Below are 55627 nucleotides of genomic sequence, written 5' to 3' on the forward strand. Positions count from 1 at the left end.
TAGGTTTGACTAAATAACCTGTCACCTTTTGCCCACATTGCGCTGGTAAGGGCCAACCCTACGCGACGTCCATGGCGTCCGAATGAGTGCGAGTTCGGGAACAATAATGGCAGACAGAACCCAGCTGAGAGTATCCGACAACAACGACATCACTGACGATGATCCGTTCGCGGAACTGACCAGGATCATGGGGTTCGACCCGCGCCAGCCGGTCAAACCGCAGTCGCCCGCGCAGCCGAAAGCCCCAGCCGCCGATCACGTGGCGGAGGAGGGCGATTTCGATATCGATCTCGAGAAGGAAATGATGGGCGAGTTCGGCGCTGACGACAGCGACGCCGCTCCGGTTGCCGAGGCTCATGAGCCGACTTTCGAGCATGAGCCTGCGTTCGAAACGGCTGATGCCGGCGCAATGGACGATGACGAGCTTTTGGTGTCGCTCGACGACGATTTCCATCTGGACATGACTGATGTCGACGACCACGCCGTCGGCGCCAGCGATACGGCCGCCGCCGAAACCGCGCCGTCTGTCGAGCCGGCTTTCGACGCTGATTTCGACAATGCCGTCGCCAGTTCGCTTGAGGATTTCTCGCCCTTCGAGGACGACCAGCCGATGGCGGACGAGCTTGCCGCGTCGCTCGACCAGGACGTCCGGATCGATGAGGAGGCCGAAGAGGCCCCGCACGCTGTTGCCGTTGCCGACGCGCCTGCTGTCGAGACGGCCGCCTCGGATCATGAATTCGACGATGCGGTCGCGATCTCGCTCGAAGACGAGCTGATGCTCGACGACCATTCGGTGGCGGAACAGGCCTACACGGCTGCCGATCCCGCCGACCATCCCATGCCGGAGCAGGCGGCCGCGCGTGATGGCCAAGCCTCCGACGAGAATTTTGCCTCCGACGAGAATTTCGCCGGCCACTTCGACGACTCCATGGCCGATGTCGACATGGATTTTGACGTTCGCGCTGATGAGCCGGTCGTATCCGAGGAGCCGGAAGCGCATGATATGCTCGCCGATAGCGCGGATGCGAAGGGCGAGACTCCCAGCCCTGAAGCTGCGTCGGATGAAGCGGCGTCGGATGATGCTTTCGACCTGAACTTCGACGACAAGTTTGCCGAAACAGTCGAAGAGCCGGTCGCCGAAATCGCCGCCGCCGCGGTCCAGCCGGCGGCACCAGAAGCCAATGTCGCACCCGCGGTGCAAGCCCCGATCGCGGACGAACGAAGCCTGGAAGACGAGTTGAATGCGCTGCTGGGTGCCATGACCGCGCGCACGACGCCCCTGGCCAAAGTGGAGCCAGTCATGGCTCAGCCGGCTGACGCCGCTCAGTCGCACGTCGTCGAGACCGCGGAGACCACCGAGGAACCGGCCGATCTTGTCGGCGACCTCGACTGGGATCTTGAAGAACCCGCGCCTGATCAGCCCCAGCACCTTGGCACCGCCCAGGCAGCCGATGCGGATGTCGACGATCTTCTGCCTGATAAACTTGAGGATCCGGGCTCGGACGTCGCCGGACATGGCGATGTCGATTTCGACAATGATGCGTTCGACGCGGCTTTGGCCAAAAGCCTGGATCCGCGTGGTGATGCGTCCGCTTCCCGGGACAATTCGGCGGATTCTCTCGATTGGCTGGCGGAGCGTTCCACGCCGCCCGAGCCAGCCCGTTCGTGGAGCCGCGTGACGCCGGTTCCGCAGCAGCCGTCATTTAGCGCTCAGTCTGCGTTTAGCGCTCAGCCGGTCGCTTCGATGGCGTCCGTGGCCGCAGCGCCGGCAGTCGCCGCGGTGACGTCCTACCGTTCGGCCGAGCCGGCCGAGACCGTCGCCCCTGTATCCGCGCCGCCATCGCGCCAGTCCGCTCAATACGAAGACATGCCCGATGTCGAGACGGTCGATGTGCCCGAGCGTGTCGTGGCGCTGGCGGACGATCTCGATATTCCAGAACTGCACTTCGAGGAAGATCAGCCGGCGACGTCTGGCTATGACGATCTCGACGCCGAGTTCTCCAGCCTTCTCTCCGAGATGAACGCGGTGGAGGTCGCTGCCGCTCCCACAAGCAACGCGGCCGGCGCGTCTTACGATGATGACTCCTACGCCGCTGGCTTCAAACCGGGCTATGACAGCGTCAAGCCGGGCTATGACAGGGTCAAGCCGGGCTATGACGGGGTCAAGCCGGGCTATGAGCCGGAAGCCCGGACCTATGCGGCGCGGCCGATGGAAGTGTCTGCCCGCGCGGCGGCGCCAACGGGTTATGCCGATGCCGCCGACGGCTTCGATCTCGACAGTCTGCCCGGCAACCAGCCGGTTTCACAGGCGGACGATTTCACCGTCGATGAACTCGACTACGATCCTGAACACGATGAGGCGATGGCTGTTCCGGGCCTCGGCGAGCGTGAGGCAGCGAGGCCTTCGCGCGGGCGTGGCCTGTTCATCGCCGCGATTGTCGGTGCGGTGGCGGTCGCAGGCGGCCTCGGTGCCTTTGCGCTGACTTTCGGCGGCAAGGGCGGCAGCGAGGCGCCGGTGATCGTCAAGGCCGACAACGCGCCGATCAAGGTCAAGCCGGAGAATCCGGGTGGGGCCGTGGTGCCGAACCAGGACAACAAGGTCTACGACGCGGTCAGGGGCGCGAAGCCCGCCGAGCCGGTCCAGGAAAAGCTGGTCACCAACACCGAAGAACCGGTGGACGTGCAGGCGAAGGACCCGGCCCGCGCCGTCGATCTTTCTCCGGACCAGAACGCAGCCGCCGCGGCCGCTGCTGGAACCGGTGACGGCAACGCCGCGCCGACCGCCGGCGCCGCTTCGGCCGACAACACAGCACCCGCGCCCAAGTCCGAGGATCGCATCGCACAGGTGCTGCAGGAAGCCGACAAGGGCACCAATGCCGATGTCGTCGCCGTTGCGCCGCGCAAGGTGAGGACCATGGTGGTCAAGTCGGACGGTTCGCTGGTGCCGCGTGAGGATCCGGCGCCCGCCGCCGCCCCGCAGATGGCCGCCGCGGAGCCGGTCGATCCGGCGCCGCAGCATGTTGCCCCGTCGGGGCAGGCTGACGCGGACCAGACCGGCACAGTGGCGCCCGCCGCCGCCCCGGCGAACGACGAGCCGGCTCTCAAACCGGTGGCTGCAGCCAAGCCCAAGGCCGAGGCCAAGGCGCAGTCGGCCAACACGCCGGCCAAGGTTCCGCTCGCGCCGCAGCGCCCGTCCGACCAGCCGGTCGATGTCGTCGGCGAGGTCAAGCCCGATCAGGTTGCGTCCATCGATCCGGCATCGACCGCGACCGGCGGTGGTTCGTGGTCGATGCAGATCGCTTCACAGCCGACGGTCGAAAGCGCCCAGTCCAGCTATCAGGATCTGCAGCGCCGCTATGGCAGCGTGCTCGCCGGCCGTACCGCCAACATCGTCAAGGCCGAGATCGCCGGCAAGGGCACGTTCTACCGTGTGCGTGTGCCAGCGCAGTCGCGCAACGATGCGATCAATTTGTGCACCAGCTACAAGGCCGCCGGCGGCAACTGCTTCGTCTCGCGCTAGAGCCAACCAATCAAAAGCCGGCGCGGTCACCGCGCCGGCTTTTTTCATGGGGAAAGCAGATCTGGCGTTTGACCGCTTGTGATCCGGATGATTCCCTTTGATCGCGCGAAGCTTTAGACTTCTGATATGACCGAATCAAAATCCATGATCCTCGGCTGTGCCGGGAAATCGCTCACCCGCGAAGAAATCAATTTCTATCGCAATGAATGCCCATGGGCCTTCATCCTGTTTGCGCGCAACATCGGCGAGACCGAACAGATCCGCGATCTGGTCGCCGAGATGCGCGACTGTATCGGGCGTCCGGACGCGCTTGTGTTCATCGACCAGGAGGGTGGACGTGTGCAACGCCTGCGGCCGCCCCTGGCGCCGAACTATCCGGCCGGCGGCGCGCTCGGCGCGCTGTGGCGCGACGACCATGATGCCGGCGCCCGCGCGGCCTGGCTGATGGCGCGGCTGCATGCCTTCGATCTGCTGCGTTATGGCATCACCGCCGATTGCCTGCCGGTGCTCGACGTGCCGATCGAAGGCGCCAGCGACGTTATTGGCGCGCGTGCCTATGGCAAAGACCCGCGACCGGTGATTGAACTCGGCCGCGCCGCCGCGGAAGGGCTGATGTCGGGCGGGGTACTGCCCGTCATGAAGCACATTCCGGGCCACGGGCGCGCCTTTGCCGACACGCATTTCGAGTTGCCTGTCGTCAATGCCTCGCTCAGCGATCTACAGCGGCATGATTTCGCCCCGTTTCGGGAGCTCAACCATCTGCCGATGGCGATGACGGCGCATGTCGTCTACAGCGCGATAGACCCCAACAACCCGGCGACCACTTCCGGCAAGGTCATCGACGAGATCATTCGGCGCGAGATCGGCTTCGACGGGCTGCTGATGAGCGACGACACGTCGATGAAGGCACTTTCTGGGGATTTCCCGACAAAGGCGGCCTCGATCCTTGCGGCGGGCTGCGATCTGGTCCTTCACTGCAACGGCGTTTTCGAGGAGATGGCCGGCATTGCATCGCGGACCACGGGGCTCGAGGGCACGTCGCTGGAGCGCGCAAAGCGGGCGCTGACCTATATTAAGAACCGCGACGCGGTGGAAGAAACCGAGATACGCGCTGAATTCGCCACCTATTTCGATGCGGTGGCTTAACAAAGGGAAGTGAGAGGAAGTGGCGGAAACATTGGAAAGCAAGGCCGCGAAGGCCGCACCGATGGACCGTCTGTGGGCCGAGAATGACGATTCACGCGTCACCGGCGACCCGTCGCTGGTGGTCGACGTGGCCGGCTTCGAAGGCCCGCTCGATCTTCTGCTGCATCTGGCTCGCACCCAGAAGGTCGATCTGGCGCGCATTTCGATCCTGGCGCTGGTCGAGCAATATCTGACCTTTGTCGAGACGGCGAGGGCGCTCAGGCTCGAGCTTGCCGCCGACTATCTGGTGATGGCGGCGTGGCTGGCCTTCCTCAAATCGAAGCTTCTGATCCCCAAGCAGCCGGGCGACGAAGGCGAAAGCGGCGAGGAACTGGCGGCGGTGCTGCAGTTCCGGCTGAAGCGGCTGGAGGCCATGCGCGACGCTTCGGCGCGCCTGGTCAACCGCAATCGGCTCGGCCGTGACGTGTTCGCGCGCGGCATGCCGGAAATGGTCATCGTCGAAAAGCGCAACGCCTATTCAGCCTCGCTCTACGATCTGCTCACTGCCTATGCCCAGCAACGGCAGAAGCAGGCGATCAGCAATGTGACGATCGCCAGGCGCGGTGTCTGGTCGCTCAAGGACGCGCGCGATATCCTGACCCGTCTGGTTGGGGCTCTCCACGACTGGGCAACGCTGGAAAGCTTTCTGATCGTGTACATGACCAGCCCCGAGGAGCGGCGCACGGCGATCGCCAGCTCTTTCGCGGCCACGCTGGAACTGGTGCGCGAAGGCACGATGGACATGCGGCAGGACGAAGTCTTCGCGCCGATCTATCTGCGCGGCCGCGCACAGGCAATCAAGGCAGTCGAGGTGGCATCATGAGCGAACGCGCCAACGCTTCGGTTATCCCTTTCAAGGTCGGCGATGAACCCGAAGAGGAGTCGCTTTCCCGGGATCCGGCCGAGCAACAAATGCAGAATCCGGCCGAACGGCTGCATCTGGCGGAAGCGGTACGCATGGCCGAGGCTATCGTGTTCGCCAGTGCCGAGCCCGTCAGCGAAAACCAACTTGCGGCGCGGCTGCCGGACGGCATCAGTATCGCCCTGGCCATGACCGAGCTGCAGCAGATCTACGCGCGGCGCGGCGTCAATCTGGTGCGTGTCGGCGATGCCTGGGCATTCCGCACGGCCGGCGATCTGGCTTTCCTGATGAGCCGGGATACTGTCCAGCAAAGGAAGCTTTCCCGTGCGGCGCTCGAAGTGCTGGCGATCATCGCCTATCACCAGCCGATGACGCGCGCCGAGATCGAGGACATCCGAGGCGTCGAAACCTCGAAAGGCACGCTCGACACGCTGCTGGAAACGGAATGGGTGCGCATGCGCGGCCGGCGCAAAACGCCGGGGCGCCCTGTCACCTACGGCACCACCGACACCTTCCTCGACCATTTCGCGCTGGAGGAGATCCGCGATCTTCCCGGCATGGAGGAACTGAAGGGGGCCGGACTGCTTTCGGGCCGCATGCCGTCGAATTTCGCCATTCCGGTTCCTCCGTCCGATCCTGATGCGTTGACCGACGACGAGGATGCGCTGACCGACATCGATCTTGAGGAACTCGGCCTGCTGACGCCGCGCGTCACGGAAGATTGACTGGCATTGGCCGCCGATCTGTCGAGGATGCGCGGATTCGTAGCGGGCCATCGCGTTGAAAATGCGTGACATCCGCCACCCTTTCATAAACTCTGTCGCAGTTGTGTTTGAATCCCAACGCGAAAACGCATAGATCATCGCCAGGGAAAACATTCGAGAGAGATTTGTTATGGGTTCATTTTCGATTTGGCACTGGATGATCGTGCTGGTGATCGTGCTGCTGGTGTTCGGCCGCGGCAAGATTCCCGAGCTGATGGGCGACATGGCCAAGGGCATCAAGAGCTTCAAGAAGGGCATGGCCGACGACGAAGTTGCCGAAGACAAGCGCACCGTCGAACATCGCGCCGACGAGACCGTTGCGGCCGCGAAGGAAAAAGCCAGCAAGAGCTGAGCCACGGGTTCTAGTCGGAACAAAGTGCCATGTTTGAAGTCGGCTGGACCGAAATGCTGGTCATCGCGATCGTCATGATCGTGGTCGTCGGACCCAAGGATTTGCCCAATATGCTGCGCACCTTCGGCCGCACGACGGCGAAGCTGCGCGCCATGGCGTCCGATTTCCAGAAACAGTTCAACGAAGCGCTGAAGGAAGCCGAGCTCGACGACGTCAAGAAGTCGGTCGACGAGCTCAGGGGCCTCAGCCCGATGGCCGAGATCAGGAAGCAGCTCAATCCGTTCGAACAGGCCGCGGCCGACGTTCGCTCCGGCGTCGACGCGGCGATGAAGCCGAAGCCGGCGGCCGATCCGGCAACGCCAGCCGCTTCGACCCCGCTGGTCGCCGAGCCGTTGAAGAACGGTGCAACGACCATGCCTGGCGTCAATGGGCCGGAAGCAGTACCGGCAGCGCCGATTTTCCCGGCAATGACCGATGAATCGGTGGTGACGGCGTCAGTGCCGCCAGAACCAGTTGCGGCGCCGAAGGCGTCCGCGACAAAGAAATTAGCCAAGCCTGCGCCGGCAAAGGCGATGCCGGTGGTAAAAGCGCAGGCGAAGGCTTCGGCAAATGGTGCAAAGGTTTCTGCGCCGGCGAAAGCGGAGATCGCCAAGGCAACGCCTCTGCCCAAGGTGCCGGCGAAGCCCGCGACCGCGGCACAGGCTGAAACGCCCAAAGCCGCGAAGCCCGTTGCGGCCAAGGCGATCGCGACCAAGACCGTGGCGAAAGCCGATCCGAAGCCTGCTCCGGCGAAGAAGCCGGCGGCCAAGAAGACGGCGGGAGCCGCCAAGTGAGCGTTTCGGACAAGGAAAAGGACGAGATCGAGAAATCGTCGGCGCCGCTGATGGAGCATTTGATCGAGTTGCGCCGGAGGCTGATCTGGTCGATCGGCGGCTTCTTCGTCGCCTTTCTCGTTTGCTTCTTCTTCGCCAAGAAGCTGTTCAACCTTCTGGTGATCCCGTTCAAATGGGCGACGAAGTGGGCCGGGCTCGATCCGCACAAGGTCGAGCTGATCTACACCGCTCCGCAGGAATTCTTCTTCACCCAGGTGAAGCTCGCCATGTTCGGCGGCATGGTGATCGCCTTTCCGCTGATCGCCACGCAGATCTACAAGTTCATCGCGCCAGGCCTCTACAAGAACGAGCGCAACGCCTTCCTGCCGTTCCTGATCGCGTCGCCCATCCTGTTCCTGATGGGCGCGTCGCTGGTCTATTTCTTCTTCACGCCGATGGTGATGTGGTTCTTCCTCGCCATGCAACAGGCCGGCACCGACGATCAGGTGCAGATCTCGCTGCTGCCGAAAGTGTCGGAATATCTCAGCCTGATCATGACGCTGATCTTCTCCTTCGGCCTGGTGTTCCAGCTGCCGGTGGTGACCAGCCTGATGACGCGCGTCGGCATGCTGTCATCCAAGGGGCTGGCCGAGAAGCGCAAATGGGCGATCGTCATCGCCTTTGTCGTCGCTGCCGTGCTGACGCCACCCGATCCGATGAGCCAGATCGGCCTCGCCCTTCCGACCATCCTTCTCTACGAGGTCTCCATCTGGGCTGCTCGATTGATCGAGCGCGATCAGGAAAAGCAGCGCGTGGCGCGCGAGAAGAGGGACGCGGCGGAAACCGTGGCGGACAAAGCACCGGACGAGCCTCCGGCGCCTGCCGCCTCGTAACACCGGGCTGCGTGGAAAACGGCAGCCGCGGCCTAGCCTCATCTTGCATCGATCAAGGATGCGGTTTACGCCCTCTGGCTGAAACGCATCGCTATCAAGCGATGCGTTTCAGTTTTGTTTTGAGCGTGTCGTTGTCCCAAAACCGCTGCGCACTTTGGGCGACATGCTCCCTGAGGACGGATGAACCATGCTTGACATCAAATGGATTCGCGACAACCCGAAGGCCCTTGTCGAGGCGCTGGTCAAGCGCTCGTGGTCGGCGGGTGAGGCGCAGTCCACGGTCGACGGGCTGATTGCCTCGGACGAGGCGCGGCGCGAACACGTCACCGAGCTGCAGACCAGGCAGGAGCGCCGCAACGCCGCCTCGAAGGAGATCGGCAACGCCATGCGTTCGGGCGACGCGGCACTTGCCGAGAAGCTGAAAGCCGAGGTCGGCGAGATCAAAATCTTCATCCAGAACGGCGAGGCGCGCGAGCGCGAGCTCGACAAGGCGCTGACCGATGCGCTGGCGGTGCTGCCCAATGTGCCGTTCGATGACGTGCCTGTCGGCAAGGACGAGCACGACAATGTGGTGAAGCACATCGTCGGCAAGGTGCCGACGCGTCCGAATTGGGTGAAGGAGCATTTCGAGATCGGCGAAGCGCTTGGCATGATGGATTTCGAGCGGGCGGCGAAGCTGTCAGGCTCGCGTTTCACCGTGCTGAAGAGGGGTCTGGCGCGGATGGAACGCGCGCTCGGCCAGTTCATGCTCGACCTGCACACGACCGAGCATGGCTATGAGGAAATCCAGCCACCGCTGATGGTGCGCGACCATGCGATGTTTGGCACCGGACAGCTGCCAAAATTTAAAGAGGATTTGTTTCGTGCTTCGATCAATGATCTGCCTCGATTTTGGAAAGAGTATGAGGACGCTCGCAACGAGCAGTTTGAGGATTTCAGAAACAGCAAAGCCAGCCTCGACAGAATAAAAACTGAAGGGATGGCAAGGCAACGCAAATGGATGAACGACTTTGAAAGTGGGAGGTTTGCTGAGAATTTCTACCTCATCCCCACCGCCGAAGTCCCGCTCACCAATCTTGTGCGCGAGGAGATCACCGCGCATGAAAAACTGCCGCTGCGCTACACCGCGCTGACGCCGTGCTTCCGTTCGGAAGCGGGCTCGGCCGGGCGCGACACGCGCGGCATGCTGCGCCAGCACCAGTTCTACAAGGTCGAGCTGGTGTCGATCACCGATCAGGAATCATCGCTCGCCGAGCACGAGCGGATGACGCAATGCGCCGAGGAAGTGCTGAAGCGGCTCGGCCTGCCGTTCCGCACCATGACGCTGTGCACCGGCGACATGGGCTTTGGCGCGCGCAAGACCTACGACATCGAGGTCTGGCTGCCAGGCCAGAACGCCTATCGCGAAATCTCGTCCTGCTCGGTGTGCGGCGATTTCCAGGCGCGCCGCATGGACGCCCGCTACAAGGACAAGGACGGCAAGGGCAACCGCTTCGTCCACACGCTCAACGGTTCGGGCACCGCGGTTGGGCGCGCGCTCATAGCCGTCATCGAAAACTACCAGAACGAGGATGGCAGCGTAACCATTCCTGAAGTGCTGCGACGTTACATGGGCGGTCTGGAAAAGATCGAATCGAAATAATGCGCATCCTCCTGACCAATGACGACGGCATTCATGCCGAGGGCCTGGCGTCGCTAGAACGCGTCGCGCGCACGCTGTCCGACGATGTCTGGGTGGTGGCGCCGGAGCAGGACCAGTCGGGCTACGCGCATTCGCTGTCGATCTCGGAACCGCTGCGGCTGCGCAAGATCGGCGAGAAGCACTTTGCCGTGCGCGGCACGCCGACCGATTGCGTCATCATGGGCGTCAAGAAGATCCTGCCCGGCGCACCCGACCTGATCCTGTCCGGCATCAATTCCGGCGCCAACATCGCCGACGACGTCACCTATTCCGGCACCGTCGCCGGCGCCATGGAAGGCGCGCTGCTCGGCATCCGCTCGATCGCACTCAGCCAGGGCTACAGCTATGTCGGCGAGGATCGCGTCGTCCCTTATGAGACGACCGAAGCGCTGGCGCCGGCATTGCTGAAGAAGCTGGTCGCAACGCCGCTGCCGGACGGCGTTTTGCTCAACGTCAATTTTCCGAACTGCCTACCCGAAGAGGTCGCCGGGACGGTGGTCACATCGCAAGGCAAGTTGGTGCACAGCCTGTGGGTCGACGAGCGCCGCGACGGGCGCGGCCTGCCTTATTACTGGCTGCGTTTCGGCCGCGAGCCGGTCGAAGGCAAGCAAGGCACCGACCTTTACGCTCTCCGCAACAGGCTGGTGTCGGTGACGCCATTGCAGCTCGACCTCACCGCGCATGAAATCCGCGACCAACTGAGCAAGGCGCTTGCATGAACCAGGGGATCGATGACCGCGAAGGCTTTGCCGCCTTTCTGCTGCGCCTGCGCGGCCGGGGGACGGTGCCGAAGGCATTGATCGCGGCCTTCGAGGCAACGCCGCGGCGCGGCTTCCTGGCGGCCCAATTCCATCAGGTCGCCTGGTCGGACCGCATGCTGCCGATCGAATGCGGCGAGGCGATCGAAGGCGCCGACATGCAGGCGGCGGTGATCGCCGCACTCGCCATCGAGCAGGGCAATCGCGTGCTCGAGATCGGGACCGGCTCCGGCTATACCTCGGCGGTGATGTCGCGGCTGGCGGCGCGGGTCGTCACCACCGATCGCTACAAGACGCTCGTCGAGCAGGCCAGGCAGCGCTTCGAGGCGCTCGGTATCGGCAATGTCATCGTGCGGCACGCCGATGGTTCCGGTGGGCTGCCGAATGAAGGGCCGTTCGATCGCATCGTCGCATGGGCGGCCTTCGACAGCCTGCCGCGCTTCCTGCTCGACCAATTGTCGAGCGGCGGCATCGTCATCGCCCCGATCGGACCCGAAGAGGGCGAGCAGGTGCTGGCCAAGCTGACCAAGGTCGGCAGCCGGTTCGAGCGTGAGGACATCGGCCTTGTCCGCTTGCAGCCTATCCTGCGCAGCGTGGCCGCCGTCATCTAGGGGCGCTGATATTCAAGGTGGTGCCGGTCTGCAAACGGCAGCGTCCTGCGCAAAAGTACGCTCCGCTCCGGTTCTCGGAACCCAGCGTTTTCGACTCGGCCTGACCTGAATCTCAACACCGCTCCGCGCCTTGTAATATTTTAAGAAAAATTGCGTCGAATTCCATGGGGTTAACCGTCGAGTAACATTAACGCGCTTTAATCATGCCTAGTTTGTACCGGGTATGTGCGGGTTAGTGCGATGCAACTCAGTGTTTTGAAGACAAACGGACGCAACCTGCTGCGAGGTTGCGCTGTCCTCATGGTCGCCGGTGCTGCGGCGGGGTGCAGTTCCCAGGTTTCGCGATTCAATGGCGTCGACGACGTCTTTACATCCTCGACCAACAATCAGCGCACCATCATCAACAAGCAGGATGCCGTGCAGCAGCCCTATCCGGGTGATGTCGCGGCCGCTCCCATCGATGGCAGCCACACACAGTCGGTCAGCCGCTCCAGCCTCGATCCGGTTTCGACGCGGCCATTGCCGCCGCCCGTTGCCCAGGCGCAGCCGGCTCCCGCACTGGCGCCCGCCGCGAAGCCGATGCGCACCGCTTTGGCTCCGGCACCGCATGTCGACAGGACCACGACCGGCACCGTCGCTCCGGCCGCATCGCCCTTCAAGGTTGCCCAGCCCGATGAACCCCGCGTGGCGCCCTCTGGTAAGCCGCATGCAACCGAGATTGTCGTTCGGGACGGCGAAACGATCGGCGGCCTGGCGCAACGTTACAAGGTGCCGTCCGACGTGATCATGAAGGTCAACGGGCTGAGCGCGACCAAGGGGCTGAAGATCGGCCAGAAGCTGATCATCCCGGCCTATGCCTATTCGAGCAAGGGCGAGCCGAAAGTCGCCGATGCCAAGCCGGCTAAAGACGGCAAGCATGACCTGCCGGCCACGGCACCCGAAAAGGTCGCGGTGCTGCCGCAGCAGCCGAAGCTGAAGGAGGGCAAGTCCGCCGCTCAGGTCGACACCTCAGCCGCCGCAAACCAGCCCAAGGAGCCCAAGCCGCAGATTGCCGCGGCCAAGGCGACCAACGCGGCTGGGACCTACACGGTCCAGTCGGGCGATACGCTTTCGTCGATTGCCAGGAAGACCGGCGTCGGCGTCGTTGCGATCAAGCAGGCGAACGGCATGCAGGATGGATTGCTCAAGATCGGCCAGACCTTGAAGGTGCCGGCCGGTGGGACCGCGACCGTCGCCAGCGCCAAGCCGGCCAAGATCGATCCGGTGACCACGGCCACCACCCAGCCCGCCACAAAGGCCACGCCGTCGGACACGCTGGCGTCCTACACGCCGCCGAAGAAAGATTCGAAAGTCATCCAGCAGGCCGAGGACGACGATGCCGTCGCGCCTGACGCCACCGGCATCGGCAAGATGCGCTGGCCGGTGCGCGGCCGCGTGATTTCCGGGTTCGGGTCGGGCAAAGACGGCGTCGACATCGCCGTGCCGGCGGGCACACCGGTCAAGGCGGCCGAGAATGGCGTCGTCATCTATGCCGGCGATGGCCTCAAGGAATTCGGCAACACGGTGCTGGTGCGCCACGAGAATGGCCTGGTCACCGTCTACGGCCACGCCAGCTCGATCGAGGTGCAGCGCGGCCAGAAGGTCAAGCGCGGCCAGGAAATCGCGCTGTCGGGCATGAGCGGAACGACGGACTCGCCGAAGCTGCACTTCGAAGTGCGCAAGAATTCGGCCCCGGTCGATCCCTCCGGCTATCTCGAATAGTCGGGGGCTATCTCGAATAGAAGAAAAAAAGCAATTTGCGGGACGTCTGACCTCCAGTCCGCCCGCCGGCTCAGCCCGCTCCGCAAGGGGCGGGCTTTTTCAGTTGGTTGCGGGCAGATCAATCCTTGAGCGGCTTGCCGAGCCGTCCGGCCAGGTCCTGGGTGAACTGCCAGGCGACTCGGCCCGAGCGGCTGCCGCGTGTCGTTGCCCATTCCAGCGCCTCAGTGCGCAACTGCTCGGGATTCATGTCCAAGCCATGATGGCGGACATAGCCGTCGATCATGTCGAGATACTCGTCCTGCGAACATTTGTGGAAGCCGAGCCACAGGCCGAAACGGTCGGACAGCGAGACCTTTTCCTCGACCGCCTCGGACGGGTTGATGGCGGTCGAGCGCTCATTGTCGATCATGTCACGCGGCAACAGGTGCCGGCGGTTCGAGGTGGCGTAGAAGATCACATTGGCCGGGCGGCCCTCGACGCCGCCTTCGAGCGCTGCCTTCAGCGACTTGTAGGAGGTGTCATCGTGGTCGAAGGAGAGGTCGTCGCAAAACAGGATGAAGCGGAAGGGGGCCGCCTTCAGCAAGCCCATCAGCTTCGGCAGCGTGTCGATGTCCTCACGGTGGATTTCGATCAGCTTCAACGGCAGGTCGGACTTGGCCTTGGCGTTGATCTCCGCATGCACGGCCTTGACCAGCGACGATTTGCCCATGCCACGCGCGCCCCACAACAACACGTTGTTGGCTGGATAGCCGGCGGCGAAGCGTTCGGTGTTGTCGACGAGGATGTCGCGGACACGGTCGACGCCACGGATCAGGCCGATGTCGACGCGGTTGACCTTGCGCACCGGCTCCAGATAGCCCGGATCGGCCTGCCAGACGAAGCAATCGGCCTCGCCGAGGTCGGTTTGGGGCACCGGCGGTGCGGCGAGGCGGCTCACCGCCTCGATCAGCCGGTCGAGTTTCTGGTTCAAGGCTTCAATGCTGCTGTCGGTCATGTCGGTCTTTTGTTTTCTCGTTTTTGACGTGCGGGAGCGTGAGCCTGCCCGATTGCGTCGGGTTCGAAATCGGTTGCAACCTTTTGTTCGAGCGGGATCTTTTCGCAAAACCGGCTCGCGCTTTTCGCGATCATGCTCTAACACGGCTCAACAGGCCGGAAAAGCAGCCGATTTGGCTGGCCGCGCAGTTGCATTGACAACTTTACCGACTATATTCCGGCCAAATTTCAAGGGGCCGCCAAATTACGGTTTGGCGGCTGTTTTCCAATTCAGGAGTACCTCGATGTTCGTGACACCGGCATACGCCCAAGGTATCGGCGCCTCTCCCGACATGTTCATCAGCATTTTGCCGTTTGTCCTGATTTTCGTGATCATGTATTTTCTGATCATCCGGCCGCAGCGCACGCAGCTGAAGAAGCGCGGCGAGATGCTGGCGGCGGTCCGTCGCGGCGACACGGTCGTCACCGGCGGCGGCTTCGTCGGCAAGGTGACCAAGGTGATCGACGATAACGAGCTCGAGATCGACCTCGGCGGCGGCACGAAAGTGACCGCGCTGCGTTCGACTATCGCCGATGTGCGCGTCAAGGGCGAGCCGGTGGCCAACCAGAACGCCAAGAAATAATCCAATTTTAGGCGGAGCGATCCGCGGACACGCTCTGACGGACGACGCCATATGCTGTATTTTTCGCGCTTCAAGATGATCCTGATCTGGGTGGCCGTGGCCATCACAGTGATCCTCGCCGCGCCCAATCTCATTCCCGCAAGCACCTTGGCCAAGCTTCCCGACTGGGTGCCGAAGCGGCAGATGACGCTCGGCCTCGACCTGCAGGGCGGCTCTCACATCCTGCTGGAGATGAATCAGAACGATCTGATCAAGGACCGGCTGGAGACGACGCGCGACGAAATCCGCACGCTGCTGCGCGACGCCAAGATCGGCTATACCGGCCTTGCCGGCACGGGGCGGACCTTGCAGGTCCGCATCACCGATCCCGCTCAGCTCGATGCCGCCAAGACAGCACTGAAGACGCTGACCGATCCGGTCGCTGCCGGCCTGTTCACCGGCGGCTCCATCCAGGAAATGACGCTGGACGATTCCGAGCCCGGCCTGCTCAAGTTCAACGTCACCGACGCCGGGGTCAAATACCGCACATCGACGGCGCTGACGCAGTCGATCGAGGTGGTCGAGCGCCGCGTCAACGAACTCGGCACGACCGAACCCATCGTGCAGCGGCAGGGCGACGACCGTATCCTTGTCCAGGTGCCGGGTCTTCAGGACCCGCAGCGGCTGAAGGAGATACTCGGCCAGACCGCCAAGCTGACCTTCCAGATGGTCGACCAGTCGATGCCGGTGCAGGACGCGCTCAACGGCCGCCCGCCTGCCGGTTCGTCGGTGCTCTATTCGCAGGATGATCCACCGGTCCCGTATCTGATCGAGAACCGCGTCATCGTTTCGGGTGAAAACCTCGTCGATGCGCAGGCGACATACAATTCGCAGAACAATGAGCCGGTGGTCTCCTTCCGCTTCGATTCGAAGGGTGCCGCGCGTTTCGGTCAGGCGACCTCACAGAATGTCGGCAAGCTGTTCGCCATCATCCTCGACAACCAGGTGATCTCGGCGCCGCAAATCCGCGAGCCGATCTTGGGCGGCACCGGCCAGATTTCCGGCAATTTCACCGCCCAGAGCGCCAACGACCTCGCCGTGCTGCTGCGCGCCGGCGCATTGCCCGCGACGCTGACGGTGATCGAAGAGCGTACGGTTGGCCCGGGTCTCGGTCAGGATTCGATTCATGCCGGCAAGGTCGCCGGCATCATCGGTTCGATCCTGGTCGTCGTGTTCATGTTCGTTGCCTATGGATTGCTCGGCTTCCTCGCCAACATCGCGCTGGCGGTGCACGTGGCGATGATCGTCGGGCTGCTGTCGCTGCTCGGCGCGACGCTGACCTTGCCAGGTATCGCCGGTATCGTGCTGACCATCGGCATGGCGGTCGATTCCAACGTGCTGATCTACGAGCGTATCCGCGAGGAGCGGCGTGCCGGCCGCTCGGTGATCCAGGCGATCGACACCGGTTTTACCAAGGCGCTGGCGACCATTGTCGATTCCAACATCACCTCGCTGATAGCGACCGTGGTGCTGTTCTATCTCGGTACCGGACCGGTGAAGGGCTTTGCCATCACGTATGCGATCGGCATCCTGACGACTGTCTTCACCGCGTTCACCTTCACCCGTCTGCTGGTCTCGATCTGGCTGCGCCGTGCTCGCCCGAGGGAATTGCCGCGCGCGCCGGTGACCTTCGTCCCGCCCGGCACGAAAATTCCGTTCATGGGCATCCGTCGCTGGACGTTCACGCTCTCGAGCGCGCTGTCGATTCTGTCGGTGGTGCTGTTCATGACCGTCGGCATCAACTACGGCATCGACTTCAAGGGCGGTTCGCTGATCGAGGTTCAGGCCAAGAGCGGCAATGCCGACCTCGCGGACCTCCGCGCGCGGCTGACCGAACTCAACATCGGTGAGGTGCAAGTCCAGCAGTTCGGTACGCCGAATGACGTGTTGATCCGTGTCGGGACGCAGGATGGCGGCGAGAATGCCGAGCAGACCGTCATCGACAAGGTGCGCGGCGAACTGCAGGACAATTATGACTTCCGCCGCGTCGAAGTGGTGGGGCCGACCGTCTCGGGCGAGCTTGCCAAGCAAGGCACGATCGCCATGCTGATCGCGCTGCTCGGTATTCTGATCTATGTCTGGTTCCGCTTCGAATGGCAGTTCGCGGTCGGCGCCATCGTGGCGACGGTGCACGATGTGGTCATGACACTTGGCTTCTTCGTCATCTCCGGGCTCGAATTCAACCAGTCATCGCTGGCGGCGATCCTGACCATCATCGGCTATTCGCTGAACGATACGATCGTGGTCTATGACCGTGTTCGAGAGGATCTGCGAAAATACAAGCGGATGCCGCTGCCGCAACTCTTGAACAACGCCATCAACGAGACGCTGTCGAGAACGACGCTGACCTCGGTGACGACGATCCTGGCGCTGCTGGCATTGGTGCTGTTCGGCGGCGAGGTCATCCGCTCGTTCACCATGGCGATGCTGTTCGGCGTCGTCTTCGGCACGTATTCGTCGATCTTCATCGCAGCACCGCTGCTGATCCTGTTCAAGCTGCGGCCGCAAGCTACGGCCGACGAGGAGAAGCCGGCCGGCGGCGGCAAGGCGGTCGCGACCTGACGCGCCGCCCGCAAGGGGTGACAAAACGGTGACCAGCAAAGGCATCGTCATCCGCGAGGCGCATTTTCCCGGTCGAGCGCCGATCGAAGCCTACGGCAATGGCGGGTTCCGCTTTGCCGACATGTCGCATCGCGGCTCGCTGCTCTGCCTGCCATCCGGCATCCATGGCTGGGAACCGGCGGATCCTCTGGCGCTGACGGTAGCGGATTTCGACAAGCTGCTGGCGCAAGCCGACAGGATCGAGATCCTGCTGATCGGCATGGGCAGGGACCTCAGGCCATTGCCCGCCGCACTGCGGGCCGCGCTGAAGGCGGCCGGCATTGCGTCCGACCCGATGTCGACCGGTGCAGCGGTACGGACCTACAATGTCCTTCTGGCGGAAGAGCGCGCCGTGGCCGCCGCGCTCATCGCCGTCGACTGAGATGTCCCAGAATGCCAAAATTGTCATGGACGCGGTGCGCGCCGCCGATCACGACCGCTATCTGACCGCCCTTTACGCGCCGGCCGACAAGCGCGACGCGCTGTTTTCGCTCTATGCCTTCAATGCCGAGATCGCAGGCATCCGCGATCGCATCCATGAAGCGTTGCCGGGCGAGGTGCGCCTGCAATGGTGGCGCGATGTCATTGCCGCCGGCGGGGAAGCGGGCGCCGGCCACCCCATAGCCGAAGCCTTGAATGCCACCATAGCGACATTCAACCTGCCGAAGCCGGCCTTCGAGAACATGCTCGATGCGCGCATCTTCGACCTCTACGACGACCCGATGCCGTCGCGCACCGATCTGGAGGGCTATTGCGGCGAGACGGCCGCGGCGCTCATCCAGCTTGCGGCGATGCTGCTCGACCCCGGCGAGGCGCCACGCTTTGCCGAACTGGCGGGCAGGGCGGGCTGCGCGCAGGCGATGACCGGCCTGTTGCTGTTATTGCCGCTGCACCGCAAACGCGGGCAGTGTTTTATCCCGGCCGATATCCTTGCCGCGGCGGGATCGTCGCCGGCAGAGTTCGTCACTGCCGACGGTGGTCCTGGCGCCAAACGCGCGGTGGCGGCGATGATGGCGCTGGCGCGGGAGCATCTCACCGCCTTTGAGCAAGGCGCTGCGGCGTTGCCGGTCTCGCTGCGCCCGGCATTTCTGCCGCTGGCCCTGTCGCGCGCCTACCTCACGAAAATGGAGCGCGGCTCGCCGCTCGACGGCGTGGCGCGGCTGTCGGCCTTGCGCCGGCATTGGCTGTTGTTGCGTCGCGCGAGCAAGGGCTGGCCAGCACTTTGACGTAAACGTCAATCATGCCGGAGGTGAGCGCGAACGCCTAAGGTCCACTCAGGGAGGAAGCTGGCTACTCAGCGGCTTCGGCTGTTTGCGCCGCCAATCCCAGCCATTGCCGGCAATCGGCGCGTGCGCGCGATGTGATGGCGTGGCGCTTGGCGACGGTTTTGTCCTTGCCGCGCATGCGTTTGCCCTCGGTCTTCGGCGCCTCCACGGGCGGGAACAGGCCGAAATTGACATTCATCGGCTGGAAGGAGCGTTTTCCAGGTTCGTCATCCGAAACGATGTGGCCACCGGTGATGTGGTTGAGCAGCGCGCCGAACGCCGTGGTGAGCGGCGGCAGCGATGGTGCATGGCCGAGCCTCTCGGCGGCAGCGAAGCGCCCGGCGAGCAGGCCGATCGCGGCGCTTTCGACATAGCCTTCGCAGCCGGTGATCTGGCCGGCGAAGCGCAGGCCGGGGCGCGACTTCAGCTGCAGCGAAGCGTCGAGCAAGGTCGGCGAGTTGATGTAGGTGTTGCGATGCAGGCCGCCGAGGCGGGCGAAATCGGCGGTTTCGAGACCCGGAATGGTGCGGAACACGCGCACCTGCTCGGCATGCTTCAGCTTGGTCTGGAAACCGACCATATTGTAGAGCGTGCCCAGTGCATTGTCCTGCCGTAGCTGGACGACGGCATAGGCCTTCACCGTCGGATTGTGCGCATTGGTCAGCCCCATCGGCTTCATCGGCCCGTAGCGCAGCGTCTCGACGCCGCGCTCGGCCATGATCTCGATCGGCAGGCAGCCGTCGAAATAGGGCGTGCCTTCCCATTGCTTGAATTCAGTCTTCTGGCCATCGACCAGCGCTTGCACGAAGGCAAGGTACTGGTCCTTGTCCATCGGACAATTGATGTAGTCCTTGCCGGTGCCGCCGGGTCCGACCTTGTCGTAGCGCGACTGGAACCAGCAAATATCCATGTCGATCGTGTCGAAATGGACGATCGGCGCGATGGCGTCGAAGAAAGCCAGCGCATCGGCGCCGGTCGCTTCCGCAATCGACTGGGCAAGCGATGGCGCGGTCAGCGGACCGGTGGCGACGATCGCCTGGTCCCAATCCGCCGGTGGCAGGCCCGGCACTTCCTCGCGCTGGATGGTGATCAGCGGGTGCGCTTCGAGTTTTTTCGTTACCGCGTCTGCGAATCCGTCGCGGTCTACGGCAAGCGCACCACCGGCAGGTACCTGGTTGGCATCGCCGGCGCTCATGATCAGCGAGCCGGCCAGCCGCATTTCGGCGTGCAACAGGCCGACGGCGTTGTTTTCGGCGTCGTCGGAGCGGAAGGAATTGGAGCAGACCAGCTCGGCCAGGCTATCGGTCTTGTGTGCATCGGTGCCGCGAACGGGCCGCATTTCATGCAGGATGACGGGAACGCCAGCCTGTGCTGCCTGCCAGGCGGCTTCGGAACCGGCGAGGCCGCCGCCGATGATGTGGATGGGATTTTTGCTCATGAGCGCCGGAATAATCGCTTGATGCGGCGATTGCAATTGCCGTGCGTGGTGCGGGCAAACAACAGCTCAGGGAAGCAACCTCTGAATACAACAACACCCGCCGGGGGAGGAGGTCCGGCGGGTGTCGTTTTTGGGGCCGACCCTCGGGAGGAGGTGAAGGCCGACCGTATTCGTCATTGCCGGGGAGGAGGTCGGCTTTGACGAAATCTCTTTCGCTGTTTTTACGAGGGGCGAAACCTCTGGGGCAAAATTCGTTTTTGCCCCGGGGAAACAGCGCCCGCCGCGGGAGGAGGTGCGGCGGGCGCCGTTTTGATGGCCAACCTTCGGGAGGAGGTGAAGGTCGGGCCTATTCGTCATTGCCGGGGAGGAGGTCGGCTTTGACGAAATCTCTTTCGCAGTTTGAAAAGGAGCGAAACCTTTTGGGCAAAATTCGTTTTGCCCCGGGGAAACAACGCCCGCCGCGGGAGGAGGTGCGGCGGGCGCCGTTTTGGTGGTCAACCCTCGGGAGGAGGTGAAGGTTGACCGGATTCGTCAGGGTCGGGGAGGAGGTCGACCCTGGCGAAATTCTGGTTAGATCGCCCGGCGGGCGATGACCTTGATTTCGTCGCGGACGATACCGAGGTCATGCAGCTGGCGGTTCGAAAGGCGACCCAGCTCGGTAACCGTCTCGCGATAAACGCGCCAGTTACGATAGTTGCGGATCAGGTTCATTGTCGTTCTCTTTTTCAAAACTGGTTCGGACCATTCGCGGTCCGAAGAATTAGACCGCCTTGCGAGCGACGTAAGGAATGTCGCTGCGGCTGATGCCGAGGTCGGTCAGTTCACGGTTGCTCAGGCGGCTCAGCTCGGACACGGTGTCCCTGTAGCGGCGCCAGTTGCGGTAGTTGCGGATCAGGTTCATGGTAGTTCTCGTTTCGTCTTTCTTGCGGATCATTCCGTTTGTGTACGAACCATAGATAGGCGGGCCTATATCGATTTAAAAGCGCTATGGCTGCATGGCAGCAATGCAAATTGTGCAATGCAGCATTAACGCGCGTTCACGGACCTGACACAAAGAAACCCGAATCGGAAAATGCCGTTGCGTCAACGGTTTGGCCGGGTCGGCTGAAAAAAAGACCAAACCGGGGGAGAAGTGGCATGGCGAGTTATTCGTCGCGGGTCAGGGCGGATATCGCGCGGTGGCGGCAAGCCGGGCTGATCGACGCCACCATTGCCGAATCCCTGGCGCGCGATGTCGAGGCCAACGAGCGCAAGTCGCTCAGCTTCGGCTCGATCCTGGCGATGCTGGCTGCCTTGTTGTTCGGCGCCGCCATCCTGATTTTCGTCGCCGCCAACTGGGACGCGATCCCGCGGCTGGCGCGCGTGGTTGCACTGTTTGCGGTCATCCTTGGCGGCTACGTCGGTGGCGCGCTGTTGAAGACGCGCGACCATGCGGCGATCGGCGAGGCGCTGTGGATCGTGGCGGCGGCGGCTTTCGGCGGCTCGATCGCACTGATCAGCCAGATGTATCATCTGTCCGGCGACGAGGCATCGGCCCTGGTCACCTGGGGCGCCGGCACGGCATTGGCGGCGGTGGCGCTGCGTTCAAACCCGCTGACTGTCGCTTCCGTCGGCATCGCCGATGCCTGGCTGTTCCTCAAAGGCTTCGACTATTACAGCCGCAGCGGATTTCCGCACGCCTTCGTCCCCACGGCAATCGTGCTGTTTGCCGTCTCGTTCTGGACCCGCAGCCAGCCGGCGCGGCACCTGATCATCCTGTCGGTGCTGTTCTATCTGGTGCTGCTGGTCTCCAACCACGATACGCTGCAGGTGGCGATCCCGCTGGTCGTCGTCGCGGCGCTGCTGTTTGCGGCTTCTGTCTTCGCGCCGGGCCCGGCCGACAGGATCGTGCAGCTTGGCGGCCGCTTGCCCTTGCACGCGTTGCTCGGCTTCCTCACCGGCCTGGCGATGATCCAGTTCGAACTGGCCGACGAGAGCAGCTACAACAGCGGTTTCGCCATTGCTTCGGTGGTCGCTCTTGCCGGCATCGTCGCGGCAGTCGTGCTGGCAGGACGGGAGAGCCGTGGGTTGCGCTGGCTTTCCTATGCCGGCTTCGCCTTCGAACTCGCCATCATCTATGTGGTGACCTTGCAATCGATGCTCGATACGGCCGGCTTCTTCCTGGCCGCCGCGGTGCTGCTCGGCATCCTTGCGCTGGTCATCATCCGCGTGGAAAAGCGCATGAAGGGCCCAATCACCACGGGAGCCACGGCATGATCACCGGGAAAAGACTTGTTATCTCGGCGCTGGTGCTGGCGCTTGTCCAGATAGGCTTCCTGAGCTGGATCATCGCCGGCCGAGCGGCGATCCTGCGCAACGGCAAGGAAGTGCTGCTGAAGATCGAGCCCGTCGATCCGCGCGACCTCCTGCGCGGCGACTACATTATCCTCGGCTACGAGATTTCGCGGATACCGGTGAAAATGATCGCTGACATTCCGGCCGACAAATTTTCCAGCGACGATACGTCGATTGTCGTCCGGTTGAAGAAGGGCGCCGACGGCTATTGGCAGCCGACGACCGCCTGGCTCGGCAAGGCACCAACGCCGGCCGCCGCCGACGAGGCCGATATATCAGGCCACGTCGCCGAAGGCTGGGATCTTCGGGGCGAAGCGATGACCATCGCGCCGGACTACGGCATTGAGCGCTTCTATCTGCCGGAAGGCGAGGGGATGGCGATCCAGAACGACATGCGGGTGCGGCCGTTCGGCATCCGCCTCGCGCTCGCCGGCGACGGCACCGCGCAGATCAAGGCGCTGGTGGACGGCGACAAGACGCTGTTCGAGGAACCGCTTTATTAATGTCCTTGTTTGCCGTGGTGTGAAGCATGCCAGTTACCTTGTCGACGCGTGAGGACATCAACCTCGACACTGTTTTCCGCGTCGCCTGGAAGAAGGATACGGTGGAGATCGGCGAGAAGGCCCTGCGGCGCATCGCCGAATGCCGTGCCTCGTTCCTCAAGCTGATTGAAACCGATCCGCCACCAGTCATCTATGGCGTCACCACTGCCATGGGGGAGCTGGCGAGCCGCAGGCTCGAACTCGATGAGCGGGACCGCCATGCGCGCATCAAGGCGTTCGCCGCCGCGACCTCGTTCGGTGACCCGCTGCCGGAGCGAGTGGTCCGGTCGATCGTGCTTGCCCGCCTGACGAACTTCATCGAGGGCAACGCCGCCACCACGCCGCGCATCGCGCTTGCCGTGGCCGCAATGCTCGATGGCCGCCCGATGCCGATGGTGCCGGTTTCCGGCCAGGGCGGCGCCGGCGAAATCCTGGCGCTCTATCCGCTGTTTGCCGAGCTTTCGACGCGCTTCGACCTGGAGGTCAAGGAACGCGGCTCGCTGATCAACGGCTCGCCCTGCGCCGCTGCTCTGGTGGCCGACGCAGCGCTCGCGGCACGCCGCCGTATCGGGATGGCCCAAAAAGTATTCGCGCTGTCGATCGAAGCGTTTCGCGCCCCGCTCGAGCACTACGACGCGGCCCTCGACACGCTTTGGGGCGATGAGCATGAAGCGGCGGCCCTCCAGGGGTTGCGGGAGTTTCTGGTCGGCGCCGGCGATGGGCGGCGCAACTATCAGGCGCCGGTCAGCTACCGCATCGTGCCGCGCGTGCTCGGCCAGGCGCATCGAGCGCTGTCGGCGGCGGAGCGAGCGGCCACGGTGTCGCTGGCTTCCATATCGGACAATCCGGTCTACATCCCTCCCGACGACGCACATCCGCTCGGCCGCTGCATCAGCACCGGCGGCTATCACAATGCCATGGCGACGCCGGCGCTGGACGATCTGGCGGCGATATGGGCCGATATCTGCCTGCTCTGCGACCGCCACGCCTCAAAACTCCTCAACGGCAAGGTGTCGCTGCTGCCCGATCTCCTGATGACCGGACGGCACTCGGCCGACAGCGACGGCCACGGCAATGTCGGCTACGTGCCGATGGCGATCACCGGCTATCTAGAGCAGGCCAAGCTGGCGGCACAGCGCACCTTCATCCCTGGAACGGAATCGGCCGGTGCTGGACAGGACGATGTCGCCACGACGGCGTTCTTCGCCTGGACCAAGGAAGCGACCGCCGGCCGCTGCGTCGATGCCGCCATGGCGATGCTGGCGATGATGTCCTCGCAGGCGCTGCACGTCACCGAACGCGCGCCGCCGCCGGCACTGCGGTCATTCGTCGATGAAATCAGAAATATCGTGCCGCCTGTCGGCGACGATCGCGTGCTGGGGCCGGAGCTGGCAAAGCTGGCCGAGTGGTTCACGGGGAGCGCGTTCGCGGCGTAGATGCAGATGCCGCCCGGGTAAAATCGCTACGCGGCGAAGCAAAACCGCGCCATGCCTCGGCAGTCAGCCGTTGAACTTGTCAGGGAACTGTTTGGCGATACCGTCCGTCAGCATGTCAGCGAACTTCAACATATGAACGTGGCCTTCGTCATAGGACTTGATATCCGCCGCCCAATCCTTTTTCAGCCGGCCAACGACCTCGCCGGTCGTCAGCTCCAGATGCTTGTGCAGCATTTCCTTCAGGTCTTGTTCGGACCAGTTCGAATTGGCCTTGCTGAGAAATATGGCAATGTCGTCAGCATTGCCCGTCCATTTCTTCTGAGCCGCCGCGAGCTTGTTTTTGCTGCCTGATTTGGCCGCTTTGACCACGTCCGTTGCAATCTTGATGTGGTCCTTCAACAGCATCGCCAGTTTTTGACCTGCCGCATCACCGTAGTAAGGTTTTACTGCGTCGCCGATGTCATCCTGGTTCCGCAGAAGGCGCTTGGCAACCTCATCTGAATCCGGAAGGCCAGCGAGTGCGCTGATAATGTAATTGCGCGTATAAGTGATATGATCCTCCCAAAGCTTTCGCATCGCCACTCGAACGTCTCCCGCCGATTGCGGTTCATCAGCGCGAGCGGAGGTGAGGGGTAATGGTCCAGCAGCGATGAACACTGCTGTGACTGCGGAAAAGAGTACTAGGCGCCTATTCATGCCCCTATCTCCCGAAGGATGTACCGCTGTCATTAACATTAGCCGTAGCTAAAAAGTTCCGAGTCGAAACGAAAATGCCGAGTTTTGCGATTGGTACGAAACCGTACATCGCATTGAATCCAGCGTCTGACGGATTAGAATCCCCAATGTCACAGGGCGAGGGTAGTGGGCATCGGTGATTGAGTGCGGTTGTGCTCCCGCCCGTGGATGGGAGGCTCGCATCATGGATCAGGATCTTGAACTTTGCCGCGTGTCGGCGCTCGACAGCGACATCCTGCGAAGCGCTTTCCATAAAGCAATCATCGAAGAGAATATCCCTGAAGATCGATGGCAGGAATTTGCTTTGCTGATGATCCGTGAATTCACCGGCGTTGCGACGGTCGATCCCGACTTGCTGGAGTGGATTGTAAGGAAATAGGCGGCAAAGCCTTGCCGCCCCACGCTGTATGCGCGGGATGGGCCAAGGCTGCACGTTTCACGCGAAGAGTGGCCTGCCACCGGAATCTCGAAGAGCGAAGGGTGGTGCGGATGAAGGGACTCGAACCCCCACGCCTTTCGGCACTGGAACCTAAATCCAGGGCGTCTACCAGTTCCGCCACATCCGCATGAACCGGCAATCCCATGTAGCCATCATTCTGTCAATGTCAGAGACGAGATGTTGGGTTAGGACCAAAATGTTGGTTATTCGCCGAAATGCGAAGACTGTTGAAAATTAGCCTCGCCTGTGACAAAAGGCGTGTCAAATGTGACGGGACGCGACGATCCGCTTCTACAGAATGTGATAAGAAGTAGGAAAAACAAGAACTTATTCACATTTTGGAACGCAGTTTGGGAGAGTTTGAGCCGTATTTTCGGTCAAATCGCCAGGTTCCGTACCAAAAGCCATTCCCGGCAAGAATATACCGGCAGGCTGTAAACGGCAGAGGCCGTGCAGTCTCATTGGTGAAAACAAAGGTTTTACGATGCAGGTCACCGAAACGCTCAACTCCGGTCTCAAGCGCGAGATCAAGATCACCGTGCCGGCCGGTGACATGGAAGCCAAGCTGATGGCGCGGCTTTCGGATGCCAGGAACAAGGTCCGCATCAACGGTTTCCGTCCCGGCAAGGTGCCGGTGCAGCACCTGCGCAAGGTCTACGGCAAGTCGTTCATGGCGGAAGTGGTCAATGAGATCCTCAACGATTCGACCCGTTCGATCATCACCGGGCGCGGCGAAAAGGCTGCCATGCAGCCCGAAGTCATCATGACCGAGGACGAGAAGGAAGCCGAGAAGATCCTGGCCGGCGGCGCCGATTTCGAGTTCCGCCTCAACTACGAGATCATTCCGGCGATCGAGATCAAGGACTTTTCCGACATCAAGGTGACACGCCAGGTATTCGACGTGCCGGATACCGAGATCGACGAGCAGGTCCAGCGCGTTGCTGAATCGGCGCGCAGCTACGAGCCGAAGACAGGCAAGGCCGCCATTGGCGACCGCGTCTCCATCGATTATGTCGGCAAGATCGACGGCGAGGCCTTCAGCGGCGGCGCCGGCACCGATCAGCCGCTGGTGCTGGGCTCGAAGGAGTTCATCCCCGGCTTCGAGGATCAGCTTGTCGGCGCCAAGGCTGGTGACGAAAAGCAGGTCACCGTGACCTTCCCGGAAAACTACCAGGCGGCGCATCTTGCCGGCAAGGAAGCGACCTTCGACGTCACCGTCAAGGAAGTGTCCCAGCCCGGCGCGCTCGAAATCAACGACGAGACCGCCAAGAACCTCGGCCTGGAGTCGCTGGAGCGCCTGCGCGACGTCGTGCGCGGCCAGATCGAGAACCAGTTCGGCGCCATGACGCGCCAGAAGGTCAAGCGCCAGCTGCTCGACCAACTCGACGCGTCCTACTCGTTCGAGGCTCCGTCGAAGCTCGTCGAGGCCGAGTTCAACAACATCTGGGCGCAGGTCAATCGCGACCTGGAAGCGGCCGGACGCACTTTCGCCGATGAAGAGACGACGGAAGAAGAGGCACGTGCCGAGTATCTGCGTCTCGCCGAGCGCCGCGTGCGCCTCGGCCTGGTGCTGGCTGAAATCGGCGAGAAGGCCGGCGTCACCGTATCGGACGAAGAGCTGCAGCGCGGCCTGTTCGAGCAGGTGCGCCGCTATCCGGGCAACCAGCAGCAGGAAGTCTTCGAATTCTACCGCAACAACCCGGAAGCGTTGAACACGCTGCGGGCGCCGATGTTCGAGGAGAAGGTGGTCGATCATCTGCTCGGCCAGATTTCGGTTACCGACGTCAAGGTCAGCAAGGAAGAGCTGATGGCCGACGACGAGGAGGACGAAACCGCCGTCAAGGCGAAGCCGGCGAAGAAAGCCGCCGCCAAGAAGGCCGACGAGAAGAAGGCCGACGACGCCGAAGAGCCCAAGAAGAAGGCCGCGCCGAAGAAGAAGGCCGCCAAGGACGCCGAATAACACCAGCATTTCACTGGAACAGGAGAAGGCCGCCCTCGAGGCGGCCTTTTTCGTTGCCAAACTGCAACAGCCGGTGCGCTTTGCGCACGACGGCCTGTGGCGACCAAGCTTTGATCATTATCTGCGCTTCTATTGCAGCCGCTTGGGTTGTTGGAGGACGTGTTGAGGCTATTCGTCGAAGTGGGGCACGCTGCCGCGGTTGCGTTGATCCTGGTCTCGGTCTGCGGCATTGCCCGTGCCGAAGCCGTGCTTGACAATTGGCGGTTCGAAACGGGCGAGGACGGCCTCGTCACAGCCTCGCTCTATGCCACCAACAAGCTGATCACCGGTGGCGGTGCCTTGAGCTACAGCCCGATCCTGACGATTGCCTGCCGGGCAAACGGCGAGCCGCATTGGACCGAATGGCTGCAACTGAATGACGGTGTCTCGGCCAGCCGCAAGATCACCATGTCGGTCACGCTCGACCAGGGTAGCAAGTTCGATGAGAGCTGGTCGGTCGGGCCGCGCGGCAGGATGCTGGTGCGCGATGGCGCCGATGGCATCAGGCGCCTTGTTGCCGCGAACCGGCTCCAGCTTTCGTGGCGCTTCGGGCTGCTGTCGGGACGCGGCGAGGCCGATTTCAACCTCGCCGGGTTCGGTGAAGCGGTTAACCAGGTGGCCGGCAGCTGCAACACCGATCCGCCGTGACCGGAGCGCGGGCCAAGGCGGCACGACTTGCTCAGGCGCTCACCTTTTGGAACTCACCACTCAGATCAGCAGCAGGCCCTTCATGCTGGAATAGCCTTTTCGCCCGATGATGATGTGGTCATGCACGGCGACGCCCAGCCGCTTGCCGGCGTCGATGATTTCCTTTGTCATCTCGATATCGGCGCGTGATGGTGTTGGATCGCCTGACGGATGATTATGCACCAGGATAATGGCGGTCGCCGAGAGCTCGAGCGCGCGCTTGATCACTTCTCGCGGGTAGACAGGCGTGTGGTCGACGGTGCCTGTCTGCTGCACCTCATCGGCGATCAGCGCGTTCTTCTTGTCGAGGAACAGGATGCGGAACTGCTCGCGCGCCTCGAATGCCATTGCTGAGCGGCAATAGTCGAGAAGCTGCTGCCAGGACGAGAGGATCTCGCGGCCGTGGACCTCGCCGCGTGCCATACGCTGCGCCGTTGCGGTAACGATTTTCAGGTCGAGTGCCACCGCAGGGCCGATGCCCTTGACCTCCTGCAGCAGGCCCACCGGGGCGCCAAGCACTTCGGCCAGCGTGCCGAAGCGTGCCAGCAGCGCCTTGGCCGCCGGTTTGGTGTCGGCACGAGGGATCAGTCGAAAGAGCAGAAGTTCCAGAAGTTCGTAGTCGGGCAGGGCATCCGCACCCGCCAAGGCAAAGCGCTCGCGCAAGCGGTCGCGATGGCCGAGGTAATGCGGCTTTTCGTCGAGCGTCGCCTTGGCTTTCGCCGCAGGCCGCATCGGCGCTTCGGAGAAGAAACTCCGCTCGTCGTCGTCGCTTGTGTTCCCCATACCCCGCCCACATTGCTCCAGCGCAGACATTAGAGCTGTTCTGGCCTGGATTGAAACAGTTCTGTTCTCCGATCGCGAGACGATCCACGGCAGATCGTGCAAGCTCCGCTGTCAGTCTGTGGCTTCCCTATACGGCAAGATGAAACCACGATTGCGCAACAAAACTTAACGTCACTTAACGCATGCGGCCACTTTCACCTGACATGGTGACGCCATCGGAGGCTCATTGCCTCGCTATACTGGAGCACGCATGTTCGCCAAAATTGACTCTGGACTATTTGCCGGCCGGGCATCTCTTGCGGCCATGGCAATCCTGTTTTCAACGCATTCGGAGGGCGCGCTGGCGGCAGACGCCATTGCGGTGAATTCCGATGATTTTACCCTGCCGCCCGAGCCTTCCCGTTTCGCGCGCTTCGAACAGAAACTGTCCGACTGGCATGTCGTGCTCGGCGGCGGCGCCATCATCGTCCCCAAATACGAGGGCAGCAATGAGTTCAAGATCATGCCGGTGCCTTTCGTCACGGCGACATTCCTCGACACGGTGACGATCGACCCCACAGGTGCCAACATCGCCGTTTATGAACAAGGACCGTTCGCGTTCAGCGGGCGGCTTGGCTATGAGATGGGCCGCAAGGAAGACGACTCCGACCATCTGCGCGGCTTGGGGGATGTCGACATGGGCGCGACGGTCGGCGTGAAGGCAGCGGCGAAGTTCGGTCCGGCCGAAATATTCGCGCAGCTGGACAAGACCATCGGCGGCAGCGATGGCCTGGAGGGCAGGGTGGGGATCGAGGTGACCCGGCCTCTGTCTCAATCGTTGATGATCGGCGCCAGCGCGTCCGTCGTCTTTGCCGACGAAAATTACATGCAGGCCTATTTTGGCGTCACGGCCGAACAATCGGCTCGCTCCGGGCTGGCGCGCTATGATGCCGGCGCCGGTTTGAAGCGTGCCGATTTTTCGATTTCCGCCACATATATGCTCGACGAGAACTGGATGGTGCGCGGCGAAGCGGGGGTCGGCGTTCTCTTGGGTGACGCTGCCGACAGCCCCGTTGTCGTCGAAAAGATCCAGCCTTCAGGGATGCTTCTCGTCGGATATCGGTTCTGACGCCTACCCAGGCACCAAATGCAGGCTAGACAAACTCCGGAATGGCACAGCAACGGCACCAAAGCGATTTGAGCGCCGAATCCAGGTCGGCAAGGCAAGGTTCGCGCATCCTCATTGTCGAAGACGATCTTGAGATCGCACGCATGCTGGGCGAGACGCTCACCGACAACGGCATGATCGTGGAAATTGCCGAGAGCGGCGTCCAGATGAATGCCGCGCTTCGCAACCAGAAATTCGATCTCATCGTGCTGGATGTCATGCTGCCGGGTGAAAACGGTCTCAATATCTGCCGCCGCCTTCGTGCCGGAACGAACATTCCGATCCTGATGCTGACCGCGCTCGGTGAGGAAATCGACCGCATCTTCGGACTGGAAATCGGCGCGGATGATTATGTGACCAAACCGTTCAGCGCGCGCGAACTGACGGCCAGGATACGGGCGCTGCTGCGCCGTACAGCCTATGCTCCAGACGAGCGGGACTGGTCGAAGGTGCTTCGTTTCAATGGCTGGCGCCTCGATCCCATACGCCGGCAATTGCATGACCCCAACAATGCGCGGGTTACGACCACGACGCATGAATTCGACCTGTTGCTTGCGTTTTGTCGTAATGCAGGCCGGGTTCTCTCGCGCGAGGAACTTCTGGGCGTAACCCATGCCGGGCTCGCGGGGCCGATCGAGCGTAGCGTCGATGTCCATATCAGCCGGATCCGCAGGAAGATCGAAAAGGACGCGCGCGATCCGGTGCTTTTGAGGACCGTTCGGTTGGGTGGCTACATCTTCACCGCGACGGTGGAGGAAGCATGAGGGGTTTCATCCGCCTTTTCTTGCCACAGTCCGTGCGTGGGCAGTTTGTGGCGATCATTTTCATGGCGGTGATCGTGATCATGTTCGTCGGTTCGGTCGTCGAGAGTTTCATAGAGAATGTCGACCTTCCCGCCGTGGAAGATAACGCAAGGCGTGCGGCCGTTGTTGCTGCCTTGTTGCAAGAAACGCCGGCGGAGGCGCGTGGCGCAATTCTGGCGACAGCAAAGCGGGCCGGCTTTGATTTCGAGATATTGCCCAAGGACCAGATACGCGGCATTCCCCAGTCCTATCTGCAATGGCGAAGTATCGAATGGCTTTTGCGTATCGACAGGGGGACGGTTGACGGACGCTGGATAAGGATCGGCGGCCGATACGCGTTTGTCATCGACCTGGACCAGCGGGACGTCCTGGCCCATTTCGGCATGCCCGATTCCTGGCTGACATCGGGCCTCGTCCGTGCCTCGTTCTATAGGTTCATGGCTTTCGTCGCCTTGCCGGTGCTGATCTGGCTGTTTGCGGTTTGGGCCGTGACGGATCCGTTGAAGCGCATCTCGGCGGCAGTCGGTTCAGCCGAGATTGAGAATAGCGACCAGCTCTTCGTCGAACACGGCTCCATTGAAATGGTAGGGCTGGCGCGCGCCCTGAACAGGATGAGGACGCGCATCCGCACGATGATCGAAAACCGCACGCGCATGTTGCGCAGCGTCAGTCATGATCTGCGCACGCCTTTGACGCGGCTGCGGCTTCGCGCCGAGCGCATGGATGATGGCCCAATCCGAACCGCAATCCTGTCCGATGTCCAGCACATCGAAATCCTGATCGACGAGACCCTAACCTATCTGCGCAACGATGTTTCGACGGAGAAGCTGCAGCGCGCCGACATTGCCAGCGTTCTGCAAACCGTCTGCGCTGAATTCTCCGATGTCGGATTTCCTGTCTCATACTCTGGGCCGGACCGGCTCCTGGGCTGGTGCAAGCCCAATGCATTGGCGCGTGCGATCGCCAATCTTTGCGACAACGGGGTCAAATTCGCTGGCAATGTCACGGTCGCCTTGACAGCGACCGGCACGGCGGCGCGCATCACGGTAGGGGACGACGGGCCGGGTATTCCAATGACGGCACGTGCTCGTGTTTTCGAACCATTCTTCAAGGAAGATGCGTCGCGCGGCATTGCATCGAAGCATGGCTTCGGTCTGGGCCTCTCGATCGTTGCCGACATCGTCCAGGGTCACGGCGGCAGGATCGAATTGCAGGACAACCAGCCCAGCGGACTGGTCGTCACCATCGACCTGCCGAATGCCGCGGATGTGCAGTCGGCATAGACGGCCTCCGCCGGGCAAGATGCGCTCTAAGCCGGCAGGCCCGGACGGTCGAGCTTTTTTGGCGACAGCGTGAAAATCTCGCAACCGGTGTCGGTGACGCCGATCGTGTGCTCGTATTGCGCCGACAGCGAGCGGTCGCGCGTCACTGCGGTCCAGCCGTCCGACAGAACCTTCACGTGCGGTCGGCCGAGATTGATCATCGGCTCGACGGTGAAGATCATGCCGGGCCGCATCTCGACGCCCTCATTGGCACTGCCATAGTGCAGGATGTTCGGCGCATCATGGAAAAGCTGGCCGACGCCGTGGCCGCAGAAGTCGCGCACCACAGAGCAGCGCTCGCCCTCGGCATAGGTCTGGATGGCAGCACCGATGGCGCCGGTGCGGGCGCCGGGCCTGATCGCCGCAATACCACGCATCAGGCATTCATGCGTGACTTCGAGCAGGCGCTCGGCGGCGCGCTTGATCGTGCCGACTGGATACATGCGCGAGGAATCGCCGTGCCAGCCGTCGAGGATGTAGGTGACGTCGATGTTGACGATGTCGCCATCCTTGAGCGGCTTGTTGTCGGGGATGCCATGGCAGACGACATGATTGATCGAGGTGCAGGACGATTTCGTGTAGCCGCGATAGTTGAGTGTCGCCGGCAGCGCGCCATGGTCCATGCCGAATTCAAAGACGAAGCGGTCGATGGTTTCGGTGGTGACGCCGGGCTGGACCATCGGCACCAGCTCGTCGAGGCAGCGCGCGGTGAGATCGCATGCCTTGCGCATGCCAGCAAAGCCTTCCTCGCCATAGAGGCGGATCTGGCCGGTGTTTCTGAGTGGTGCCGTGGCTGCGTCGAGATAGGTGACCATTTTGTCCGTGTAGGCGATAGGGCCCGGCAGGAGAGCCGATGTGAAGATCTCCCCAGATTTGGCACTTGAGGGCAGAAGGTTCAAGGAAGAACTGCCCAACGCGGCCGCGCTTCGGGAAATTCCTCGTGCATGGAGCGATGTCTAGCCGGTTTTTGCCCGGTTTTCCTTTCTGGTCATCCCAAGTGACGACACATTTCTCGGCCAAAAGCGGTCAAAGCAGCTTTTGACGACGAACGGCGTTGCCGCCCCGGTGACGCCGGTTCGGGAGAAGTGGAATGGACAGACTGCAATTCGAGGTGCCGGTGCGCATCGCACCCGCGCCCGGCCTGCCAGTCGAGGAGATCTACGGGGTCGAACAGGCGCTCGATTTTCTCCAGGACTGGCCGGCGCGCCGTCAAGGCCCGATCTATCAGAAAGCGTTCAACGCCTGCTTTGGCGCCACGGTGGACGTGGTCAAGACCGAGGATGCGTGCCGGGCGTTCATGGCGTTTTGCCGGGCGAGCGGACTGATGGCCAGGGACATGATGACGCCGCGCAGGCGCGGCGGTGGGTCGAGGGCGCTCCAGGCCTGAGGGCTGCCACCGTTTCGCCTTGTCCGATTGCAACGCCAACGATCGCGTTTGAAGGCACGGGGCGATGCGTACCACTGCGCCTGTCTCGTCCCCGACGAACCCGCACCAGGATGCACCAGCGTCAGCCCCGTTAAGCATCCGTTTCCACCTTGCCGGCTACGCCATTGCTTGTTGGCAATGGTTGATTCGTTGCGTCAGTCTCATGGTTCGGAAGATGTCCTCAGAAAAAGTTCGTGCGTTCCCGATCGACCGTCAGGTATTCTTGGTCAGGGAGGTTGCCGCCAAGTTAGGCAATCTGCATGGCGAGACCGCAACCTCCTTCTGGAGGGCCAAGGCGTCGGAGTTGCTGGACCTCGTTGCCGGATCCGGCAGGGACAGAACAGCAGCCGGCGACGAGGTGCGCAGGTTCTTCCTGGCCGTACAGAGAGAGATGTTGGCCGATATGGGTGCGGAGACGATGCCAATTCTTTCCGCTTGAAACAAATTTCGTGGCTATGGGGCAGCGCCGCATGGCTGCATGGGTTCGAGCGGCATGGTATCCGGCTGAACGCATCGCAGGCGGGACGCGCTAAGACGGTCGCTGTCGCCGCCGTGACTTGCTGGCGCCGGCCCCGCACGGCCGCCAAGATACGCGACTATGAAAAAAGCCCGCACCGGCGAACCGGCGCGGGCCACAAGGAGTGTCACGTCAAAGCGTGACTACCCCAAAGCTATCTATTCCGTAGAGCCAGTGATCTCGTCCGATGAGTCATCCGTCGTGTCTGCCGGATCTTCAGTTGCGTTCTTGGCCAAAAGCTTGTCCAGGGCTGCCTGCAGGGACAGCGTGGCCTGCGGTGATGCCGGCGTGGTCGCCACGACGCTGAGCGCCTTTGTCAAACCGCTGGTGGAAGGATCTTTTGCCGCCGTGGATGTCGCAGCTCCATGCCCCTGCGATCCAGCTCCAGCTGAATTCCCGCCGTTGCCGTTCGCACCGCCGTTGCCGTTGCCGCCGCCATTGCCATTGCCGCCAGGACCAGCAAACGCCGAAGAGGCGAGAAGTGTGAGCGCCGCGACCGCTGCGAGCAGATTCGTTCGATTTTTCATGGTCCATCCTTCGAGTCGGCCGTCCCGCTCGATAAATCATGCGACGGCGTCGATGAACCCGCCAGACGGACCTTGGTCCCGGTTTGCCGCGCATAAGTCCTATCGCCAACGCGAGCCGGCCGATTGCCCCATAGCGGGTCATTTGCCGCCGTCTCTGCAATTGCGCTGTTAGCAAACAGTAAACTATCGCCACGCGGGATACGGGCTTTTTTGGTCGTCTTGCTGCCTTCAATGCCCGTCGATCAGCCAACGAACCCCTTCTTTTGGGGGACAATAGATCGCTGACAAAAAATGAACTGAACTTTTTAGCCATTCGTTCACATATGCGTGCTTTCTAATCTACGTCATGGCCTTCAATTGCTTCACCCGGATTCGACTTATCGCAAACGGTATATGCCGGGGCACCGGCGCAAATGTTGCCACGATCTTCGCCCTGACCTTGCCGATCGTTGTCGGCTCCGCCGGCTTCGGTGTCGAGACCTCGTATTGGTACTACAACAGCCTGAGATTGCAGGCGATGGCCGATGCCGCCGCCTATGCTGGCGCGCTCGAACAGATCTCGGGTCCCAACAAGCCGAGCATCGTCGCGGCCGCGACCCAGTCGGCCGGCGCCAATGGCCTTGGCTCGGGCACGATCGTCGTCAACACGCCGCCGGCGTCGGGACCGAATACGGCGAAGAAAGCGGTCGAGGTGATCGTCGGCCAGAACCTCGACCGGATGTTCACCTTGATCTTCACGCAGAGCCAGGTTCCCGAACAGGCGAGAGCGGTGGCCCTCATCACCGATGCCTCGAAGTCCTGCTTAACCGCACTCGATCCGACCGCCCCGCAGGCTGTACAGTTTTCCGGCAATACCAGCGTGAATTTCACACACTGCGTCATCATGACCAATTCGAACGCCCCCGACGCCATCAATCTTCAGGGCTCGGCGCACCTCCAGGTCGATTGCCTGATATCAGCGGGCGGCGTCTCTCTCAGCAATCCCGTCACCACCGTCTGCGCGGCCCCGATCACCCAGGCACTGCCTGCCGCCGATCCATTTGCCGACCTGCCAACGCCTGCGGCCAGCAATCCGTGCAAGAATGTTAACGGCAACAAAACGACGCAGACAATCCAGCCCGGGACCTACTGCGGTGGCATGAACCTCAATGGTAATGTCACGCTTTCGCCCGGCGTCTATATCGTCCAGGGCAACTTCAAGATAAACGCCAACGCGGCCATTACCGGCAGCGGAGTGACCATCTTCATGTCGGGCAGTTCAACCGTCAGCATGAATGGCAATGCGTCCGTGCAGCTTAGCGCGCCGACTTCGGGCAGCTATTCAGGCGTTCTGTTCTACGGCGACAGGACGGGGACCGCGGCGCAGAGTACCTTCAATGGCACGGCGGATTCGCTGCTGACAGGGGCCATCTACTTCCCCAAGCAGCAAGTGAACTATCTTGGCAATTTCTCGGGCAATGGTGGCTGCACTCAGGTCGTCGCCAATACGATCCAATGGTCCGGCAATGCGACCATCAATCAGGATTGCTCGAGCCTCGGCATGCGCGACATTCCAGCCGCGCAATCCGTGGTACTGGCAGAGTAGCTTCGTGGAACGCCGATCGACGCCGATCCTTGGCGATGAAGCGGGCGTTGCGGCGGTCGAGTTCGCGCTGGTCCTGCCCATCCTGTGCCTTGTGCTGCTTGGTATTCTGGACGGCTGGTCCTACGTAACGAGTTCGCTGTCGATGCGCGCCGGCGTGAAGACCGCCGCGAACCTGGTCATGAGCGGATCGGCCATTGATGCGGTGACCCAGGCTGTTGCCATTTCGAGCTGGGAGAATCGGCCGGAGGACGGCCAGGTCACGCTAAGCCGGACTTACATGTGCGGGACGACCGTGGTCGACGCTGCCACCTTGTGCAGTGGGCCGAAGGCGCCATCGGTCTATGTCCAGATCCAGGCATCGGCCACTTGGGTGCCGCCTATTGCCTTCGGCGCCTTTGCTGCTTCCACCACCATCGGTCACCAGGAGATGATCCGTGTTCGCTAGGGCAGGCGCGTTCGAGCGGGATCGATCGGGCGGGGCCGGGTTGGAATTCGCGCTGATCGCGCCCTTCCTCATCATGCTGCTGTTCGGGATCTTCGCCTTCGGCTGGTCGATGCACTCCGTGTCCAGCGTTCGCTATGTGTTGGAGACATCATCACGCTCGCTGCAGCTTAAGAACACGCTGACCCAGGCCGACATCCAATCGATCGCCACGCAGAAATTGGAGGCCCTGGGTTTGAAGGATGTGAACGTCACGATCGCTTTCGACCCGGCGAGCGGTGGCTTCCGCATGGCGCATCTGACCGCCAGCTATGCCTTCGTCATCGACTTCCCTTACTTCAGCAACTTTCCGATCAACTACGCGACAACCGTTACGGTACCGATGGTCGGGAGTTAGGCTAGATCTGCCCAGTACGGGCTTTGGGCGGTCATGTAACGCAAGCTTGGCACTCCGGCCGGCTTTCGACGGCACAGGGCTAGCTTATATATTCATTAATGCTAATATAAAGCTGTCGCAACGTCATGTCCGAGCATGTCTCGGAGTGTGCACTGTGGGGGTTCCAATGAGAGTGGCTATATTTTGCGCGGCTATCGTGTTCGCTGCGACGGGTGTCGCAGTTGCCAAGGAGAAGAAGGTGCCAGCCAGTGACGCCGCCGCCTTGTGTTCTACCAACCCGTCAACCAAGAAGCCCGTTCCAAATCTTGACTGTAGTGTGACCGGAACCGCCAAATCGGAAGACAGCGGCGCAAAGGCAGAGCCGCGCCTCGGATACGACTCGAATCCGTGGATTATAACTGGCTTTTGACTTTGCTTTGGCGGACGCCAAGTTCAAGCGCTGAAGGGAGCCGCCTTAACCGGCAAGCGCCCGTTTCAGCATAGGCACTCACGCAACGCCGTCCTTGTCGCTCGAGCCGCCGGCCGAAGCATGTCGCAAGATGCGGGTGAAGTCTCTGGTACGCCCAAGGGGAATCGAACCCCTGTTACCGCCGTGAAAGTCTGGCATTTTGCCCTTTCCCGAATGTCCGCGAACGTGTATAACATATTGAAAGATATATGTTTATTTCACGGTCATTCACTCCTGTTCATAGGCGTTCACGTCGCGCTTATTAGGGAAAACTTGGGGGACGCTCTGAAATGGCTCGCACGGTCAGGGATGCTCGGCTTGATACCAGAGCGGCACGAATTGCGCTGCCGATGCAAGACAAACCTCATTGGCGGATGATCGAGGAGGGCTTTCACGTAGGCTATCGGAAGGGCCCACGCGGCGGCAAATGGCAGGCTAGGATTTTTGTCGACGGCAAGTATGTCGAGAAGGCTATCGGGATCGCAGACGACACGGCGGACGCCGACGGCGCCATCATCCTTTCTTGGTCTCATGCGCAGGCAGAGGGCCGCGCGTGGCGAGAGAAGGCGCTGCGGGAGGCAAGGGGGCATGGGCGGGCAAAGGCCACCTATACAGTCTCAGACGCGCTCAGCGACTATCTGGCGGACTGCGAACAGCGCGGCAAGAAGGACATGCGAGGCGTCAAGCAAACCATCAAGTCGCGGATCGAACCGGTGCTTGGCTCGATCGAGGTGGATCGGCTCACCACAAAAAAGATCAAAGAGTGGCAGACCGATCTTTGGCAGACGGCTGCAAAGAACCGGGGCGGTAAAGAGATCGAAGGGGAGGGCGATCCAAGGCCCCGGAAGGTCACGGCTAACCGGATCCTTACGACCTTGAAAGCTGCATTGAATCTCGCGTTCTCCGAAGAGCTTGTCGACAGCGATCTGGCCTGGCGGAAGGTCAAGCCATTCAAGAATGTCGAGATTGCGAGAATTCGCTACCTGTCCATTGATGAGCAGCGGCGGCTGGTAAACGCTTGTGAACCCGAATTTCGCGCGCTGGTTCGCGGCGCCTTGTTTACCGGCTGCAGGGTATCCGAGCTTGCCCGACTTCGGGTCACCGACATCAATCTGGACGCGAACACAGTCCACGTCCTGATTTCCAAATCGGGAAAACCTCGCCATGTCGTCTTAGGTGACGAAGGCGTTGAGTTCTTCAGGACGGCCGTTGCGGGAAAAGCTGGAGACGCGATTGTCTTTCCATTCGGCGGTCGCGAGTGGCAGAAGTCGGAACATTTCCGGCCGATGGTCGACGCGTCGAACGCTGCAAAAATAACGCCGCGCGCTCGCTTCCATGATTTACGACACACGCACGCCAGCGCATTGGCAATGGCAGGGGTGCCTATGGGCGTCATTGCCACGCAGCTAGGTCATTCCGACACTCGCGTGACCGAACGGCACTATGCGCATTTGGCGCCGTCCTACGTTGCCGACACAATCCGGGCTCACTTCCCGAAGTTGGGCATTGGCGAAAAGAGCAATGTTACGGCAATGGCGGTAGCGCGGTGACACCGCCGTTCATCTCACCCTTGCGAGATTCATTGCCTCGCCATATATCCCATTCTAAGCGCTGATTCGCTTCCGCGCTAAAAGGGTTCGCAACCTAGCGAACGGGCATCCAACCCAGAAAATCAAATCGCCGTGGCAACACGGCCTTTCTGGGAGATCACCGTGACGCGAAAACCAGCTTACACAATCGAAGAGCTTTTACAGATTCACCCCGGCGGGCGGACGCGCCTGTACGACGCCATCAAAGCCGGTCAACTTGTTGCTCGTAAGATCGGTCGTCAGACCATCGTCCTTGACGACGAGTATACGGCCTATCTGCAGGCGCTGCCGAAAATTGAACCGAAGCGGGAGCCGGTGTCATGACTGGCGCCGACGAACTGGCCCGCCTCAGGGAACTGGCGATGAACGCGCGCTTACGCCTGGAGAATCTACTTCGCCAGCGTGAGGCGGGACTGGAGGGCTGTGGGCTGGTACCCGCGCCTATGGAGGTGGACAAGGCTCGCGACCGCCTCGAGGCAGCCGAGCGGCTTGTCGACGCGCATGTTCGCATGGCGGTGCGCACATGACAGAAAAAGATATCCTCGCAGCCGTCATGATGGCCCGGTGGTTGCTGGACGCCAGAGATCCGAAAACCACCTTCGCGGCCATGCTTCCCACGGTGAGGGATAACACGTTATGCGATTTAGACGATGGCGCGTTGTATGAGTTGGCTATGGCCTTCGCTGGATTCGGCGCGATCGTCCGCGGCGACTTCAAGGGCGTTCCGGTCTTCGGTGAAGGGACATGAGCAGCCGATTCAAAAGGAAGGGCAAGGCAAAGTTCCTCCTTATCGAGGGGCACTTGATCAGGTCGGCAGCTTGGCGGCACGCGACGCCGAACGACAGGGCGTTATACTTGGAATTCAAGTGGCGGTACGACGGCTTCAACAATGGGCGTATCGGGCTATCTGTCCGCGATGCCGCCGAAGCGCTCGGCATCGGCAAGAATGCGGCTTCGAAAAGCTTCGGTAATCTCCAGCGATTGGGCTTCGTGGCCGTCGTCACCAAGGGGGCCTTCAGCGTCAAGCTCAAGCGCGCGACCGAATGGCTGCTCACCGAATACAAGTGCGACGTAACCGGCGAATTGCCCCGGAAAGACTTCATGCGCTGGCGGCCGGATGAAAAAATCACGGTCCTCTCACAGGTACGCTCGGTCCCGCCACAGAGACACTCAAGCACTTTGGAGGACAGGAAATATGGGTGAAAACCGCTTCACGGTCCTTCTACGAGTACCGTCCTCACCCATTTCGGGGGTCCATCGGTCCCGCTACAGGTACACATATATATCACCATGTGGGGGTGCGGCCGATGTGTTCTAACCAACTCGACCTCCTGACCTGGAGACCGCCGTTCCGACTGGTGGTGTTCCCCCTGTCGGCTAACGTCGGAAAGGTTCGCCGTTGTGCCGAGGTTCTGGAGCGCAAGCGCGGCAAGGACGCCGACGCATATTGGAAGAAGGTCATAGGACCCATGGTCGATCGGCTATCGGCGGCCGGCGCTACCCTCGAGGTTATCCAACTGGAGGTCGACGCCTTCAGCATGGCAGTTCAGCATGAAATCCAGCGCCGTGCATGGCTTGGCCATAATAGGCCGGGCGGCAGCGCGGCATGAGGGAAGCGCGCCTTTTAGCCGAGCATCGAAGCGGATAGAGAGGTGGCAAAATGGGAGCCGCAAGGGACAGAAATGGTGAAAATCGAAGGACTATTTCCCGGACCATTTTCGGGTCCGAACACACAAAAGGCTTATCAGGCGGCTCTCGGGCAGTTTCTGGTCGCCTTCAACAGGATCGACAACGAAATTCGCCGCATCATCGTCAAGTTACTGGGCGACCAAGGCCGGCCTGATTTGTGGTCGTCATTGCGCAAAGATATGTACCTAAAGCAAGTGACGAACTTGCAATTGATAGCCTTGGGCCTGGAGTGGTTTCCGGCCTTGCCCTACGACCGAATGAGTGAGTTGAATTCCACCCGGAATACCTTGGCACATGGCCACTATGATCAAGATCTGTTCAGCGACAATTTCCAGATTGTTGGCCGGGAAACCGGAAAGCCGACAACAATCGAGGATGTGAAAGCTTCAATCGAAGAGGCCTTGGACTTGGTCAGCGAGATTGATGGGGTTTGGGCTCACATCTGGTTCGAACCACCAAGTGAAGGATGAGTGGCGCCGCATGATCTTGTGTCTATGAAGCTCAGCGATCGCTACGACTTGTGTTTTCGCTTGACGGTCGAATCCGCGAGACCTATATAAATCTTCGACGGATTTAAATAGGTCGACGCGAATGAGCATGAAAATTCTCAAAGAGGAAGCCGCTCGGCTATTCCCCAATGTCGCGCAGTTCGACCAGAAGCTTTACACCCGCCTGGCGGCAATCGGGCTTGTTGGTCGCAAACGGCCCGGCCGATCTTATGACAGCCTTGAGCCGCGGGAGATCGCGGCGTTTCTTCTGGCGAGACTGTCGGCCGATTACCTTGACGAAGCGGTAGCGGTCGTGAGCGCGGTGCATGACATGCCCGGAAAGATCGACGGCGTTCCCGTCCATTGGACAGAATGTCGTGCCATGACCACAGGCACCTTGCTGGATTGGTGCGCCGCCCTGGTGGCGGACTTCATGGCCGGCAGGGCGGACAAGGACGTAGGTCTCGGCAATTGCGAGATCCGTCTTACGGTCCCGCTGCCGACGGTTCGCATAGGGCTCTCGGCAAGCGGGTGGCAATCCGACAACCTCCGGAAGCAATGGTCCGCATTTGAGGCTCGGTTCGCTCGCTCACCCGACTTCGATGACGACGGCGACCAACTCAGCGACCTCGCCGCGATTGAGGCGACACAGCCGAAGTCTCTGAAGATGACGGCGATTGTCAGTGAAAGGTCGATCGACCTGGCGACGGTTCGCGCCTTTGCGCGGGCGTTCCAATGAGGGCCGCAACCGTGCCGGCCGTCAATGCCATCCCAGAAACACTCAAAGGCGAGATCCTTTGGGGAGCGAAGAGCATCGCGCGACTTCTGGATTGCTCGCCGGATTTTGTCGAGACCCTATACAAAGATCCATCGGCACCAGTCAGAAAAAAAGCCGGTAGGTTCTGCGCTTTTAGGTCTGAGCTTATCGCGTGGGTCTCCGACGCCGGCCCTCGATAGCACCTTTCAGCCCTCTTGAGCCGCCTTCAGCCCGCTATCCAAATCAGGCGCTCTTCCACAAATTCGGGCCATGTTTGGATGGTTCGGAAAATCAACGACGGAAGACGTTCGGGCGATAGAGCCCGAGACGCACGTTTTCATCATCGGTCCGGAAGGCGCCCGGTCGCTTTCCCATCCAAGCGACGATTTGCTTGCGCTCTTCGGCGCGCAGCCGACGGCCGCTGGTGTCTCAATCGGGACACGGACGCCGCTGAAGTGCTCCCCCGCATTCGCCTCTATCAGACTAATTTGCGAGCTCTTGGGCGAATTGCCCATTCACGTTTATCGACGTGGCAAAGATGATTCTCGCGATCGTGTCCGCGATCATCCGATCGAAAATCTTCTGAACTCATTTGCGAATCCTTGGACGCCCGGCCCTCAGTTCCGCCGCGAAGTGACGCTGGCCGCGTTGCTGGAGGGTCGCGGCCTGGCCAAGGTCATACGCGTCCGCAAAGAAATTAGGGAGTTGCAGCCGATCTGCGGCGTCACCATCAAAGCCGACGAGCACTCGGGCGAACCGATGTATGTGACGCCAAGGAAAGACGGCGGGAGTGACGACCTTTCTTGGCGCGATGTCCTTGACGTGGCCGCACTAGGCGGCGAGGCGCCGGCGAAACTTGCGCGGGAAGCCATTGCACTCAGCCTCATTTTGGAAAGCCATGGCGCCCGGTTCTTTAAGAACGGCGGCAGACCGTCCGGAATTCTGAGCTTTAAGACTGCGCTCGGCCCCGGTGTGGCAAACGAGATCGCGGATGCCTGGCATGAGGCGACCGACGGCGGCAAGCGCGGCGGCGTTGTTCCTCTCGGTTCTGATGTCACGTACACGCCAATCGATTTCACAAGCACTGACAGCCAGTATCTCGAAAACAGAAAATATCAGGCAACCGAGATTGGCCGGTTCTTTGGCGTTCCGCCGACACTTCTTGGCATGCTTGAGGGTGCGACGTTCACCAACTCGGAAACGCTCGGCAGTCAGTTCCTCGCCTTCGTGCTCAATCCCTGGATCACCGCCTGGAAGGGCGCAATCAGCCGATCGATGCTCACGGAACAAGAGCGCCGCGACCACTACATTGAATTTGAAACAAAAGCGTTGGTCAAAGCCGATCTGAAGGCCCGCTTCGAGGCTTATGCCCGCGCGGTCGGTGGCCCCTTCCTGCTTCCCAACGAAGCCCGCGCCGCTGAAAACCTGCCTGCAACAGACGGCGGCAACAAGCTCAATCTTCCGCAAGGCGCGCCCGCTCCGGCAACCACAACTGAGGAGCCCGCAACAAATGCGTGAGACCGTTGACGTCCTTGAATTGAGATTCAGTCCGCCCGCCGATGATGGAACCGTCGAAGGAATCGCGGTCAAGTTCGACACGCTGGACTCCTATCGAACGACGTTCGACCGGCGCGCCTTCGCCTCCGTTGCCAAGCGCCTGCCCATGCTCTGGTCGCACGACCCGGCGCAAGTGATCGGCTCATGGTCTGCGATCACAGTTGCCGACGAAGGCTTGCGAGTGAAGGGCCGTCTCAACCTCGAAGTGGAACGCGCTCGCGAAGTGCGCGCCATGCTGACCCAAGAGGATATCGACGGGATCAGCATCGGGTTTGAAACGGTGACTTCCGAGTCCCGCGCCGGCGGCGTGCGGCACATCACCAAGGCAATCATCCACGAGATTTCACTTGTAGCGCTCGCATCCGTGCCCGGCGCCAAGGTGACCTCAATTCGACACGGCCGTGAAAGCGCGGCGGCCGCATTCGTCACCGCAGTCAATGCGGCTACCCGCGCTTTCGCAGAAGGAAAATCAAAATGAAACATTCGAAAATTGAAATCCGCTCCGCCGTGCGGCTGGAGACGCGCGCCGATCCCGATCCGATCGAAGCGGCAACACTGGCAGTCGCGGAAATGCGCACGGCCTTCGATGCCCGCATGGCCGGCCTCGATGAACTGACGACGCGACTGGACGAACTTGAGACGCGCTCGGCGCGGCCTAGCACTCAGCAGCGCAACGAAGAGCCGACCGTCGAACGGCGCGCATTCGTTGGTTACGTTCGCAGCGGCCGCGAGGCGCTGAGCGCCGATGAGATCCGCGCGCTTCGCGTCGGCGACGACACTGCCGGCGGCTTCCTCGCTCCTCCGGAATTCCAAACCGAAATGCAGCGCGAGCTTGTCCAATACTCGCCCATCCGTGAGGCGGCACGCGTCGGCACAACCGCCCGCGGCTCGGTCATTTTCCCGAAGCGCACGGCAATCACTACGGCGCTCTGGGAAGGCGAGACGGAGGACTCGGAAGAGTCGGAACCGGCTTTCGGCCAGCAGGAAATCTTCGTCCACGAGATGCGGACCTATACCGATGTCAGCAACAAGCTGTTGGAAGATTCGGCGGTCAACATCGAATCCGAACTCAACATGGCCTTCGCCGAAGACTTTGGCCAGAAGGAGGGCATCTCTTTCGTCAACGGCACCGGAATGAAGCAGCCCGAAGGCGTCATGACGAATGCCGATATCGCCTTCACAGCTAACGGGCATGCAACGATCTTGGCGCCCGACCCTCTCATCAACCTGCTCTACGCGCTCCCGAAAGCATATCGCGCGCGCGGCGCCTGGATGATGAACGGCACGACACTGGCGACGATCCGCAAGCTGAAGGACGGCCAGAACAACTATCTCTGGCAGCCGTCATTTCAGGCAGGCGAGCCGGAAACCATCCTTGGCCGCCCCGTGGTCGAAGCCGTCGATATGCCCGACATCGCAAGCGGCACTTTCCCCATCCTCTACGGCGACTTTGCCGGCGGATACAGGATCTACGACCGCGTTGGCCTCAGCGTGCTTCGCGATCCGTTCACCCAGGCAAAGAGCGGCCTCGTCCGCTTCCACGCGCGTCGCCGCGTCGGCGGTGCTGTCACGCAGGCAGCGCGCTTCCGCAAGCTCAAGATGGCGGTTTCGTAAGCGGCGCCCCAAGGAACAAGGAAACAAGATTATGCGTGAACTGAAAAACTCTCTCGCCTCCCGGCAATCGCTGGCGCCGGCGTTGCGCACCGTAACGGCAACCGGGGCGGCGATCGATCGAGCCGGCTTCGAGTCTCTGACCTTCGCCATTCATGTCGGTGACTGGACCGATGGCGAACACGTCATCCACTTCGAACACTCCGACGACAATTCGGACTTTGTGGGAGTCCTTGAGGACGAACTTGTCGGCGCTTCGGCAGGTACGGCCGGCGCAGCAACTGTCTACGGCCTGACCGTGGGCGATGACGGCAATTCGCCGCCGGCGCCGACCTACGAGAACGAAAACGCTTTGGTCGGGTACATCGGCGATCGGCAGTACATCCGCGCGAAGGTCACCATCAGCGGGGCATCAACCGGCGCCTTCATCGGTATCGACGGCATTCTTGGCCACGCCAGCAAGCGGCCAACGGAATAGGACGAGGGCCCCACTCCTTAGAGGCCCCCGCGATCGGGCCGCAAACGGTAGCAGACCTCCCCGGGGTCCCCAGTCCTAGTGCGTGCATTGTAGGGGTCAAGGTCAGCAAGGTCGCAACTTTAGGCGGACTGCCACGGCGCGTGGCTGTCCGCCAATCCCAGAGAGGCTAGATCCATGCATGACCCCTACGAAGACAACCAGCCAGGCCCTGAGTCGCTAGGTCGATCGGCGCGCCTCGTCGTTCCCTCGGACACGGAAGACCTTCCCGTTGTCGCGAAAGCCCTCGTCTTGACCGTGAGGGGCAACATCAGCGTCGTTCCTGTAGCAAACGCCTTGGATACACCGGTGCCATTCATCGATGTTCCTGCAGGCTATCTCATTCCCTTTCAGGTTCGGCGCGTGATGGCCACGGGCACCACGGCGACGGCTTGGACATTGGAAGACTGATGCCGACGCGAGCTCCGTCGATCTGCCAGTGCGGGCGCCCGATCCCGTCGGGAGTTCGCTGCGCTTGCCGGGCGAAGGCCGATGCGGAGCGCAAGGCCAAGTACGACGCTAAGCGCCCAAGCGCAGCCGGGCGCGGCTATGGCGGGAAGTGGCAGACTGCACGGCTGGAGCATCTCGGCCGGCATCCCCTTTGCGAGCGCTGCTTGGCGGCCGGTCGACGTGTCAAGGCGACAGTCGTGAACCATCGGATCCCGCACAAAGGAGACAAGCGCCTCATGTGGTCGCGGTCCAACTGGGAATCTGCCTGTGCTCACCACCACAATTCGACAATTCAATCCGAAGAACGCCGGGAAATGAGAGCGGAAAAATGCTGACACTTGTCACGCCGCCGGACGTCTTCCCGGTTTCACTTGCGGAGGCCAAGGCGCAACTCAGCATCCAAGTCACAACCGTGCACGATGCGATGATCAATCGCATGATAGCGGCCGTGACCGCAAAGCTTGACGGCGAGGCCGGGATTCTTGGTCGGGTCCTGGTCACTCAGGAATGGAAACTGACGCTGGACTGTTTCCCGACGGAGATCGTTGTTCCGCTGCCGCCTTTGCAGTCAGTGGAGGAGATCACTTACGTTGATGCCGCCGGCGATGAGCAAACCTTGGCAACGGACAAATACACCGTTCTCGGCATCGCAGGATCAAAGCGGGCTCGGATCGTTCCGGCTTACGGAAAGTCGTGGCCTACCCCGAGGGATTTTGCCGAATCCGTCACCGTGTCTTTCACGGCCGGATACGGTGACGACGAAGACGCCGTACCGGAGCCGTTGCGCGCAGCGATCTTGCTTCATGTTGGTCATCTGTTCGAAAACCGGGAAAGCACCATTGTCGACGATCGGACGGCATTTTCTGTCGAGGAAACGCCTTTCGGGTTTGACGATTTGATCGCGCCATACAGGCTTTGGGGGTTTGGGTCGTGACCTCCCTTGGCGACAGCACCCGGAATTTGATGCTCACGCTCCTCGAAGACAATCCAGCGCTTCGCGAGATGGCCGGCGTTCGAATCTGGTTCGAAGAAAATATTCCCGACCCCGCACGTTGGCCCTTCGTCACGATCGGGCGCCCGCAACTTCGCTTTATCGAAGGGCGCCGCGAAACGCTGATCAATGTGCTGTGCTGGGGTCGCACGTTGGACGAAGCTTCAGAGATTGGACGCCGGGCCGTGGCGGCGTGCTGCAGTCACATCTCTTCCGACCCAATCCGTCATGACCACACGTCATTTGTTCGGCCCGAGAACGCCTCCGGGCCGATGGCTGTTGCATCGGCATCCCTTGCTAGGGCGTGCACGCTGTGAAGGGCAGAAAGCCAGAGTTGAGGCCTATTGAGGGCGGCTTGTCCGGCGTGCCCCGCGCACCTGAACATCTGTCGGAAGCGGCGGCGGAAGAATGGAACCGAGTGGCGCCGGATCTGGTGAAGCGTCAGATACTTAACGAGACCGCTCTGACGACCTTGGCGCACTACTGCATGGCAAGCGCCCAAGCGCGCGAAGCTGACAAGTCGATCGCAAAGCACGGGCTGTTGATCGACACGCCGGCCGGACCGAAGTCCAATCCCGCCGTCCGAATGCAAACCCAATATCTGGAGATCTCACGCCGGTACGCAATCGAGCTCGGCATTACGCCTTCGTCACGGTCCCGCAAAGGCCTCTCTGGCAAGGAGGAGAGTCGTGGCAACGACGCTGCCGACTTGGGTCTTTGATGACTCACCAATAGATGATCCGCTTGGCTACGGTGACAGGGCCGTGCGTTTCTTCAACGCCCTACGTCATCCGCAATCGAGCGCACCAGATCGGCGGTTTGTGCTTCCAAAATTCTGGGAACGCATCGTGCGGCGCATCTATGGCCCACGGCATCCGGACGGTCGGCGCATTGTGCGCACGGTGTTTTGCATGATCCCGCGCGGCGCCCGCAAGACAACGACCATTGGCGGCGGGCTCGGGCTGCTTCATTCAGTTGGTCACGAGAAAGTGCCATCGGGCCAGGTGTTCCTTGGAGCCGGATCGCAGGACCAAGCGGATCTCGCGTTTGCCGAAGCAACCGGAATGGTACGGGCAACGCCGGCGCTACATGACCTTGTGAAAGTTCGCGGCGAATACCTGGAGCATCCGCTCGCAAAGTCTCATCTTCGCGTGTTGTCTGGTGAGGGTGATCTTGCCCACGGAACGACGCCCGCGGCTGTGTTCCTCGATGAACTGCACATTCTCAAAAATCGAAAGCTATGGCGGGCACTGAAGACCGGCATGGTGAAATCACCTGGTGCGCTTCTCTGCATCACGACAACGGCCGGACGTGGTCAATCTGGCCTCGCTTGGGAGGAATACTCATACGCCCGCCGGATTGCGTTGGGAGAGATCGTCAACCCCGGTTACCTGCCGATCATATTCGAGCCGGAGGACGGCGCAGACTGGCAGGATGAGGCGCTGTGGCATCGCGTCAACCCGGGACTGTCCGAAGGCTTCCCAGTGCTGGAGGAGCTTCGCCAGGCCGCGCTCGAGGCACAGGAGAAGCCAACGGAGCAAGATGACTTCAAGCAGTACAATATGAATTTCTGGCTTGACCGCTCACTGTCACCGTTTGTCGACATGGGCGTCTATGACGAAGGCGCGGCGCCGATCAACATCGAAGCGCAGAAGGAGCGGCCTTGCTGGGTCGCGGTCGACCTTGGGCTCATCCACGACCTTGCCGCCGTTGTGGTCGCCTGGCCCGATGATGACGAGGGCTACGACGTCGCCGCGATGTTCTTCTGCGCCGAAGACGGACTTCGCGACAAGTCGGAGAAGGACAAGGTTCCTTACCTTCAATGGGCTGAGCAAGGGCACATTGTGCCGACGCCGGGGAACGTCACCGACTATCGGGCGATTGAAGCGCACCTTCGCGTGCTGCGCGAGATGTTCAATGTTCAAGAGGTCGCATTCGATCCCGCATACGCCCAAGCCGTGATGGCGCCATTGCTGGAGGATGGCTTTCCCGTCGTCACCATGCGCCAAGGCTGGATCACGATGGCACCGGCGATCAAGGAACTTGAGCGCGCGATCATCGCCCGACGGTTCCGCCATGGTGGCAATCCCGTCCTTCGCTGGTGCTTTGAGAACGTCTCTGTCGAGGTCGACAAGGCTGGCAACAAGTCGATGCACAAGGGCAAGAGCCGGGACCGCATTGACGGAGCGGTTGCCGCCGCAATGGCAGTAGGCCGCGCCTCAGTCGGTGAATCGACCGGACCGTTGACGCTGGAGCAAATCACCGGCCGTGGCGATGGCAAGCTCATGTTTCTCGGGGGTGCCTGATGATCGCGCTGCCGGGGGCGATGCAGTTGCACGAAAGGCCCGGCCGAAGCCGGGCCTAATTCCGCAGACAACGCTTCGTCAGCCCTCGATCGTAATGCGAATGGCGTCCTTGCTCACGCCAAATTGAGCGGCCAATCCGGCCTTGGCTTGGTCAATTGTCAATTTGAAAGGCGCAGGCGCCTCGACGCCACCAGCGCCGCCATCTTCCCAAACGACGTCCACCGTCGAAATAACTTCACCGTGTTTTCCGAGACTTCCTCCGGCCATGCTGTGAACCCCCTCGTCCTTGGTATCGTCCAACGGAATCCACTGCTGCCCTGTCTTCCCCGAGGCGGCGAAAACTTTCTTTGCGGCGTCCGCGATCACGGAAGCCTTGAAACGATAGACCTCGATAACGTCTCGGACTTTCGGGTCTTTAAAGGCAATAACGAAAATTTCGTCGACCTCGGCCAGTTCCCCGCCCGCAGCCAATGCTGGCGTCGTCGCAGCGATCCAACGATCGGCGCTGGCGCGGAACCCGATCTTCACCGCCTTGCCATTGCGCTTGGCATGGTAGGCTCTGCCGCGGTCGAGACCGAGAGACCCTCCGACCGTATAGCCGTTGGCCTCTACAACTGTCTTTCCAAGTTCACGCATTCGGTTGCGCAACTCGCGCCTTTTAGCTTGCATGTTAGCTTTTGTTCCACCCGCTGCGGGCTTAAGGTTTGAAGCAAAATATGCGGTCATGGTCGGTCTCCATCGGGGCACTGTTGCCGTGACATCATATGTTCACAGTGAACTTATGATGTCAACATGTGAGTGCACGAGTGCGCTTTGCGTGAGCTTAACGGTCGCGCCGGCTGAGTTCAGTTGCATGCGGGGTTAAGGCTGGGACGCGCGTGCTTGAGGGCGGGTCGGCTGCCGAGAACCGCTCGGGCAATTGAAAGTCCGCCTTCGGACTTCAGCCCGGAGTTTCTGCTCGCTCTTTGCTCGTTCCTGCCGACCGGTTCAAACGGCAACCAGACCCTAGGCCACCTTGAAAGCGTCTCTCAGGTCAGGGGGCATCGGCGCCCGTGGATGCGGATACAGGCCCTTGGACCGCAAGGACGTGACGTAAACCCTGTGGCGCGCCGCGCGCGCGTCGTCGTAGAGGATCTCCTCATCAGCGCAGGAGTCGACCCAAGCAACGAAACTCTTCGCCGCTTGGTGACCATGCGCAGCCGCAATGCCAATCGCAATGTTGCCGGCAAGCTCGTTGATTTCCTTCCGCGACATGTTGCCATTCTTTTCGACGCAGCGGTCGGACGCCAAGCGGCGAAGCTGGACAAGGCCAACTCGAAGGCTGACAGCGCCTTGGGTCTCTTCGAAGCTCATTCCCTGCTCACGGCATTCCTGTCGGAACCTGGCCAACGCGTCGTCCGGTCCATCCGGGATCATGCTGAGGGCATACGCGACGAGGATGATGGCTATGAAGATCAGGAGGCCCCACTCGATCATCTGAATTCCCCTTGGTCTGAGTTGCCAAAGGATAATTCCCATTCGATGCGCTGGTCAAGAACAAAGCGAGACGTTGCAAAGCATAGTCCTCTGAATTCCAAGGCTATCATTGCTCTTTGGAGTGGCAGCAAGACTGCACGATGCATCAAGGGGGAGGGTCGGAACTTTTACTAGTGCGCTCTAGACCGGTGGTACCTCCTGTCCTCGAAAAAAAATTCAATTGGAGTTTTCGGCCGCCAGAACATTTTGCTCATCATCGACCGCAAGGGCACTCTGGCGCGAACAACGGGGGCACGTGGCTGGAGTTCGCTTCCTGACCCGGCGTAGTAGGTCGAACGAAGGATTAGGCGCGGGTGAAGCGGGGCGAGGATGGCACGCCTCGCCGCAAGATTCTGGGAAGAAGACTGGAATAGCGGTTTCGCATGACAACAGGCTGCGTCAGTGTAGTCTTCGTCTGCGGGTTCGGGGGCTTACATGCCAAAAACAGTTAGGGGTGCCGCAATCGTCGGTTTGTGTTTGCTCGGATGGCCGGCAGCTTTGCACGCCCAAAACCCTGACAGAGAGCAATGCACCTGCGACCCAAAGCCCCCGCAATCGGATAGTGGTGCCTGGGTGAAGAACGCCACCGCTTGCTGGCAATCTGTACGAGAAGATCGCGAATGGTGCGAGATCACTGTGCTGTCACTTCAAGGCGACGCGAAGCACGATGAAATAATCAACGATCTCGAAAAAAATAGGGATGATCCGGCCGGTCTATCATCATTCCTTCAAACGCTAGCCACAAGGTCGATGACCGACCGCTCTGAATTAACGCCGGAGTTCGCCCAGGCTCTCAGGCAAATGCCTGAGGTCATCAAGAGCTTCGAAAAATACACCGTTGAGTGCGTTGATCGGTTCCTAGAAGCCGCAAACGGCGCGGAACGGTTCAGCGACCTTCAGCAAGAATCTTTCGCTTGCTCGATCGGCAAGGCGACTGGCTGGCTGCGGATGTCCTACAAAGTTCGTGATATCCTTTTTGTCCTCGCAGTTGCGCCACATGTTTAAAAAGCACACAAATACAGTCACGAGCCGGGCATGGCAGGTTGTTCGCAACGACTTTGCGTCTCTTCGCCAAGGTCTATTGTTGGTGGCCGTGCTTGCGATGCTAGGAGTGATATGGAACTACTTTCGCGAAGAGCCTAATCGTGTCCACTTAGTGTTCAATGCGTCACTTGGTTGCCCACCTGGAAGACTTGCCGATATCAAGAGACAATTCTTCGATGGCACCAGCGACATACCACTCACGGGGGGGGCCGAGGACCTAACGATTTGCGACACCGAGTCCTTAGATGCGCCAGCTTCTGAGCTCCCGCGCGCTTTGGCAGGACGATTCCCGGATTGCCTTGTCTGGCGGAGCCAAGAAAGCGGCGGGCTAATCCTAGTTCGAAACAGTGATAGGGTTTGCGCTCTGCCCGATGGCAAAGGCTTCGTCTGTGATGGCAAGAACGCTCGTCATTTTGGCGGAACGGCGACCGTGGGAGACTCCGTCGATACCGTCAACCCGTGCTCCTCCGACCTACTTGAGCGTTTCGGCTTCATTGGATCACAGTAATTGCGATGAAGAGCAGCACACGCTCAGAGGGCAACCTGCAACCGCCCTTGATGTGAGGCGGTCTGGTAAAGATTGGAGATCCACAAAGCTACTACGGGGCTAATTGCACCATGAAATGCGGCTCATTCTGTCAGGCGTGCCACCCATTGCGTATGCTCACGAGAAAAGGCCCGTTCGGCATCGTTTACAAAATCAGAGAATTCTTTCTCGGAATTTACATCGTCAAGCCTAGTCAGCGCTATTCCGATTTCATGGGCGGTCAGGCTGTAAGCGGATGCTAACTCGTTGAATTTTTTGATTTGAATCCAGCCAATAATTGAAGACGCGAGTACAAGCAGCGGCTCTGTTGGCCAGATGGAGAGAGCGCTGTTGTGCGGGATGCGAACCAAGGCAAGAATTATCGCAAGGCCCTGTACAATCGTGCAGACGACTATCCAGAGCGTAAAGTTTCGCCGATTGGCCTTTGTGCGTCCCACATACCAAGTTCTCTGATTTTCAATTCGAGCTTCTCGGTAACGGGCCATTCGCTCAGCCAGTGGTAGCGACCTCATGTCTTCCATCGCTGTGGTTATCTGACTGCCGGTTCGAGGCTTCTTGCTAATTGGCTCGCGAATGTGAGCGTTTGATTCCAGAATCGACTTCAGGAATCCCGCGAATTTCCTTTTCACCTCGGGGGATTTTTGCGCTCCGTCAAAGGGCTCGGCTCTCATCATATATCGCCACGTGGCGGTTTTGATTGACTCTGCCAAAGCTCGGCAGGCGTACCAATCCTTCTCAGGCTTTTGAACAGCCGTGTAGAGCAGAACCACCGTCGAAAAGGAGACGATAGCTGCGTATGCAACATAGACGTCACTAGAGCCACCAAACCAAAGCGAGATTATCGCGGCAACGATCAAAAGCGCATATTGGATACGCATAAGAGTCAAATAGCTAAATTGGGCCGATGCCGACGCGGCATCGGCAGATAGGTATAAAGCCGGGAAATCGTTGCTGTTCATAACCCAAGGCCTGTGTATATCTTGTCAGGGTAATGCCAATCATCAGAATGGCCGTGATATGAAGATCTAAAATTATCAAAATAATCGTCCATCGCGTACGTAATAATCTTCGCCTTAAACGAGACAAACATCGCGTCTTTTTTTCGAAGAATAGGTGGGGAATATTCATCTATAACGCGACTGCCATTTAGATTAACTCCGAGGACTGGAATACCCATTTCCAAGCACGTATCGATTTCCCATCGGACATATCTAAAAAGGTTTTTCGTACTTGTTCCAATCAGTACGATGGCCTGCTTCGTATTTTTAAGTCTCTCTCTTAGCCTTCTTTTGACAGTATCCTCGCTTGACCCATCACGAATGCCGTTTATGTCGTGAGCATCATAAAAATCGAAGTCTATATGTTCGCTTTGCTTCCAGCCTTTCATATAGGCGTAGGCCCACATGTCGTTATCGCCGTCAAAAATGACGTACGTCTTGTTTCTGTATCCCATTGGTTTCCCTCCGCCCGCTAGGTCAAAATACAAGCTATTGGTGCTAGCGCCGGAAACCTAGCGATTCAGAAATATTATTCAATGAGTACAACACAAAATGCGGTGGATGAGCGCGACTCAGTTGAGCCAAGGCTGCCCGTCCATGGCCCGCGCTGTGGCCCTCGTGTCGACCTCGATCGTGGCCAGCGTCCTGCCCATAGGCGCTTCCGTCCGTATCGCTATCGTCGATCGAGTTGCCGGCCAGATAGGGCATCGGTTTCCAGCGCATTCGCGCACCTCGATCTGAACGAGGTAGTTATGGAAAAGACTGCATCGGGGAGAGGCTTCATCCAGGGTGTGCCCATGCTGGCGCTCGGACGGTCATCGCTCTGCACTTGGGGATTGATTCTTCGCGGTAAATTGGCGTTTAAAAATGGACACGAGATCAAAAACGAAATCTGCCATTATGAGCGTATTGATGCTGTTCTGAGCGGTTGTGTAAGTGACGCGACCATGCATTGCGGCATGCCTATTCGGGATGGGATTCGAGGCGAACGCCTGGCAGTTGTCGCTGTTCACGTGATCATAAAGATGAGCAGCTAGAGTCCGATAGAGGCGATCGGTAGACGTGGGATTTTGAAGCATATAACCAGCTGGTAGTCTGTCGACTGCTTGTCGAAATTCCTTGATACCCGCTCCCTCGAACTCGACCCGAATGACGCGTTCGATCTCGGGAAAAAGCAGCCGGACTACGGATCGATAATAGCCGGCACTGTGGGCATCAAGCGCTTCACTAAATGTTTTCCTGGCCTCGCCGTCCACCTCATGCAACTGGAGCCGATCTCTGAATTCGGTCGAAACCGAAGGCCAATGCTGGTGATAGAAATCCCCAATCGAGCGGCGAAGATCATCTGGCTCAGGGCCGTCCATATCGAATAAGTGAAATGGAGTTGTGGCGTGCGGCAACCAACCAGTTGGCTCGATGCGCGAATTGATCTCGTAGGCGCGGGCCATCTTCCGTGTTAGGCTGGTGCCTACCTCAGATATCGACCTGCCAAGATGAACGACCAGTTCAAAATCGCGCTGGATTTCCTTGGAGTGCTCACGAAGAACCATGACGAGACGCCGGAATTGTTCGGCCATCTCCTCCAGCTTATTCATCAGAGTTTCCCTTGGAAGATAACAACTGCGATCAATCTCGGATCGAGGGCTCAAAGCCTATCTGGGACGCGGATTTCAATTTCGGCTTTGTGTCGGCTCGAGCCAGTCTGATTTTTTCGGCCGCCAATGGTGGCAATGGCCAAGCCGCCTCTCAAAGGGACGGTTTCTCTTTTCTTGCGTCGAACTCCATCAGGGGGATTCCGTTACGTCTCTCCTTCTCAGACTGGTTTGCCCAAAGCCGCCAATAGG

At 60.7% G+C, this 55627-nt stretch carries 61 protein-coding genes, 1 tRNA gene and 2 pseudogenes (2 of these 64 running past the window's edge); 49 read left to right on the forward strand and 15 right to left on the reverse strand.

Annotated elements, in window-relative coordinates:
* The 13 genes and pseudogenes from argS to NKH03_RS03380 form a co-directional block, all read left to right on the forward strand.
* Positions 1-3: the final stretch of an arginine--tRNA ligase gene (argS, locus tag NKH03_RS03320; RefSeq protein WP_352967102.1), read on the forward strand. 1755 nt of this gene lie to the left of the window's left edge; only the last 3 of its 1758 coding nucleotides appear in the window; its start codon lies off the left edge, out of view; its stop codon occupies positions 1-3.
* Between the two features lie 103 nt (positions 4-106).
* Complete coding sequence (locus tag NKH03_RS03325) at positions 107-3520, forward strand: SPOR domain-containing protein (RefSeq protein WP_352967104.1); 3414 nt, start codon at positions 107-109, stop codon at positions 3518-3520.
* Positions 3521-3646: 126 nt separating this feature from the next.
* A complete protein-coding gene (gene nagZ, locus NKH03_RS03330) occupies positions 3647-4666 on the forward strand; it encodes a beta-N-acetylhexosaminidase (RefSeq protein ID WP_352871269.1) in 1020 nt (339 codons plus the stop codon).
* A 61-nt stretch (positions 4667-4727) separates the two neighbouring features.
* Positions 4728-5528: a segregation and condensation protein A gene (locus tag NKH03_RS03335; protein ID WP_352871320.1), complete on the forward strand. Its 801-nt coding sequence runs from the start codon at positions 4728-4730 to the stop codon at positions 5526-5528.
* A complete protein-coding gene (scpB, locus tag NKH03_RS03340) occupies positions 5525-6292 on the forward strand; it encodes an SMC-Scp complex subunit ScpB (protein WP_352967105.1) in 768 nt (255 codons plus the stop codon). The genes NKH03_RS03335 and scpB overlap by 4 nt, the downstream gene beginning before the upstream one ends.
* 169 nt (positions 6293-6461) lie before the next feature.
* Positions 6462-6683: a twin-arginine translocase TatA/TatE family subunit gene (locus NKH03_RS03345; protein WP_352967106.1), complete on the forward strand. Its 222-nt coding sequence runs from the start codon at positions 6462-6464 to the stop codon at positions 6681-6683.
* A 29-nt stretch (positions 6684-6712) separates the two neighbouring features.
* Positions 6713-7516 (forward strand): Sec-independent protein translocase protein TatB, encoded by an 804-nt coding sequence (gene tatB / locus NKH03_RS03350; RefSeq protein WP_352967108.1) that lies wholly within the window; start codon positions 6713-6715, stop codon positions 7514-7516.
* The gene (gene tatC, locus NKH03_RS03355; RefSeq protein WP_352871263.1) at positions 7513-8388 is read left to right on the forward strand and encodes a twin-arginine translocase subunit TatC; all 876 of its coding nucleotides are present in this window, start codon (positions 7513-7515) and stop codon (positions 8386-8388) included. The genes tatB and tatC overlap by 4 nt, the downstream gene beginning before the upstream one ends.
* A gap of 187 nt (positions 8389-8575) precedes the next feature.
* Positions 8576-9256: pseudogene (locus NKH03_RS03360) on the forward strand (serine--tRNA ligase); the annotation flags it as partial.
* A 102-nt stretch (positions 9257-9358) separates the two neighbouring features.
* Positions 9359-10030 (forward strand): annotated as a pseudogene (gene serS / locus NKH03_RS03365) (serine--tRNA ligase); the annotation flags it as partial.
* Complete coding sequence (gene surE, locus NKH03_RS03370; protein WP_352655206.1) at positions 10030-10788, forward strand: 5'/3'-nucleotidase SurE; 759 nt, start codon at positions 10030-10032, stop codon at positions 10786-10788. The pseudogene serS and the gene surE, both read left to right, overlap by 1 nt.
* On the forward strand, positions 10785-11438 hold the full coding sequence (locus NKH03_RS03375; RefSeq protein WP_352967109.1) for a protein-L-isoaspartate(D-aspartate) O-methyltransferase: 654 nt from the start codon (positions 10785-10787) through the stop codon (positions 11436-11438). The genes surE and NKH03_RS03375 overlap by 4 nt, the downstream gene beginning before the upstream one ends.
* 240 nt (positions 11439-11678) lie before the next feature.
* The gene (locus tag NKH03_RS03380) at positions 11679-13199 is read left to right on the forward strand and encodes a peptidoglycan DD-metalloendopeptidase family protein (protein WP_352967110.1); all 1521 of its coding nucleotides are present in this window, start codon (positions 11679-11681) and stop codon (positions 13197-13199) included.
* A 118-nt stretch (positions 13200-13317) separates the two neighbouring features.
* On the opposite strand, the gene NKH03_RS03385 is transcribed toward NKH03_RS03380, so the two are convergent.
* Positions 13318-14193: an ATP-binding protein gene (locus NKH03_RS03385; protein ID WP_352967111.1), complete on the reverse strand. Its 876-nt coding sequence runs from the start codon at positions 14191-14193 to the stop codon at positions 13318-13320.
* Positions 14194-14476: 283 nt separating this feature from the next.
* On the opposite strand from NKH03_RS03385, the gene yajC reads away from it, so the two are divergent.
* From yajC to NKH03_RS03405, 4 genes are read left to right on the forward strand one after another with little or no spacing between them, the layout of a single operon-like run.
* The gene (gene yajC, locus NKH03_RS03390; RefSeq protein ID WP_027024896.1) at positions 14477-14815 is read left to right on the forward strand and encodes a preprotein translocase subunit YajC; all 339 of its coding nucleotides are present in this window, start codon (positions 14477-14479) and stop codon (positions 14813-14815) included.
* Positions 14816-14866: 51 nt separating this feature from the next.
* Positions 14867-17416, forward strand: coding sequence for a protein translocase subunit SecDF (secDF, locus tag NKH03_RS03395; RefSeq protein ID WP_352967113.1), 2550 nt, complete (start codon positions 14867-14869; stop codon positions 17414-17416).
* Positions 17417-17444: 28 nt separating this feature from the next.
* Positions 17445-17837: an Mth938-like domain-containing protein gene (locus tag NKH03_RS03400; RefSeq protein ID WP_352967115.1), complete on the forward strand. Its 393-nt coding sequence runs from the start codon at positions 17445-17447 to the stop codon at positions 17835-17837.
* Between the two features lies 1 nt (position 17838).
* Positions 17839-18681, forward strand: coding sequence for a phytoene/squalene synthase family protein (locus NKH03_RS03405; protein WP_352871251.1), 843 nt, complete (start codon positions 17839-17841; stop codon positions 18679-18681).
* A 64-nt stretch (positions 18682-18745) separates the two neighbouring features.
* Here NKH03_RS03405 and trmFO read toward each other — a convergent pair whose 3' ends face one another.
* The 3 genes from trmFO to NKH03_RS03420 form a co-directional block, all read right to left on the reverse strand.
* Positions 18746-20158 (reverse strand): methylenetetrahydrofolate--tRNA-(uracil(54)-C(5))-methyltransferase (FADH(2)-oxidizing) TrmFO, encoded by a 1413-nt coding sequence (gene trmFO, locus NKH03_RS03410; protein WP_352871249.1) that lies wholly within the window; start codon positions 20156-20158, stop codon positions 18746-18748.
* Between the two features lie 570 nt (positions 20159-20728).
* The gene (locus NKH03_RS03415) at positions 20729-20869 is read right to left on the reverse strand and encodes a DUF1127 domain-containing protein (RefSeq protein WP_023757605.1); all 141 of its coding nucleotides are present in this window, start codon (positions 20867-20869) and stop codon (positions 20729-20731) included.
* 49 nt (positions 20870-20918) lie between these two features.
* Positions 20919-21059, reverse strand: coding sequence for a DUF1127 domain-containing protein (locus NKH03_RS03420; protein WP_013531315.1), 141 nt, complete (start codon positions 21057-21059; stop codon positions 20919-20921).
* Positions 21060-21295: 236 nt separating this feature from the next.
* Between NKH03_RS03420 and NKH03_RS03425 the strand changes: the two genes are divergently transcribed.
* From NKH03_RS03425 to NKH03_RS03435, 3 genes are read left to right on the forward strand one after another with little or no spacing between them, the layout of a single operon-like run.
* Positions 21296-22414, forward strand: coding sequence for a DUF2157 domain-containing protein (locus NKH03_RS03425; RefSeq protein WP_352967116.1), 1119 nt, complete (start codon positions 21296-21298; stop codon positions 22412-22414).
* On the forward strand, positions 22411-22995 hold the full coding sequence (locus tag NKH03_RS03430) for a GDYXXLXY domain-containing protein (protein ID WP_352967118.1): 585 nt from the start codon (positions 22411-22413) through the stop codon (positions 22993-22995). Before NKH03_RS03425 ends, NKH03_RS03430 begins: the two co-directional genes overlap by 4 nt.
* 26 nt (positions 22996-23021) lie before the next feature.
* A complete protein-coding gene (locus NKH03_RS03435) occupies positions 23022-24470 on the forward strand; it encodes an aromatic amino acid lyase (protein WP_352967119.1) in 1449 nt (482 codons plus the stop codon).
* A gap of 63 nt (positions 24471-24533) precedes the next feature.
* On the opposite strand, the gene NKH03_RS03440 is transcribed toward NKH03_RS03435, so the two are convergent.
* Complete coding sequence (locus tag NKH03_RS03440) at positions 24534-25166, reverse strand: acetylglutamate kinase (protein ID WP_352967121.1); 633 nt, start codon at positions 25164-25166, stop codon at positions 24534-24536.
* 223 nt (positions 25167-25389) lie between these two features.
* Here NKH03_RS03440 and NKH03_RS03445 point away from each other — a divergent pair, with 223 nt between their 5' ends.
* Positions 25390-25584, forward strand: coding sequence for a hypothetical protein (locus NKH03_RS03445; RefSeq protein WP_352871241.1), 195 nt, complete (start codon positions 25390-25392; stop codon positions 25582-25584).
* 102 nt (positions 25585-25686) lie between these two features.
* On the opposite strand, the gene NKH03_RS03450 is transcribed toward NKH03_RS03445, so the two are convergent.
* Positions 25687-25771: transfer RNA gene (locus tag NKH03_RS03450), tRNA-Leu, on the reverse strand.
* Positions 25772-26128: 357 nt separating this feature from the next.
* Here NKH03_RS03450 and tig point away from each other — a divergent pair.
* Together tig and NKH03_RS03460 are read left to right on the forward strand one after the other, a co-directional pair.
* A complete protein-coding gene (gene tig, locus NKH03_RS03455) occupies positions 26129-27604 on the forward strand; it encodes a trigger factor (RefSeq protein ID WP_352871239.1) in 1476 nt (491 codons plus the stop codon).
* Positions 27605-27766: 162 nt separating this feature from the next.
* Entirely contained in the window at positions 27767-28291 is a 525-nt protein-coding gene (locus NKH03_RS03460) for a hypothetical protein (RefSeq protein WP_352871238.1), read from the forward strand.
* 60 nt (positions 28292-28351) lie between these two features.
* Here the strand turns inward: NKH03_RS03460 and radC are convergent, their stop codons facing one another.
* A complete protein-coding gene (gene radC / locus NKH03_RS03465; protein ID WP_352871237.1) occupies positions 28352-29113 on the reverse strand; it encodes a RadC family protein in 762 nt (253 codons plus the stop codon).
* A 250-nt stretch (positions 29114-29363) separates the two neighbouring features.
* Between radC and NKH03_RS03470 the strand changes: the two genes are divergently transcribed.
* Genes NKH03_RS03470 through NKH03_RS03480 form a run of 3 tightly spaced genes read left to right on the forward strand, consistent with a single transcriptional unit; the run spans position 29364 to position 32346 of the window.
* Complete coding sequence (locus NKH03_RS03470; protein WP_352871236.1) at positions 29364-30221, forward strand: MipA/OmpV family protein; 858 nt, start codon at positions 29364-29366, stop codon at positions 30219-30221.
* Positions 30222-30262: 41 nt separating this feature from the next.
* A complete protein-coding gene (locus NKH03_RS03475) occupies positions 30263-31024 on the forward strand; it encodes a response regulator (RefSeq protein WP_032900681.1) in 762 nt (253 codons plus the stop codon).
* Positions 31021-32346, forward strand: a complete 1326-nt coding sequence (locus tag NKH03_RS03480; RefSeq protein WP_352967123.1) for a HAMP domain-containing sensor histidine kinase — start codon at positions 31021-31023, stop codon at positions 32344-32346. The genes NKH03_RS03475 and NKH03_RS03480 overlap by 4 nt, the downstream gene beginning before the upstream one ends.
* Positions 32347-32372: 26 nt before the next feature.
* Here the strand turns inward: NKH03_RS03480 and map are convergent, their stop codons facing one another.
* Positions 32373-33200: a type I methionyl aminopeptidase gene (gene map / locus NKH03_RS03485; protein ID WP_352967124.1), complete on the reverse strand. Its 828-nt coding sequence runs from the start codon at positions 33198-33200 to the stop codon at positions 32373-32375.
* A 275-nt stretch (positions 33201-33475) separates the two neighbouring features.
* On the opposite strand from map, the gene NKH03_RS03490 reads away from it, so the two are divergent.
* Positions 33476-33772: a DUF982 domain-containing protein gene (locus NKH03_RS03490; protein ID WP_352871230.1), complete on the forward strand. Its 297-nt coding sequence runs from the start codon at positions 33476-33478 to the stop codon at positions 33770-33772.
* A 64-nt stretch (positions 33773-33836) separates the two neighbouring features.
* Positions 33837-34250, forward strand: a complete 414-nt coding sequence (locus tag NKH03_RS03495; protein WP_352871229.1) for a DUF6074 family protein — start codon at positions 33837-33839, stop codon at positions 34248-34250.
* 236 nt (positions 34251-34486) lie between these two features.
* Here NKH03_RS03495 and NKH03_RS03500 read toward each other — a convergent pair whose 3' ends face one another.
* A complete protein-coding gene (locus NKH03_RS03500; RefSeq protein WP_352871228.1) occupies positions 34487-34855 on the reverse strand; it encodes a hypothetical protein in 369 nt (122 codons plus the stop codon).
* Positions 34856-35201: 346 nt separating this feature from the next.
* Here NKH03_RS03500 and NKH03_RS03505 point away from each other — a divergent pair, with 346 nt between their 5' ends.
* From NKH03_RS03505 to NKH03_RS03600, 20 genes are all read left to right on the forward strand, one after another.
* Positions 35202-36440 carry a DUF7305 domain-containing protein gene (locus tag NKH03_RS03505; protein WP_352882940.1) on the forward strand — a complete coding sequence of 413 codons (1239 nt, stop codon included), beginning with the start codon at positions 35202-35204 and terminating at the stop codon, positions 36438-36440.
* Between the two features lie 4 nt (positions 36441-36444).
* A complete protein-coding gene (locus tag NKH03_RS03510) occupies positions 36445-36885 on the forward strand; it encodes a TadE/TadG family type IV pilus assembly protein (protein WP_352967125.1) in 441 nt (146 codons plus the stop codon).
* Between the two features lie 40 nt (positions 36886-36925).
* Entirely contained in the window at positions 36926-37279 is a 354-nt protein-coding gene (locus tag NKH03_RS03515) for a TadE family protein (protein ID WP_352967126.1), read from the forward strand.
* A gap of 738 nt (positions 37280-38017) precedes the next feature.
* Complete coding sequence (locus NKH03_RS03520; protein WP_352967127.1) at positions 38018-39277, forward strand: tyrosine-type recombinase/integrase; 1260 nt, start codon at positions 38018-38020, stop codon at positions 39275-39277.
* 162 nt (positions 39278-39439) lie between these two features.
* Entirely contained in the window at positions 39440-39640 is a 201-nt protein-coding gene (locus NKH03_RS03525; protein WP_352899231.1) for a DNA-binding protein, read from the forward strand.
* Positions 39637-39843, forward strand: a complete 207-nt coding sequence (locus NKH03_RS03530) for a hypothetical protein (RefSeq protein ID WP_352967128.1) — start codon at positions 39637-39639, stop codon at positions 39841-39843. The genes NKH03_RS03525 and NKH03_RS03530 overlap by 4 nt, the downstream gene beginning before the upstream one ends.
* Positions 39840-40064: a hypothetical protein gene (locus NKH03_RS03535; protein WP_352967129.1), complete on the forward strand. Its 225-nt coding sequence runs from the start codon at positions 39840-39842 to the stop codon at positions 40062-40064. The genes NKH03_RS03530 and NKH03_RS03535 overlap by 4 nt, the downstream gene beginning before the upstream one ends.
* Positions 40061-40519, forward strand: coding sequence for a hypothetical protein (locus tag NKH03_RS03540; RefSeq protein ID WP_352967130.1), 459 nt, complete (start codon positions 40061-40063; stop codon positions 40517-40519). Before NKH03_RS03535 ends, NKH03_RS03540 begins: the two co-directional genes overlap by 4 nt.
* A gap of 104 nt (positions 40520-40623) precedes the next feature.
* Entirely contained in the window at positions 40624-40926 is a 303-nt protein-coding gene (locus tag NKH03_RS03545; protein WP_352967131.1) for a DUF6074 family protein, read from the forward strand.
* Positions 40927-40968: 42 nt separating this feature from the next.
* Positions 40969-41475 (forward strand): hypothetical protein, encoded by a 507-nt coding sequence (locus tag NKH03_RS03550; RefSeq protein WP_352967132.1) that lies wholly within the window; start codon positions 40969-40971, stop codon positions 41473-41475.
* A 127-nt stretch (positions 41476-41602) separates the two neighbouring features.
* Positions 41603-42232 carry a hypothetical protein gene (locus NKH03_RS03555; protein ID WP_352967133.1) on the forward strand — a complete coding sequence of 210 codons (630 nt, stop codon included), beginning with the start codon at positions 41603-41605 and terminating at the stop codon, positions 42230-42232.
* A gap of 288 nt (positions 42233-42520) precedes the next feature.
* Complete coding sequence (locus NKH03_RS03560) at positions 42521-43768, forward strand: phage portal protein (protein ID WP_352967134.1); 1248 nt, start codon at positions 42521-42523, stop codon at positions 43766-43768.
* The gene (locus tag NKH03_RS03565; RefSeq protein WP_352967135.1) at positions 43761-44285 is read left to right on the forward strand and encodes an HK97 family phage prohead protease; all 525 of its coding nucleotides are present in this window, start codon (positions 43761-43763) and stop codon (positions 44283-44285) included. The genes NKH03_RS03560 and NKH03_RS03565 overlap by 8 nt, the downstream gene beginning before the upstream one ends.
* A complete protein-coding gene (locus tag NKH03_RS03570; RefSeq protein WP_352967136.1) occupies positions 44282-45421 on the forward strand; it encodes a phage major capsid protein in 1140 nt (379 codons plus the stop codon). The genes NKH03_RS03565 and NKH03_RS03570 overlap by 4 nt, the downstream gene beginning before the upstream one ends.
* 31 nt (positions 45422-45452) lie before the next feature.
* Positions 45453-45896 (forward strand): hypothetical protein, encoded by a 444-nt coding sequence (locus tag NKH03_RS03575; RefSeq protein WP_352967137.1) that lies wholly within the window; start codon positions 45453-45455, stop codon positions 45894-45896.
* Positions 45897-46070: 174 nt separating this feature from the next.
* Positions 46071-46343 (forward strand): spike base protein, RCAP_Rcc01079 family, encoded by a 273-nt coding sequence (locus tag NKH03_RS03580; protein WP_352967139.1) that lies wholly within the window; start codon positions 46071-46073, stop codon positions 46341-46343.
* A gap of 367 nt (positions 46344-46710) precedes the next feature.
* A complete protein-coding gene (locus tag NKH03_RS03585) occupies positions 46711-47316 on the forward strand; it encodes a head-tail connector protein (RefSeq protein WP_352967140.1) in 606 nt (201 codons plus the stop codon).
* Positions 47317-47345: 29 nt separating this feature from the next.
* Positions 47346-47690, forward strand: a complete 345-nt coding sequence (locus NKH03_RS03590; protein WP_352967142.1) for a gp17 family tail completion protein — start codon at positions 47346-47348, stop codon at positions 47688-47690.
* A 47-nt stretch (positions 47691-47737) separates the two neighbouring features.
* Complete coding sequence (locus tag NKH03_RS03595; protein WP_352967207.1) at positions 47738-48094, forward strand: phage terminase small subunit P27 family; 357 nt, start codon at positions 47738-47740, stop codon at positions 48092-48094.
* Positions 48063-49679, forward strand: a complete 1617-nt coding sequence (locus NKH03_RS03600) for a terminase large subunit (protein WP_352967143.1) — start codon at positions 48063-48065, stop codon at positions 49677-49679. The genes NKH03_RS03595 and NKH03_RS03600 overlap by 32 nt, the downstream gene beginning before the upstream one ends.
* 78 nt (positions 49680-49757) lie before the next feature.
* Here NKH03_RS03600 and NKH03_RS03605 read toward each other — a convergent pair whose 3' ends face one another.
* Positions 49758-50405, reverse strand: a complete 648-nt coding sequence (locus NKH03_RS03605; RefSeq protein WP_352967144.1) for a hypothetical protein — start codon at positions 50403-50405, stop codon at positions 49758-49760.
* Between the two features lie 279 nt (positions 50406-50684).
* Positions 50685-51155 carry a hypothetical protein gene (locus tag NKH03_RS03610; protein ID WP_352967145.1) on the reverse strand — a complete coding sequence of 157 codons (471 nt, stop codon included), beginning with the start codon at positions 51153-51155 and terminating at the stop codon, positions 50685-50687.
* Positions 51156-51767: 612 nt separating this feature from the next.
* Between NKH03_RS03610 and NKH03_RS03615 the strand changes: the two genes are divergently transcribed.
* The gene (locus tag NKH03_RS03615) at positions 51768-52199 is read left to right on the forward strand and encodes a hypothetical protein (protein ID WP_352967147.1); all 432 of its coding nucleotides are present in this window, start codon (positions 51768-51770) and stop codon (positions 52197-52199) included.
* A 669-nt stretch (positions 52200-52868) separates the two neighbouring features.
* Here NKH03_RS03615 and NKH03_RS03620 read toward each other — a convergent pair.
* The 4 genes from NKH03_RS03620 to NKH03_RS03635 form a co-directional block, all read right to left on the reverse strand.
* On the reverse strand, positions 52869-53744 hold the full coding sequence (locus tag NKH03_RS03620) for a DUF4231 domain-containing protein (protein ID WP_352967148.1): 876 nt from the start codon (positions 53742-53744) through the stop codon (positions 52869-52871).
* Positions 53741-54238, reverse strand: a complete 498-nt coding sequence (locus tag NKH03_RS03625) for a TIR domain-containing protein (RefSeq protein WP_352967150.1) — start codon at positions 54236-54238, stop codon at positions 53741-53743. The genes NKH03_RS03620 and NKH03_RS03625 overlap by 4 nt, the downstream gene beginning before the upstream one ends.
* A gap of 360 nt (positions 54239-54598) precedes the next feature.
* A complete protein-coding gene (locus tag NKH03_RS03630) occupies positions 54599-55378 on the reverse strand; it encodes a hypothetical protein (RefSeq protein WP_352967151.1) in 780 nt (259 codons plus the stop codon).
* Positions 55379-55529: 151 nt separating this feature from the next.
* Positions 55530-55627 carry the end of a hypothetical protein gene (locus tag NKH03_RS03635; RefSeq protein WP_352967152.1) on the reverse strand. 415 nt of this gene lie beyond the right edge of the window, so 98 of the gene's 513 nt are visible here — the last part of the coding sequence; the start codon falls outside the window, past its right edge — the gene reads right to left on this strand; the stop codon is at positions 55530-55532.

The organism is Mesorhizobium sp. M1406, assembly GCF_040317555.1.
In the GTDB taxonomy this organism is placed as follows: domain Bacteria; phylum Pseudomonadota; class Alphaproteobacteria; order Rhizobiales; family Rhizobiaceae; genus Mesorhizobium.

Excerpts from the sequence above, each read along its gene's own strand:
- tig (WP_352871239.1), top strand. The coding sequence starts at position 26,129 with ATGCAGGTCACCGAAACGCTCAACTCCGGTCTCAAGCGCGAGATCAAG.
- NKH03_RS03335 (WP_352871320.1), top strand. The coding sequence starts at position 4,728 with ATGGACCGTCTGTGGGCCGAGAATGACGATTCACGCGTCACCGGCGAC.
- NKH03_RS03535 (WP_352967129.1), top strand. The coding sequence starts at position 39,840 with ATGACAGAAAAAGATATCCTCGCAGCCGTCATGATGGCCCGGTGGTTG.
- NKH03_RS03590 (WP_352967142.1), top strand. The coding sequence starts at position 47,346 with ATGCTCACGCTCCTCGAAGACAATCCAGCGCTTCGCGAGATGGCCGGC.
- NKH03_RS03545 (WP_352967131.1), top strand. The coding sequence starts at position 40,624 with ATGTGTTCTAACCAACTCGACCTCCTGACCTGGAGACCGCCGTTCCGA.
- map (WP_352967124.1), bottom strand. The coding sequence starts at position 33,200 with ATGGTCACCTATCTCGACGCAGCCACGGCACCACTCAGAAACACCGGC.
- NKH03_RS03620 (WP_352967148.1), bottom strand. The coding sequence starts at position 53,744 with ATGAACAGCAACGATTTCCCGGCTTTATACCTATCTGCCGATGCCGCG.
- NKH03_RS03445 (WP_352871241.1), top strand. The coding sequence starts at position 25,390 with ATGGATCAGGATCTTGAACTTTGCCGCGTGTCGGCGCTCGACAGCGAC.
- NKH03_RS03500 (WP_352871228.1), bottom strand. The coding sequence starts at position 34,855 with ATGAAAAATCGAACGAATCTGCTCGCAGCGGTCGCGGCGCTCACACTT.
- NKH03_RS03425 (WP_352967116.1), top strand. The coding sequence starts at position 21,296 with ATGGCGAGTTATTCGTCGCGGGTCAGGGCGGATATCGCGCGGTGGCGG.
- NKH03_RS03470 (WP_352871236.1), top strand. The coding sequence starts at position 29,364 with ATGTTCGCCAAAATTGACTCTGGACTATTTGCCGGCCGGGCATCTCTT.
- radC (WP_352871237.1), bottom strand. The coding sequence starts at position 29,113 with ATGGGGAACACAAGCGACGACGACGAGCGGAGTTTCTTCTCCGAAGCG.
- NKH03_RS03520 (WP_352967127.1), top strand. The coding sequence starts at position 38,018 with ATGGCTCGCACGGTCAGGGATGCTCGGCTTGATACCAGAGCGGCACGA.
- NKH03_RS03560 (WP_352967134.1), top strand. The coding sequence starts at position 42,521 with ATGTTTGGATGGTTCGGAAAATCAACGACGGAAGACGTTCGGGCGATA.
- NKH03_RS03380 (WP_352967110.1), top strand. The coding sequence starts at position 11,679 with ATGCAACTCAGTGTTTTGAAGACAAACGGACGCAACCTGCTGCGAGGT.
- NKH03_RS03405 (WP_352871251.1), top strand. The coding sequence starts at position 17,839 with ATGTCCCAGAATGCCAAAATTGTCATGGACGCGGTGCGCGCCGCCGAT.
- NKH03_RS03440 (WP_352967121.1), bottom strand. The coding sequence starts at position 25,166 with ATGAATAGGCGCCTAGTACTCTTTTCCGCAGTCACAGCAGTGTTCATC.
- nagZ (WP_352871269.1), top strand. The coding sequence starts at position 3,647 with ATGACCGAATCAAAATCCATGATCCTCGGCTGTGCCGGGAAATCGCTC.
- NKH03_RS03490 (WP_352871230.1), top strand. The coding sequence starts at position 33,476 with ATGGACAGACTGCAATTCGAGGTGCCGGTGCGCATCGCACCCGCGCCC.
- NKH03_RS03555 (WP_352967133.1), top strand. The coding sequence starts at position 41,603 with ATGAAAATTCTCAAAGAGGAAGCCGCTCGGCTATTCCCCAATGTCGCG.
- NKH03_RS03325 (WP_352967104.1), top strand. The coding sequence starts at position 107 with ATGGCAGACAGAACCCAGCTGAGAGTATCCGACAACAACGACATCACT.
- NKH03_RS03610 (WP_352967145.1), bottom strand. The coding sequence starts at position 51,155 with ATGATCGAGTGGGGCCTCCTGATCTTCATAGCCATCATCCTCGTCGCG.
- NKH03_RS03625 (WP_352967150.1), bottom strand. The coding sequence starts at position 54,238 with ATGGGATACAGAAACAAGACGTACGTCATTTTTGACGGCGATAACGAC.
- NKH03_RS03630 (WP_352967151.1), bottom strand. The coding sequence starts at position 55,378 with ATGAATAAGCTGGAGGAGATGGCCGAACAATTCCGGCGTCTCGTCATG.
- NKH03_RS03565 (WP_352967135.1), top strand. The coding sequence starts at position 43,761 with ATGCGTGAGACCGTTGACGTCCTTGAATTGAGATTCAGTCCGCCCGCC.
- NKH03_RS03430 (WP_352967118.1), top strand. The coding sequence starts at position 22,411 with ATGATCACCGGGAAAAGACTTGTTATCTCGGCGCTGGTGCTGGCGCTT.
- NKH03_RS03570 (WP_352967136.1), top strand. The coding sequence starts at position 44,282 with ATGAAACATTCGAAAATTGAAATCCGCTCCGCCGTGCGGCTGGAGACG.
- NKH03_RS03530 (WP_352967128.1), top strand. The coding sequence starts at position 39,637 with ATGACTGGCGCCGACGAACTGGCCCGCCTCAGGGAACTGGCGATGAAC.
- scpB (WP_352967105.1), top strand. The coding sequence starts at position 5,525 with ATGAGCGAACGCGCCAACGCTTCGGTTATCCCTTTCAAGGTCGGCGAT.
- NKH03_RS03585 (WP_352967140.1), top strand. The coding sequence starts at position 46,711 with ATGCTGACACTTGTCACGCCGCCGGACGTCTTCCCGGTTTCACTTGCG.
- NKH03_RS03435 (WP_352967119.1), top strand. The coding sequence starts at position 23,022 with ATGCCAGTTACCTTGTCGACGCGTGAGGACATCAACCTCGACACTGTT.
- NKH03_RS03375 (WP_352967109.1), top strand. The coding sequence starts at position 10,785 with ATGAACCAGGGGATCGATGACCGCGAAGGCTTTGCCGCCTTTCTGCTG.
- NKH03_RS03385 (WP_352967111.1), bottom strand. The coding sequence starts at position 14,193 with ATGACCGACAGCAGCATTGAAGCCTTGAACCAGAAACTCGACCGGCTG.
- secDF (WP_352967113.1), top strand. The coding sequence starts at position 14,867 with ATGCTGTATTTTTCGCGCTTCAAGATGATCCTGATCTGGGTGGCCGTG.
- NKH03_RS03605 (WP_352967144.1), bottom strand. The coding sequence starts at position 50,405 with ATGACCGCATATTTTGCTTCAAACCTTAAGCCCGCAGCGGGTGGAACA.
- surE (WP_352655206.1), top strand. The coding sequence starts at position 10,030 with ATGCGCATCCTCCTGACCAATGACGACGGCATTCATGCCGAGGGCCTG.
- NKH03_RS03415 (WP_023757605.1), bottom strand. The coding sequence starts at position 20,869 with ATGAACCTGATCCGCAACTATCGTAACTGGCGCGTTTATCGCGAGACG.
- NKH03_RS03575 (WP_352967137.1), top strand. The coding sequence starts at position 45,453 with ATGCGTGAACTGAAAAACTCTCTCGCCTCCCGGCAATCGCTGGCGCCG.
- tatB (WP_352967108.1), top strand. The coding sequence starts at position 6,713 with ATGTTTGAAGTCGGCTGGACCGAAATGCTGGTCATCGCGATCGTCATG.
- trmFO (WP_352871249.1), bottom strand. The coding sequence starts at position 20,158 with ATGAGCAAAAATCCCATCCACATCATCGGCGGCGGCCTCGCCGGTTCC.
- yajC (WP_027024896.1), top strand. The coding sequence starts at position 14,477 with ATGTTCGTGACACCGGCATACGCCCAAGGTATCGGCGCCTCTCCCGAC.
- NKH03_RS03505 (WP_352882940.1), top strand. The coding sequence starts at position 35,202 with ATGGCCTTCAATTGCTTCACCCGGATTCGACTTATCGCAAACGGTATA.
- NKH03_RS03480 (WP_352967123.1), top strand. The coding sequence starts at position 31,021 with ATGAGGGGTTTCATCCGCCTTTTCTTGCCACAGTCCGTGCGTGGGCAG.
- NKH03_RS03475 (WP_032900681.1), top strand. The coding sequence starts at position 30,263 with ATGGCACAGCAACGGCACCAAAGCGATTTGAGCGCCGAATCCAGGTCG.
- NKH03_RS03540 (WP_352967130.1), top strand. The coding sequence starts at position 40,061 with ATGAGCAGCCGATTCAAAAGGAAGGGCAAGGCAAAGTTCCTCCTTATC.
- NKH03_RS03580 (WP_352967139.1), top strand. The coding sequence starts at position 46,071 with ATGCATGACCCCTACGAAGACAACCAGCCAGGCCCTGAGTCGCTAGGT.
- NKH03_RS03345 (WP_352967106.1), top strand. The coding sequence starts at position 6,462 with ATGGGTTCATTTTCGATTTGGCACTGGATGATCGTGCTGGTGATCGTG.
- NKH03_RS03420 (WP_013531315.1), bottom strand. The coding sequence starts at position 21,059 with ATGAACCTGATCCGCAACTACCGCAACTGGCGCCGCTACAGGGACACC.
- NKH03_RS03495 (WP_352871229.1), top strand. The coding sequence starts at position 33,837 with ATGCGTACCACTGCGCCTGTCTCGTCCCCGACGAACCCGCACCAGGAT.